36 protein-coding genes and 1 tRNA gene (1 of these 37 running past the window's edge) are annotated in these 57671 nt (G+C 42.2%); 9 read left to right on the forward strand and 28 right to left on the reverse strand.

The genetic code is table 11. From position 1 onward, the window contains the following. The first annotated feature begins 209 nt into the window (after nucleotides 1-209). Both istA and istB read left to right on the forward strand, forming a co-directional pair. Nucleotides 210-1742: an IS21 family transposase gene (istA, locus tag EO132_RS04810; RefSeq protein ID WP_235856376.1), complete on the forward strand. Its 1533-nt coding sequence runs from the start codon at nucleotides 210-212 to the stop codon at nucleotides 1740-1742. Nucleotides 1743-1766: 24 nt separating this feature from the next. After that, nucleotides 1767-2504, forward strand: coding sequence for an IS21-like element helper ATPase IstB (gene istB / locus EO132_RS04815; protein WP_127136784.1), 738 nt, complete (start codon nucleotides 1767-1769; stop codon nucleotides 2502-2504). A gap of 66 nt (nucleotides 2505-2570) precedes the next feature. Here istB and EO132_RS04820 read toward each other — a convergent pair whose 3' ends face one another. The 16 genes from EO132_RS04820 to EO132_RS04895 form a co-directional block, all read right to left on the reverse strand. Then, nucleotides 2571-2858: a hypothetical protein gene (locus EO132_RS04820; RefSeq protein WP_127136842.1), complete on the reverse strand. Its 288-nt coding sequence runs from the start codon at nucleotides 2856-2858 to the stop codon at nucleotides 2571-2573. A 12-nt stretch (nucleotides 2859-2870) separates the two neighbouring features. Then, nucleotides 2871-4082, reverse strand: a complete 1212-nt coding sequence (locus EO132_RS04825; protein WP_127136843.1) for a restriction endonuclease subunit S — start codon at nucleotides 4080-4082, stop codon at nucleotides 2871-2873. Continuing rightward, nucleotides 4075-6186: a type I restriction-modification system subunit M gene (locus EO132_RS04830; protein ID WP_127136844.1), complete on the reverse strand. Its 2112-nt coding sequence runs from the start codon at nucleotides 6184-6186 to the stop codon at nucleotides 4075-4077. The genes EO132_RS04825 and EO132_RS04830 overlap by 8 nt, the downstream gene beginning before the upstream one ends. Nucleotides 6187-6203: 17 nt before the next feature. Beyond that, nucleotides 6204-7109 (reverse strand): hypothetical protein, encoded by a 906-nt coding sequence (locus tag EO132_RS04835; protein ID WP_127136845.1) that lies wholly within the window; start codon nucleotides 7107-7109, stop codon nucleotides 6204-6206. A 3-nt stretch (nucleotides 7110-7112) separates the two neighbouring features. Continuing rightward, on the reverse strand, nucleotides 7113-9638 hold the full coding sequence (locus EO132_RS04840) for an N-6 DNA methylase (protein WP_127136846.1): 2526 nt from the start codon (nucleotides 9636-9638) through the stop codon (nucleotides 7113-7115). Between the two features lie 775 nt (nucleotides 9639-10413). After that, on the reverse strand, nucleotides 10414-10836 hold the full coding sequence (locus tag EO132_RS04845) for a MucR family transcriptional regulator (RefSeq protein WP_127136847.1): 423 nt from the start codon (nucleotides 10834-10836) through the stop codon (nucleotides 10414-10416). Nucleotides 10837-11501: 665 nt separating this feature from the next. Further along, the gene (locus EO132_RS04850) at nucleotides 11502-12320 is read right to left on the reverse strand and encodes a carboxypeptidase-like regulatory domain-containing protein (protein ID WP_164732274.1); all 819 of its coding nucleotides are present in this window, start codon (nucleotides 12318-12320) and stop codon (nucleotides 11502-11504) included. Next, nucleotides 12307-13506, reverse strand: a complete 1200-nt coding sequence (locus EO132_RS04855; RefSeq protein ID WP_127136849.1) for a zinc metalloprotease — start codon at nucleotides 13504-13506, stop codon at nucleotides 12307-12309. The genes EO132_RS04850 and EO132_RS04855 overlap by 14 nt, the downstream gene beginning before the upstream one ends. After that, a complete protein-coding gene (locus tag EO132_RS04860) occupies nucleotides 13496-15451 on the reverse strand; it encodes a prenyltransferase/squalene oxidase repeat-containing protein (protein ID WP_127136850.1) in 1956 nt (651 codons plus the stop codon). Before EO132_RS04860 ends, EO132_RS04855 begins: the two co-directional genes overlap by 11 nt. A gap of 93 nt (nucleotides 15452-15544) precedes the next feature. Continuing rightward, nucleotides 15545-16717, reverse strand: coding sequence for a peptidase associated/transthyretin-like domain-containing protein (locus tag EO132_RS04865; RefSeq protein WP_127136851.1), 1173 nt, complete (start codon nucleotides 16715-16717; stop codon nucleotides 15545-15547). Nucleotides 16718-18287: 1570 nt separating this feature from the next. After that, the gene (locus EO132_RS04870; RefSeq protein ID WP_127136927.1) at nucleotides 18288-19559 is read right to left on the reverse strand and encodes a site-specific integrase; all 1272 of its coding nucleotides are present in this window, start codon (nucleotides 19557-19559) and stop codon (nucleotides 18288-18290) included. Between the two features lie 231 nt (nucleotides 19560-19790). After that, nucleotides 19791-19864, reverse strand: a tRNA-Arg gene (locus tag EO132_RS04875). A 105-nt stretch (nucleotides 19865-19969) separates the two neighbouring features. Then, nucleotides 19970-20836, reverse strand: coding sequence for a sugar phosphate isomerase/epimerase family protein (locus EO132_RS04880; RefSeq protein ID WP_127136852.1), 867 nt, complete (start codon nucleotides 20834-20836; stop codon nucleotides 19970-19972). 142 nt (nucleotides 20837-20978) lie between these two features. Further along, on the reverse strand, nucleotides 20979-21539 hold the full coding sequence (locus EO132_RS04885; protein WP_164732275.1) for a YceI family protein: 561 nt from the start codon (nucleotides 21537-21539) through the stop codon (nucleotides 20979-20981). Between the two features lie 116 nt (nucleotides 21540-21655). Continuing rightward, the gene (locus tag EO132_RS04890; RefSeq protein ID WP_127136854.1) at nucleotides 21656-22918 is read right to left on the reverse strand and encodes a hypothetical protein; all 1263 of its coding nucleotides are present in this window, start codon (nucleotides 22916-22918) and stop codon (nucleotides 21656-21658) included. A gap of 34 nt (nucleotides 22919-22952) precedes the next feature. Next, nucleotides 22953-23555 (reverse strand): YceI family protein, encoded by a 603-nt coding sequence (locus tag EO132_RS04895; protein WP_127136855.1) that lies wholly within the window; start codon nucleotides 23553-23555, stop codon nucleotides 22953-22955. 351 nt (nucleotides 23556-23906) lie between these two features. Between EO132_RS04895 and ppdK the strand changes: the two genes are divergently transcribed. The 3 genes from ppdK (at nucleotide 23907) to EO132_RS04910 (ending at nucleotide 29418) form a co-directional block, all read left to right on the forward strand. Further along, nucleotides 23907-26627: a pyruvate, phosphate dikinase gene (ppdK, locus tag EO132_RS04900; protein WP_127136856.1), complete on the forward strand. Its 2721-nt coding sequence runs from the start codon at nucleotides 23907-23909 to the stop codon at nucleotides 26625-26627. A 120-nt stretch (nucleotides 26628-26747) separates the two neighbouring features. Then, on the forward strand, nucleotides 26748-27629 hold the full coding sequence (locus EO132_RS04905; protein WP_127136857.1) for a cation diffusion facilitator family transporter: 882 nt from the start codon (nucleotides 26748-26750) through the stop codon (nucleotides 27627-27629). 61 nt (nucleotides 27630-27690) lie between these two features. Beyond that, on the forward strand, nucleotides 27691-29418 hold the full coding sequence (locus tag EO132_RS04910) for an alpha/beta hydrolase-fold protein (RefSeq protein WP_127136858.1): 1728 nt from the start codon (nucleotides 27691-27693) through the stop codon (nucleotides 29416-29418). Between the two features lie 51 nt (nucleotides 29419-29469). On the opposite strand, the gene EO132_RS04915 is transcribed toward EO132_RS04910, so the two are convergent. The 9 genes from EO132_RS04915 to EO132_RS04955 form a co-directional block, all read right to left on the reverse strand. Then, a complete protein-coding gene (locus EO132_RS04915) occupies nucleotides 29470-40248 on the reverse strand; it encodes a T9SS type B sorting domain-containing protein (protein WP_127136859.1) in 10779 nt (3592 codons plus the stop codon). Between the two features lie 205 nt (nucleotides 40249-40453). Continuing rightward, on the reverse strand, nucleotides 40454-42205 hold the full coding sequence (locus EO132_RS04920; RefSeq protein WP_127136860.1) for a hypothetical protein: 1752 nt from the start codon (nucleotides 42203-42205) through the stop codon (nucleotides 40454-40456). Beyond that, complete coding sequence (locus EO132_RS04925; protein ID WP_127136861.1) at nucleotides 42198-44432, reverse strand: DUF4175 family protein; 2235 nt, start codon at nucleotides 44430-44432, stop codon at nucleotides 42198-42200. Before EO132_RS04925 ends, EO132_RS04920 begins: the two co-directional genes overlap by 8 nt. After that, nucleotides 44429-45700: a BatA domain-containing protein gene (locus tag EO132_RS04930; RefSeq protein WP_127136862.1), complete on the reverse strand. Its 1272-nt coding sequence runs from the start codon at nucleotides 45698-45700 to the stop codon at nucleotides 44429-44431. The genes EO132_RS04925 and EO132_RS04930 overlap by 4 nt, the downstream gene beginning before the upstream one ends. Then, the gene (locus EO132_RS04935; protein WP_127136863.1) at nucleotides 45701-46600 is read right to left on the reverse strand and encodes a DUF58 domain-containing protein; all 900 of its coding nucleotides are present in this window, start codon (nucleotides 46598-46600) and stop codon (nucleotides 45701-45703) included. After that, nucleotides 46600-47604 carry an AAA family ATPase gene (locus EO132_RS04940; protein ID WP_127136864.1) on the reverse strand — a complete coding sequence of 335 codons (1005 nt, stop codon included), beginning with the start codon at nucleotides 47602-47604 and terminating at the stop codon, nucleotides 46600-46602. The genes EO132_RS04935 and EO132_RS04940 overlap by 1 nt, the downstream gene beginning before the upstream one ends. Before the next feature lie 10 nt (nucleotides 47605-47614). Then, a complete protein-coding gene (locus EO132_RS04945; RefSeq protein ID WP_127136928.1) occupies nucleotides 47615-48235 on the reverse strand; it encodes a DUF4159 domain-containing protein in 621 nt (206 codons plus the stop codon). An 88-nt stretch (nucleotides 48236-48323) separates the two neighbouring features. Continuing rightward, nucleotides 48324-49640, reverse strand: coding sequence for a TldD/PmbA family protein (locus tag EO132_RS04950; protein ID WP_127136865.1), 1317 nt, complete (start codon nucleotides 49638-49640; stop codon nucleotides 48324-48326). 27 nt (nucleotides 49641-49667) lie between these two features. Continuing rightward, the gene (locus EO132_RS04955; RefSeq protein WP_127136866.1) at nucleotides 49668-51308 is read right to left on the reverse strand and encodes a TldD/PmbA family protein; all 1641 of its coding nucleotides are present in this window, start codon (nucleotides 51306-51308) and stop codon (nucleotides 49668-49670) included. 314 nt (nucleotides 51309-51622) lie between these two features. Here EO132_RS04955 and EO132_RS04960 point away from each other — a divergent pair, with 314 nt between their 5' ends. The 4 genes from EO132_RS04960 to cls all read left to right on the forward strand — a co-directional run bounded on the left by EO132_RS04960 (nucleotide 51623) and on the right by cls (nucleotide 56013). Next, entirely contained in the window at nucleotides 51623-52303 is a 681-nt protein-coding gene (locus EO132_RS04960; RefSeq protein WP_127136867.1) for an aspartate/glutamate racemase family protein, read from the forward strand. Between the two features lie 138 nt (nucleotides 52304-52441). Further along, nucleotides 52442-53101, forward strand: coding sequence for a peroxiredoxin (locus tag EO132_RS04965; protein ID WP_127136868.1), 660 nt, complete (start codon nucleotides 52442-52444; stop codon nucleotides 53099-53101). A 59-nt stretch (nucleotides 53102-53160) separates the two neighbouring features. Continuing rightward, on the forward strand, nucleotides 53161-54489 hold the full coding sequence (locus EO132_RS04970; protein ID WP_127136869.1) for an MBL fold metallo-hydrolase: 1329 nt from the start codon (nucleotides 53161-53163) through the stop codon (nucleotides 54487-54489). A 117-nt stretch (nucleotides 54490-54606) separates the two neighbouring features. Continuing rightward, the gene (gene cls, locus EO132_RS04975; RefSeq protein ID WP_235856380.1) at nucleotides 54607-56013 is read left to right on the forward strand and encodes a cardiolipin synthase; all 1407 of its coding nucleotides are present in this window, start codon (nucleotides 54607-54609) and stop codon (nucleotides 56011-56013) included. Here cls and EO132_RS04980 read toward each other — a convergent pair. The 3 genes in view from EO132_RS04980 to EO132_RS04990 are tightly spaced (at most 49 nt apart) and all read right to left on the reverse strand, a layout consistent with a single transcriptional unit that may run on beyond the window. Next, nucleotides 56008-57015, reverse strand: coding sequence for a 2-hydroxyacid dehydrogenase (locus tag EO132_RS04980; RefSeq protein ID WP_127136871.1), 1008 nt, complete (start codon nucleotides 57013-57015; stop codon nucleotides 56008-56010). The genes cls and EO132_RS04980 overlap by 6 nt on opposite strands. A gap of 21 nt (nucleotides 57016-57036) precedes the next feature. Further along, nucleotides 57037-57480 (reverse strand): hypothetical protein, encoded by a 444-nt coding sequence (locus EO132_RS04985; RefSeq protein ID WP_127136872.1) that lies wholly within the window; start codon nucleotides 57478-57480, stop codon nucleotides 57037-57039. Nucleotides 57481-57529: 49 nt separating this feature from the next. Continuing rightward, nucleotides 57530-57671: the final stretch of an Hsp20/alpha crystallin family protein gene (locus tag EO132_RS04990; RefSeq protein ID WP_127136873.1), read on the reverse strand. It continues 299 nt past the right edge of the window; the window shows 142 of its 441 coding nt (coding positions 300-441); its start codon lies off the right edge, out of view — the gene reads right to left on this strand; it ends in the stop codon at nucleotides 57530-57532.

The following is a 57671-nucleotide window of genomic DNA, read 5'->3' on the forward strand; positions in this document are numbered from 1 at the left end:
TGGATACTTCGGTTCGTTTTGTGCCACCCATTTCGGAGTTATAGTGCCAGGCATTTCGGTTTGATCTGTGCCACTTTTGGCGGGCGGCCCGATCCGTTTCGGTTCGTTTTGTGCCAGTGATATCGGTTCGATCCGTGCCACTTTGAAAGATCAAGTAACAATTACCTTGTCGCTCAAAAACAAGCGATATGGCCAATACACTTGATCCGATGGACCTAAAACAGATTATTTCCCTTCACCTCGATGGGCTGAGCAACCGCAAGATAGGTGCCACCCTAGGGATATCCCGTAACACGGTGAACAGCTATATGCGCCTGTTCGGGGCCTGCGACCGCTCCCTTAAGGAATTGCTCGCCCTTGACAATGGGGCCCTGGAGGCACTCTTCCCATCCCATACGACCATAGACAATGTTCGCTACGACGAGCTCATGCGCTGTTTCGAGGGGATCAACAGGGCCAGGAACCACCCCGGCTTCACCTTCCTCCACCATTACCAGGATTATGTCGGAACGGCCAAGGATCCCTATGGCTATACCCAGTTCCTGGAACATTACCACCGTAAATATGCAAAGATAAAAGGCTCGATGAAGCTCGAGCACGACCCCGGCAAGGAACTGTTCATCGACTTCGCGGGCAAGAAACTGCATATGGTCGAGAGGGACACAGGGGAAGTGGTCCCGGTGGAAGTGTTCGTGGCCATCCTTCCCAATAGCCAGTATACCTACGTGGAGGCCTGCAGGAGCCAAAAACGGGAGGACCTGATCGCTTGTTGCACCAATGCCCTGAACTATTACGGTGGCGTGCCCAAGGCCATTGTATCGGACAACCTGAAATCCGCGGTGACAAGGGCGAGCAGATATGAGGCGGACATCAACCGGAGCTTCAAGGATTTTGCCCGGCACTACAACTGCGCCATAAACCCCGCCCGGGGGTATTCCCCGCAGGACAAGGCCCTGGTGGAGAACGCCGTGCACCTTGCCTATCAGCGCATCTATTACCCGATGCGGGAAATGGTGTTCTTCTCCCTGGCCGACCTGAACCGGGAGATAAAGCGCCTGTTGGTGGCCTATAACGGTCTATTGTTCAAACGCAAGGAGGCCAGTCGCAGGGAACTGTTCCAATCCGTGGAACGGGAATACCTCAAGCCCCTGCCCGGGAGTGCTTACCAGCTAAAGGACTATCGCAGGGCAAAGGTCCAGAAGATGGGCTATGTGTACTTCTCCCCGGACAAGAGCTATTACAGCGTCCCCTACCGTTATATCGGGAAGGAGACCACAATCCACTATACGGGTTCCACGGTGGAGGTCCATTACCACCAGCGGCGGATCGCGCTGCACGGGCGCCACCCGGAAAAGGGCAGCTATAATACCAAAAAAGAGCACCTGGGCAGTACCCATAAATATTATAGCGACTGGAGCCCGGAGTTCTTTAAAAGGAAAGCGGCCCGCCATGGCGACCATGTGCTGGGCTGTGTGGAGACGATACTGTCAAAGGGGGACTACCCGGAGATAGGATATAAACGGGCGATGGGGGTCATACAGCTCCATAGGGCCTACGGTTCGCAACGCCTGGACAATGCCTGTAAAAGGGCCCTTCAGGCGGATGCCGCCACCTATATGCGCATCAGGAACATCCTGAAGAACAACCTGGACAAAAGCTCCCTGTTCTACAGGGACCTGGAAGAGGACAAGAGCCACATCCCGGACCACGGGAACATACGTGGCGCCTCCGCTTATCAATGATCATTAACTTAAATCCGATATATTATGAACAATGAACAGACGATCGAAAAACTCAAACAGATGCGCCTTACCGCCATGGCCCAATTGCACCAACAGCACGTAAGGGACAACGGTTCGCCCGACATTACCGCGGACGAATACCTGGCCCTGCTCACGGACCACCAATGGGAGGACCGCCAGAACAGGAAGATCCAGCGGCTGCTCAAACAGGCGGGGTTCGCACAGTCCGCCAACCTGGCCGAGGTGAAACATGACCAACAGCGCAACCTGGACAGGAACATGTTCGCCCGCCTGGGGACCCTGGATTTTATGGCCCGCAAGGAAAACATCATCCTCACAGGGGCCTCGGGAACGGGCAAGAGCTATCTGGCACAGGCACTGGGCCACCAGGCATGTATGATGGAACACAGGGCCATATATGCCAATACGGCAAGATTACTTAAAAAACTGAAACTCTGCAAAGTGGACGGCACCTATCTAAAGGAACTGGACAAGCTCCTGAAAACCGACCTGTTGATCCTGGACGACTTTGGCCTGCAGAGCTTTGACAACCATGCCCGGGAGGCCATGATGGATATCATAGACGACCGTTACAACAAGGCTTCCACCATTATAGCTTCCCAGATACCCGTATCGGCTTGGTACGATATTATCGGGGAAAGCACAATTGCCGACGCCATATTGGACAGGATAGTGAACTCCTCCCACAGGTTGGACCTAAAAGGGGAAAGCTTAAGAAAAGGAATTTTAAAAAACGATTGACACATTTTTTTGTATTATTGAAGGATCTTTCAAAGTGGCACTGTTTGACCGAAACAGGTGGCACCATCACTCCGAAATAGCCAAAGGGTTGCCATTATTGGCAATAATCAAACTTTCTTCTTCTAATTTGATCAATACTTTTTTTGGCTTCTGTGTATCACACTCATCATTGGCGTTTTGAATCATTTCCAGTAATTGCCTACCATTGTACTCGTCTATGTTTTTGTTTTCGTTGTTATAATCCTCAACTATACGTAAGGGTGACTGCAAGTACTCCCTTCTCCGTCCTTTAATAAGCTCTTTTATGGCTTTGTTGTCAATATGCCTGTCTTGGTTGGTTAGTGTTTTGTGCATATTCCACCAATTTTATTTGAGCTCTGCCACTTTAGCCAGTTCCACTTCTTTTAATTTTAGGTGTTCCACGGATAGTTTGCCGCTGATTAATCGAGGCAATAAAAGGTCGCGAGTTTCCTTAAGGGCTTGGTTTTTATTTTTCAATAATTTGATTTCCTCAAAAAATGGAATGATAAGACCTTCAAAATATTTAAGTAATTTCTCAGATGGATAAATTAATTTTAGCTTGTGTATGTCTTTAGAATAAACATGTGGTTGTGCCGCACCTCGTTGTAAATGAAAAACTTCAGCTTGTCTAGTTTTGAAAGTGCAGTAAAAGAAATAAAACCATTTGGACATTTTCGAATCCAAATATGAACAATCCGATACCCAAATATCTTCAAAATACAGGTTTACAAAACCAGCATTGGCACCTGAAGAACTAATTGTTATTGTTGGAGAACATGTGTTTGCTCGGTTATGATAGTATGCAGGGTTTAAACCTCCAGCCACGACAGGAATATTACCTTCTGTAACCGTTGACTTAGTAATGATTTTCCCCTTTTTTAATTCTACTAAATCTTGAATCTTTCCTTCCTTCCACCCCTCAGGAATAGCTCCTTTGGTGCCGTGCGGAACTTCATTACCCTTTTCATCAAAAAATTTGGTGTTTTGATACCCCGGAAAACGAAAACGTACGAACCACTCCTTGTAGATTTCCTCGGCCATTTCCTCCGACAACGAGATACGTTGGTTGTTGTTTTCTATTAAATCATCAAAAGCTGAAAGAATGGAGGCTATTTTTTTTTGAGTTTGAAGGTTGGGAACATTTATCTTTATAGAATTGAATGCTCCATGAGGTAAGTCTGGCTGTGCTGCGCCAGCTGCCAGTTGCTGAACCCATTTATATGTTTTTGGGGATTTCAAAAACCAAAAGAGATAATCTGGGTTAAGAACATCTTCATCTGGCTTAACTTTAAAACAGTTGTTGTGTACTACTCCATTTTGATTTCTAAAAACCAATCCCACCTGTCCCGTTCTTGAAAATATTATATCTTTTTTGTGTGCAATATTTTTTTTGGGAACCTTTTCTTTGTCAATGTAAATTTCTTGCCTATTATTAATCATATCTCCTATCCTTAATAAAGGCAATCCCTTTGCTGTAACCAAGTGACTAGTTTTTGAATTGATTACTTGACCTTGACTTAATGTTACTATGTCTCCAATTTTGTGTTCCTTAGTCATCAAAGAGATTGTTTAAATTGTTTAAAACCAATTTCTCCAATTCAACTCCATTTGATATTAAAGTCTCCAATAACTGTTTTCTTTTGTCAATGCATGAAATGAACTCTTCATTTGTCATTTTATCATCTTCAATCTCTACACCTACATATCTACCCGCATTTAAGGAGTAATCTTGCTCTTCGATATATTCGGTTCTGTTCGCCATTTTGCACAAGCCCACGACATCTTCATATTTGGCTTCTGGGAAACGGGTTTGCAACCAGTCTATTTGCTTATTCCAATACCCCAATTGTTCTGTGGCTTCTTGGTGCACTTGCAGAGCTTCTTCCAAGAACCTATCCGCTTTTGCCAAATTGTGACTACTCCAAGCCTGGTCGCTTTTTAACTTTAAGTATTTGTCTGCTATTTTATGGAGTTCTACCAACTTGTTTACATCCGCTTTTAAAACAGTTAGGCGTTCTACATTGTTTTCTACCTCTGTTTTTAGGGCAGCTGCCCATTGTTTTTGGGCGTTGTTGTCCAAGGGCAGTTTCTGTGGTGTTTCCACTGTATCAACTCTAGTAAAACTGGAGAGCTCAAAATTTTCCAGTTCTTCAATAAAGCTGGCCTCCTTTAGTGCTTTGGTTTTTGCAGGGGTGCGCTTTTCGTTCTTGGTGACCGCTGTATATGCATTTAAATTGCGTATTAGCTTGTTCAACTGTTCTTGTATCCCCGCCAAGGTTGGCTCGATATTTTTTTGGGCATTAAAAGCATTTGCCATATAGCTAGCGATTAATTCCAAATACCGCGCAGTTTCACCTCGGTACAAACGCACAATGGCCGCAAGGTTTTGTTGTTGCTCCGGGGTCCACTCCCTATGCGCCCTGTCTATTTGGTTAAAGACATTGCGGGCATCCAAAAATAAAATCTTATCCTTTCGGTCCGAATGCACCTTTGTCTTGTCAAAAAACCACAAAGTGGCGGGTAGGGTTACGGTTAAAAACATATTGGAGGGCATGCTCACCATACAATCCACAATACCACTGTCCACAATTTTTTTTCGGATTTCATATTCCGCATTGCGGGCATCGGAAGCAGAATTGGGCATTACAAATCCTGCTCGTCCATTGTTGTTCAACGATGTGGCAAAAAGGGAAATCCACAAATAGTTGGCATCCGAAATTTTATCGTTCTTTTTGCCTTTGTTCTTGGGAAGGCCGTATTGGTAAAACCGTTTATCATTCTTAACCGTGCTCTCCTTTACCGATTTTACATTGAACGGCGGATTGGCCATTACAAAGTCGAACTTACCATAGCTCTCATAAGGGTCGCTATCGTAAGAGTTGGCTTCGGTAATCTCGCCACGAAGGTTGTGTACCAATAGGTTCATTTTGGCTAAGCGAACAGTTTCGCCCATATACTCCTGTCCGCATACATAAATATCCTTTAGGTTGTGCCCTTCATGGGCTATAAAATCCGCTGATTGCACAAACATACCCCCAGAACCACAAGCGGGATCGTAAATTTTGCCTTTGTAGGGTTCTATCACTTCCACAATAAAGCGAACCACGGAGGTCGGGGTAAAGAACTCTCCCCCTTTTTGGCCTTCGCTCATGGCAAACTTGCCTAGAAAATACTCATAGATCTTCCCAAAAATATCACCCGAAGCATCTTTGGGAATATCCGAAAAGGCCTTTAACAGCCCTGGAAGGATGTCGTCTTTTTTCTTTTCAATATCAAAATAGGCATCGGTGGGCAACACATCTTGAAACTTGGCATCTTGGTATTGTTCTATACCTTTCATGGCATCGCGCAGGGCTTCCGCTCTTTTATTGCCCTTCAGTTTTAGAAGATGGTCGTACCGCGCATTATCTGGCAAGTAAAAACCGCATTTGGCCAAGGCTATTTTTTGAATGGTCTGTTCCATTCTTGTGCCTTTGTTCTTTTGGTATTCCTCAAGAATAGCCGGTTCGTGTTGGCTATATTTGTTTTCTGCGAATTTGAGAAAAATCAATCCGAGTACCGGAACCGCATAGTCGGACGCCTTTAAGCCACCGTGTGCTCTTAAAGCATTTGCGGAATCCCACAGTTTGTTTTCTAAATCTTTTAATTCTTCGTTCGTCATGTATCTATCAGTTCTACTTATATGTAATTAGGGTAATTTGTTTGGACAAAAGCAGGAAGCCATCCTAAAAGCTCTAAAAGTGCGTGCATATTAGAGTTAAAAGGCACTTTCGCGATTTCATTTTCATTGTCATGAGAGTATTTGTTCACAGAAACCATGATTTTTCTAAAAACAGGCTTTATTTCCTGATCAATTGTAACCGGACAAGTAAAGGTGTTTCGACTTATAGGGTCACGGACATTTCTATTCTCCATGTATATACAACACCATTCCAAATTTGGCCTGTTATCTTGTAAAGGGTTAAAAAATTCATCTGGAATACAAGGAATAGGGTCGTTCAAAGACTTAAATATCAACTCCAACAAACCTCTTTGATTATTGATGTTTTTCTTGCGAAAATCATTTGCCTTATGGCATTTGATAATATCCATTAACAAAGTTGCACTTCTACTGGGCAAAATACCTAGATTTATTGCCTCAAAGGCTTCTTCATACTCATGTCTGATTTGCGTTTCCACTTGCCCTAGAGCAAAGTCTTTAAGGTCTCTAAAAAGCCTTTCATTATCTTCAGCAACTCCTTTCTTATAATATTCTGGAACAAAGGCATCAAAAACTTCATCATTAAAAAATTTGGCTTGACCTGTCAAGACAAATGGCTTGAATATCTTTGGTATTTTTGATAAACGATCAATTGCTACAGGTAAATTCGATAGGCTTTCACTTCCGGCAACATCCGTTTCATTTTTGAAGAATTTTGCATCAAAAAGAACAGCGTCGTAAAGGTTGTAATTAGCCTCTAACTCAGTTAATCCATCAGTTGATTTATAGCCAACAAGTTCTATTCCTTTAGCCTTGGCTAGAACCTTAAATGGGTTGAGTTTATCATGTTCATCATCCAACCAGAAAACTTTAAGTAACGGCATAGGTTAGTCATTTATAATTATTGGAAATTCAAATTTGAATCTTACAGGGTATATTGTGTCCTCATTCAATAAAAGCTCCCACTTATCATTCTTAAAATAACGAGCTATCCTGTCTATATCATATCCGCCTATTCCCGTACCTCCATTCTCGAAATTTGAAGTTGAATATTTTGCTGTAAAATTCGATTTAGAAAAATTTTCGGGAAAGGGTAGTCCATTATTACGAATATCAACAACAAGTCGATTGCCTAAAGTTTCGTCAACGACTACAGTTAGATCCACTACAACTAAATTTTCTTTCCTTTTATTACTAAATCCATATTTGTGAGCATTATTGAATATCTCCTCAATCAAGACTTGAAATAATGTTCGATTACATAAAATACCTAATTTCCGTTTATTCTCAGATGTAATTCCTTCGAGTTTTAGCTTAAAATTAAAAAGACCTGTATCGACCTGTTCAATTATTTTTTGAATTTCAATAATGGGAACATTCTCCAAGGGATAATTCTCCAAAATGAGTCCATTTTCTCCTTTTTCCAAAAGTTCACTCATATAATTGACATTGCTTTTCAAAGCTCGCAAAGTTTCCTCGATATTCTGACCACTTAAGTCCCTATACTTAGTGTTGATTTCTTTGAAATCTTCTTTATTGTTTTCTAAAAACAACAGCAGTATTTCTGCGGAAGACAATATATTCTGTCTTGGTGTACCCAAAGAATGCTTCAAGGAGGCAAACTCATCAAAGTCTTTTACCGTTATTCCATGTTCAAGGGCATTTCTCTCCTCTTGTAGTCTTTTAAGTTTGTTCGATAATTCGACAATTCCTTCAACCTTTGCCTTCTGAACCTCAATTGACTCTACAAATCTGTTTTGAAAATGTAAATCTGGGATACGTATAACTATATCCATTAAGTCTTTTCTCCTAATAAATTGCATAACTGCACCTACTCGGTAAGCTCTTAATTGATCTTGAATATACTCCGAGGAAAGTTCGTTAATGAGGTAGGTTATGTCTATGATTGACTCGTCAATTCTAAGAGAAACAATATCAGGACTGATTAAGATTGGTTTTCCTTCATATTTGAAATATGTTGGTTTTAAGGTTTTCCATTTTAAGCTTAACAATAAACAAGATTCCTCTATTAGCTTTCCAGACCGCGTTACATTTGCCTGATCAACATCTTCAGCTTTAAGGATAAAGTCCAAATTATCATCCTTAAGGTCTTTAACGCGAACTAGCGGAAATTCACTTTCACCATAGCTTTCTAATTGATTATTATTTAATCCATCAAATGGTCTTGCCTTAATGAAATTGGAAAAATCAGAAAACTTAACCCCTTCAATTTCTGGTAGAAAATATCTAAACACATTAAGGTTAAAATTCTCAGCTGCGATCTTTTGATTAGATACTTTCCTAGATGCATGTCCATCAGATACTGATTCAAGCTCTTTAATTAACTTATCATAGTTCAGTTGATTTTGCTTTAAAACTCCTTCTTCTTGAAATTTGGTTGCATCTATCAGATGAACCGAATTAAAAGTTGCTTTGTCTTTATTAATAATTACAATAGCAAAGGGAACCCCTGTATTTGAAAGAAGCCCTCCTGGAAATGATATTACAGTTTCCAGAATATCATTCTCCACTAACATCTGTCTTAGCTGTAAACTTGGACGCGAAGACCTATGCAAAAAACTTGTTGGAACGATGCTTATAAGACGCCCAGATTCTGTTAAATCCTTAATTCCATTACTAATCAAGAACTCCTCAACAAAGGGTTTTCTGGAACTAATATTGATATCAGGATTTCTTAATTTCAAATTAAATGGAGGATGAGCAATTATTAAATCATAATTTCTATTGTCTGGATTCCATTGGTTAACAGAGTCTTCACGTTTTAATTGAAAATTGAACTTGCCATGCGCAATCATCCTTAGAATACCAATAGCCCATGTTTTTTTATCAATTTCCTGCCCATAATATTCCTGTCGTGCATCCAATACTATTCCAAAAGAACCCATGCCAGAAAACGGATTATAAATGGTTCTTACCGGCTTTAAATCCACAAGTCTTTTAAAGAATTGTGTTAATTCCTTTGGCTGTATTGATTCCCCTGCCTTTCGCCCTTCGGAACTGGAAATTCTGTACAATAAATCATCAAAGATTTGAGAGTAGTTCATTAAGAATATTGGTCTCTCAATTCCTCTCAAAATCCAGAGAATTTCATTAAGCGCCCTATCCGATAATGTTTCAATTGTTGAATGGAAAACATCATGAATCTGGTAATATATCTCGTCGTTATAAGAACCTTTAAAAATAGAATTAGAAACTCGGTATTTTAGTTCCTTCTTGAATAGGTTGGCGTCAAGAAAAACATTTTCTACAAGCTTATCTTCACTTATTAAAGAAATAAAATAGAAAACAACATAATAACTACCTGAATCAATTGGCTCGTATCTTAGAATATCAATAATATGCGAGAGCTGTCTTTGTATCTGATTTATTTGTATGTCCCTGTCAATGCTCATTCAATATCTCTATGTGATTTTTTACTTTACAATAATATTAATTAAGTGTGCACTCTTTCTGCTCTTTTGATAACATTTGAAACTTATAATAATTCTTTACTTTGCTTTTAATCCAGAATTAAAACTTGGTAATTAAATTGGAGTTACATCTGCTGAAGTTGATAAAACGGTTAAATACAAAAAGGTCAACCTTCTCCCCTGACCTTACGCCTAAAAACGATCTCGGTGGTGAACCGAGCGACCAGATGCCGAAAAGTCAACCTTTAACAAAGATGTCCGGTTGGGTGAATGCAATCTACAAAAAATGGTCCTATTACCTTAAGTCCGAAACGCCTCCCAGCATCTTCCAAGACATAAAGTTAGAACTATTTTACTTTTTTTAACCTTAAGTCAGTATTGGTAATATATCGCTTAAGCAAAGTAGTGTATTTCACACCCTCCGTTGGGACCTCTATGAAGTAGTAATTAAATAAATATGAGTCTCTTTTCTCTTTGGGCTTCCTCATCCATAGGTCTTGATTCACATACTTCGGGAAGAACTCTAATACAAACTTTTTAGTAAAGGTTTTTCTCTCGGAGAATACCGTATCATACTCCAATCGTTTGGTGTGATGAACATATGGTCTGAACCCATGGAAGAGAATTTTAGCAATGTCAGCGATAGTATACATAAAAAACTAGAAGATTCTTAATTAGGCTCTAAAGCTAAGATAGTGTGTGATACAATAATTTGGTATTACTTTTAGTGAAAACTTGGTTCAATCAACGTGCATGATTACGTTTTTGGAAGTACAGATAGTTTTTTAATCAAGTCTGAAAGAACATCGTCTTTAGATTGTTGCTTTTCATTTCTAATGTTATTCCATTTTTGTTTCATTCGATTCCTATTCAACTCACTTAACTTTTCAAGGTCGGACATTTGGTTACCTTCCTTAAAACGATTGTTATTTCCCCCTATAATCAAATTACCCATTATGACCTTGTTGTAGTTTTTTAAAGCATTTGACCGCATTTGAGCGTGCAATTTTTGACTAACTATCCCTTTCCGGGGATGGTATCCAAAACGCTCTTTGTATTCATTGGCACTAATACTATGGCGGCTATTTACGTGCTTCAAGAGTTTGTCATAACCAACATGGCAAATTTCACAAACAGGTTGGCCTTTTATATTATAAAGAGGTTCTTTATAAGCTTTCATGGTACGGAGGATAAAAAATTCTTTAAAATTTAAAACTTTAGACTTACCTACAGTAAAGATACACGTCTAAATTTTTCGGTGGACAAGCATTTCAAAATGTTGTTATACAACATATTAACAATAAAAAAAGTCTATTCAATTTACTATGATTTCATCATAGTTCATTCGCCTTTTTTGGTCTTAAAGATATTACTCCACCGTATCTGAAAGCTTATGCAAACTGTCAAAGTAAGGGTAACTAGAACACGTACACACATAACGGCGTATCAGCTGAGTCTCTGTCCATAGTAATATTGTAAAGAGGGATAAATCGAGTTTTTTATAGCAAAATTTATGTAAGCAAGAAAAAAGGGCTATGAATTGATTTCATAACCCTTTGATTGTTAAGTGATCGCGGAAGGATTTGAACTCCATCCGCTACCCCTTATTTTTACTGACTTTTACCTTGCTAATGTTTTGTGACTAACCGAATTACAGACCGTTTATGGTATTCTGTCTTCGTAGACTACAAAATTAACCATAAAATATTAAACCACCATAAATGAATTATAGTATAATCAAACAGAGAATTATTTGCTCACTTTCATCCGCCGCAGGTTGTATGCATTGACCACCCTATCCACTATCAAATGGGTAATTCTTTTCAAATAAAAATTAATTGATGTCTACAATTGGTCTTTCTGTATGAATATTTTGCTTTTCTTTTTAAGAAATTCTAATATCCCCAAATAATCATTAACCTCAACTAGTTCAACAAAATTGGAATCAGTTTGACAGTAAACAAAAAATTGCTCTTTTTTTGAAAAAGGTATTTTCAATTCTTTTAATCGAAGTGAATCGTTGAACAAATACCTAAACTTCTCAAATTTAGTGGCCTGTTCACCTTTTTTGACTAAATTTCTGAGTTTTTTCGTTCTTCCCGATGCTCTATTTAGAATTTTATGCAAATTGATACTGATTCCCAATCCAAAGTAGTGTCCGTACAAATTGATGAACTTTCCATTATCAGCTTCAAACAATTTTCGCTCGTTTTGGGAAAGAACCCTTACATCGGCATTGGGGAGCCCCAAAGAGGAAGCGTTAATGTCTTGTTGCAACTCTAATCCGGATATGTCCTTGTCCAAGATTCCGGTAAGATTATATGGTTTAACAACAACTTCATCCAGTTCGTTGACAAGTTCCTCCAAATTTATCCTCAAACTGTCAGAGTATAAAATGTCCTTTGTCACAACCAAATATTTAGGCTTTAGTTGAACAGATGAGAATAACAGTGTGTCGCTCAATACAACATTAATAGAAAAATCTCCTTGTGAATCGGTTATGGTTCCCCTGCCGCTAGTAAGGTTTAGTACGTGTACTCCTTCAACCTCGTTATTGAGACTTATTATTGTGCCGGACAGCAAAGGACGGGACTCTTGACCAAATCCAAGAAAGACGGTGAAGAACAATGCTGAAAAAACGATATATCTCCTAAGAGTGCCCAATTTTTCTTTTTCGATTTTTTACATATGAAAATACAAAACTAATAACGGTAAAATAAAATATAGCAGGTAATATGAACCTATACAAATCCGAGAATTTTGGTTTTGAGCGTCCCGCAAATATCTCGGATAAATAAACGAATATATTTCTGGGCAAATCTATTATACCATTGGGGTCATAAAGCACTATTCCGCCAAGTACAATTAAAATAAGTACTTGGCTGGTCAATGCATAAAACAGTAAAAACAAATCTTTGCCGCACAAGCGACGAATAGGTGCTTTATTTCGAAAAAAAGTTTTCAATATCCTATTTGATGTCATCCTTAGGTTTGGTACGCCGATCATATCCGACAACACCCAATATCCATCGTAGCGGAGAAAGGGGTTCAAATTGGTCAGCAACGACAATGATATGGCCGAACTAAACACTAAATAATCATTAGTTTGAGTTATATAGAAAATCAAAACCAATATAGTGGCTATTAGTAATTCTATGTAGATTCCTGATAGATTTACGATTACTCTTTTATACGGTTTTAATTTCCAGATATCTGAAACATCGGCATACATCACGGGTGAAAGTAGATAAAACCCGAATCCAATATCGCCGAATTTTGCCCCAAATCGATGACAGGCCGCTGCATGCCCCATCTCATGGAAAAACAGTACAGTTCCAGCAAATAAAAAATATAATACCCATTGACTAAAGCTGAGATTTTCAAGACCTATTTTGACCGAATCAAAATGGACAATTAGTGTTCCAAAAACAATCAAAGAAAAGACCGCTAATAAAAAATAAAATAATTTATCCGAGAACAAAGGGGATATAAGCCTTACAGCTGGCAAGATGGTCTTACTCTTTATTAATGTAAAACTCAGTTTTAAATATGAGGGTTTTCCTATTCTCTTAATTTCAACGTTGGCCGACTCTATAATTCCATATGGGGCCAAAGTGCCAAACAATAAATTGTCAAGAAGATTTGCAGATACTCCTTTGTTTATCCCATAAAGCTTATTGATTTTCTCAAGATTACGTTTGCCATCTACTAATTTAATTATGTCCAAAGTATCCTTGTTAACATTTATACGATGTCCATATTCTTTTTGCTTTATGATAAACTCATCTTTATCAAAAGGGAGGATTTCAATATTTGTTGATAAAACTGGTATTTTATTTTTAACGTCCATTTAGGCTCGCCTTGTAGTTTTCCAATGCAACAAAAGATACAACAGAAGTGAACACTCCATTAAAGTCTTTAAGGACAATGTTTGTCCCTTTATTACCCTCTTTCCATTCATGGACTTGCCTTTCAGGATATAATACATCTGGTGAAGGTATTTTCATAGAATAGTTCCCACCCCAGGAGCCATTCTCAAGTTGAGCGTTTAATAAAATTTCCGACAATAGTTTATCGGGCGAATTGTCATATTTAAAAATATCCTTGGACTTAATTGTACTCAAAAGACGCAACGCCACATAAAATATATTACTTGCCCTCTCACTAGTGGCGTTAGAAACTTTATTCAATTCATTGCAGCAAAAATTGAATATCTTTTCATTCATATTGATACAACATGCCAAAACCAAGAATGAAATCGCATAATCCCTGCTAGTCCACCAGTATGGTATTTCGTGAGAATCCTTAAGCTTATCAATTAGAAATAATTCCAATTTTCGTTTTTTATCGTTATTGATACCTAATTGACAAAAAACTAAATATGCAACTGCACTGACACAAAAGTGTGAACTTAACCAGCCTTCAACATTCTGAATGTGCTTGCTATTTAGGGATGCTAATAGCTCTCTTTCATTTCTATAGGTGCAAAACCCCCCATCTTTATTTTGAAAACTGAACCATTCTTCTAGCTCGCTTTCACGGAAATCAATTCCCATAGAATGTAAGGCAAGTATTGTAAAGGAAGTAGAGTCTGCATCTGGTATCCAGTTTGAATTATATCCCCATAAATTCTTTCCTTCATAGCGATTGGAAATTAAAAATTCCGTTGATTTAATCAGATCAAGCTGGGGCTTATACCAAAAAGATAAAAAATAACACACAAAAGAAGTAGTCCATACATTGCTGTTTCCTGCATCATTAAAATAATCTATCCAACTCCCGTCTTTTCCCTGAATCCCTAATAAATATTGTAAGCCCTCAGTATCATCTTTCTTTCTTGACTCTTTATCCAATAGATCTATGTGTTCAGTGGCCAAGGACTTGTTAAACGTTATATAACCATTTATATTTAGCTCATTAATTGTAATTGTGTTTTGCATCCGCTGTAATTCATCTTGCCATCTGGGTATTTTATAATCCCCCACCATGGCAAACGCTCTCAAAATATGTTCATGAGCCTTGGAATACAGATTACCAGCCACACCTTCCAAATACAGTAGTTTTTTTTGGTCTCCTAAACTATATGATTCTATGTTGTCAACTTTCTTTCCTAAGTAGTTTTTTGAAATATTGAACTGCCCATTAATATGGTCTTCCTCATAATCTGAAATATCATCCAATATTTGAAAGGCAACATAAAAATCTTTGTGTGATTTGAGAACGCTTTGGTATTCATTTCGATAATGTTTTCCCGTAAGGACAAACAGGGCGTCTATCGCTATTTTTCCAAAAGAAGACTTATAATCACATAAAACCTCATATTCGCCAAACGAGAAAATATTGTGGCTTTGCTTGTCCAACCTGTAAGCTTTAAGGTATTCAAGCTTTCTTTTGCCCCATATATGCCAAAATAGAGAATCTTTTTCAAAGAAAGTGCATAGTATCTTGATGGTTTCTTCCTGACAAATATTAATTGTTAGAAAGTCATTAAAATTTGATGTTTCTTCTTTATTGTCAAAAATATCGTCCATCAAAATAATAGACCGATAGTAAAGAAACCCCGCTATAGATAGCATTTCCAGTACCTTTTTATCGGAGAAATCAAAAGCTGAATCAAAAAGATATGGATAATATAAGTAGTAATCAGGATTGTTCTGGATAAACTTTTGAAAGCAAATATTCTCTATTACTTCCTTGGGATATCCGAGCCCGTCCAAGTATCGTTGAATATTTTCAAGCGATTCTTTGAAAAGATTGTCATTTCTGTAATCAAAAAAATATTTTGTGCTTATCAACTAACCGCCGTTTACGTAATTTCTTTTTTTGAGTTCTTTTTCTATTAAAAACCCTACCCTGGTTTTTCATACAATGTCTTATCACCTTAAAAATCAATTGTGTGAACCCCTAATATCTTTCAATATCTTTTTTTCCTCTTCACTGAAGAACATTGTGTTGTTCTCACTCCAATCTTCCAGCTTTGGTATTTCAATCACCTGTTTGTTGAATCCCTCTTCAATTTTGTAGTTAGTGGATAATTTTCTTGGGGATATATTATCTACCCGGGTCAAGATATATTTGGCGTTTGAATTGTATCTGTAGCTTTCTTGGCCTAATAGTCCATTCCTAACATTGTCCACTTCTACAAAAGAAAGAAAATATTTATCTTGAATTTTGCGATATTTAATTGTGGCTTTTGCCTCTATTAATATAAAAAAAGGTTTTTTGGATTTTCTTCCCCCTCCAAGGGATTCTACAATTGCTTTAATCTTTTTTGGATCCTTTTGCGTTTCTATCTGAACAATTGCCATGGTTTCTCTTTCAATATAGATTTTGCCCATATTGTTGTTATAGATATTGTCGTTTGACGGTGAAAACCCTATAATAATAATAGGGTTCTCGACTGATTCGATTTCCCCAACATATTCGAAAGTATAATCTGAAAGCTTATCCATATCGAACATTCTGCTTTTTGAACGTACCATATCAGCGTTCTGAACAATCGTGGCTATGCCCCCAACAGCATCCAAATTTAAAGTTGTATGGTTATCTGTTCGGCGGCCCTGGATTATTTCAGCTTGATAGCCTTGGGAACTATTGTCACCTTCATTATAGGCAATAAAGGAAACTTCGGTCAACATTGCGCCTTTACCATCCTCCTCTACGCTTTCACGATAGAAACCGAAAAGATTGAACGGACTCGATGTTATATTGTTTGGGATGTTATTAATGGCTTTTATCAATATATCCCTTGCGGAAAATCCCTTGACAATGACTTCCTCCAAACTGACAGTATAGGGCCTTAATAATATTGTATCCCTTATGCTCAATTTGTTCTTTGGAAGATTTTTTTTTCGATAGGCCAAATGAGAAAACTCTAAATAATTTGAACCAGCGAAATATTCAATTGAAAACTTCCCTGATTCGTTTGTGGTGGTTCCCTGTCCCTCTTCATTTGTGATATGAACAAACTGTATGGATTCTCCGGTTATAGAATCTAAAACAATTTGTGAGTGCAGATGAATACTCCCAAGAAAAAAGATGAAAACGGAAATTTTCTTCATAAATCAACCATTTTTGATGAATATCAACATTATTGTGAAAAGAACAATGTACATTTCCTTTTGTTGTTTAATTGAATCATAGTATAATTGGGAAAATCATACAAACCTAAGACATAAGAAATCCGGACTCATCATAAATGAATCCGGAAAAATCAATTTTAAGAACCTAGAACGTGTAACTAGCCCCAATGTAGCCCCTACAATCTCCACTTGTACAGGCATAATTACTCTCATTTTTCCACTTTCCCATCTCTAATCGTTGCTCAAGTTCCTCTACTTTAAAGTTTTTTAAATCTTCGCTTTTGTTCATAATTATAGTTTTTAGGTTAATGAAATAAAATACTTTTTTAAATGTAGTCTTAAACTTATAAATAATTTTTTAAATTATACAACTTTAGATTAGGATTATTTGAAAATCTCATGATACCTGATTACTCTTTATTAAAAAGAAGCTTGTGCCAATGGCATTCTCAACAAACTTTCCGATTAAGGTAATTTGAATTATTTGGCAATTGTTGAAGTAAAAAAAAACAGATTACAAGAAACAGTACCTATGAATCCTTTTTTGAATTTGAGAATTCTGTAGTTGATGATTTAAAAGTTGCACATAGGTATGGACCGGCCAGACATAATAAAGGTTTTATATCAGTCTTTAAGACATTCAACAAGGGCAAGGACCTTAAGATGAAGTGAATTACTCCTTCATCAACGCTTTGAAAAATATCATTTAGCCAAAAGAAATAGTTGCAATGGATTATCTACTTATTTACGCGGCTTACGAGAACTCTTTAATAAAGGTATAAAAGCGGGATTAATTGAAAAGGAATGTAAGCTCCCCTGAAAACCGAATTCTTTGACAAAAAAGGACTCATTATTGAAATTATCTAGTCATCCCTTAAACAGGCTTGTTATGAAATATAAATCGATTTAAGGGCGAACGCAACGCAGTGGAGTGCTGCAAGCCCCAGATCTTACCCTTAACTAATACTACTGAGCGAGGCAATTTTATCTATTAACGATATAGTCTCCTCATCATTTGAGGAAATCTAATGGTCTATTGGCCTCTTTTTTATATCGTTCCAATCTCCATTCCATTACTCCTAGATTCAGATAATTCTTTCCAAAACAGTTCTTGACCACCGGTTCCTTTCTTTATTCTGTCATTTGTTGATTGCTCTTCCATAGGCCGAATTTTGTTTTTTAGTGAAATTGCATCATTTTTTTCGTCAAAAATTTCCAGTGTTTATTGGGCCTCCCAAAGGGTTTACTGTAGATTTCGGAAAAGTCTACTGTAGCCCCATATTTTGCACAGTATTCCAAAATCCATTCAATTAACTGGTTTTCAACTTGTTGAAGACCCGAAAACAACCGTGATGGCGCAAACTGCGCATCACCCTCTTGCTATTCAATTTTTCACGCTCGCGTGAAAACCCAAATACATTTCTTTAGTGTATAGAGTATCAATGAACTAAGTGGTTGTTGTTTCCTTGGAGCTGTTAATTGAACTTTTATTCCCAAACACTACAAAAACCGAGATGTACATTTATGAATGGCTTTTCTTAATTCTAAATCAAAAGTCAATATTTCCAAACTTTTCCTTGTTGTCATTTGAATCTGAAAACTTCGAATCAAGAATTGTTTCCAGACCACTCATGTCTTCACTGATTTTTTTATCCAAGACCCGCGCGTAAATTTGGGTAGTGGCCAATTTTGTATGACCTAAAATTTTGGAAACAGTTTCAATAGGAACCCCATTGCTTAAAGTAATAGTAGTAGCGAAAGTATGTCTGGCCACATGGAAGGTTACATTTTTTGTGATGTCACAGGCATCTGCGATTTCCTTTAAATAACTATTCAACTTTTGGTTGGAAATTCTGGGAAATAATTTTTCCGGTTGTCTTTTTGGGTGATATTGGTATCGTTTTATTATTGACAATGCTGGTCCCATTAAAGGCAGCTTGAAGCTGTTCTTAGTCTTTTGTCTTTTAGTACTTATCCAATGCTTTCCATCGATACCCAATACGAGATTGTCCTCATTAAGGTTCATTATATCACAATAGGCAATGCCTGTGTAGCAACTAAAAACAAATAAATCTTTTACAATACGCAATCGTTCAATCCCTGTATGATAGGTTTGAATTTTTTGAAGCTCATTTAAGTTCAAAAATTCCCTTTCCTTTCTTTCCATTCTAATCTTAAACTTTTGAAATGGATCCCTATCAATCCATTCGTTGTCAACCGCCATTCTAATCATTTTGCGTAAGCGTTGAATATGCTTCATTGCACTATTGTTTGAAAGATTATTATGATGATTTATTGGATATAGTTTACGTAAATAGGTTTCAAACCCAACAATAAATTGATGATTAAGCTGCGATAATCTGTAATCATCACATTTGTATTGCTTCTTGATATACTTTAGTAGGTACTTCTGACAGGTCTTGTAGTGACTAAGAGTAGCCTTACAAAGACTATGCGCATTGTGCGTATTGTGATACTCAAATAAATTCTTCAAAGTAAATTCATTTACGTCCTCTCCAAAATAATGGGCCTTAACCATCTGTGGAGTTATATGTGACGTTCGAGATCGAAGCTCCCGATAGCACTGAAAAAGTTCGGTTTCGACCTCCATCAAATAGGTGTTGATTTCCTGCGCTTCTTTTGTTCGACCCAGAACCCTCGACCCCTTTCGGTCCCATATTTCTATTGGAATCGTATATTTAAGGCTCATGTTAACTCGTTGTGAATCAACGGTTATACGGGCATAAATCTTAGCGGTACCGTCATTCCGCCGGGCAGTGCTTATCCAGAAACTAATTGAAAATGTAGACCGAGTTCTCATAGGTTTTGTGTTAAATTGAACGAAAATCACCTACGAAAGTCAAATACTAAGTTTCTGTAATATAGTTAATTACAAGCTTATTCGGTTAACACTTTGAAGAAAAAAATTTACTAACCGAATTGCAAACCAAAACATACCAAATCAAACCAATTCAAATAAAGGTCCTAAAAAATTAAATCCTTGCAAATCAATAAGATATGCAAGGATTTGTTTTTGTTTGAACTCTATAAGTGATCGCGGAAGGATTCGAACCTTCGACCGTCTGCTTAGAAGGCAGATGCTCTATCCAGCTGAGCTACGCGACCAAACTTTGCGGGTGCAAAGATACTAATGTAACCGATTGTAAAAAATATTTTTTCGATTTCTTGTCTTTTTTATCACAAGGCCGCTACAATCGGTTACACTGGATTTTATTTAAACCCTATCTCCTTCAATCCTTTATGGCTGATTTTAATGACCTCCAAAGGTTTCTTGTCCCAGGTCATATCCTGTTCAACAAAATACTTTTTCATGCCAGAGGTCTTCTTTTCCTTCAAAATTCTTCCAAAATCTATGGTTCCTTCCCCTACTGGCGCAAATTTTCCCTCTTCGTCCATGTCCTTTACATGCCATAACTTGAATCTTCCCGGATATTTTTCAAAATAAGTGACCGGGTCGGCCCCTGCTCTCGTTACCCAATATAGGTCCATTTGGAAATTCACATATTTTGGGTCCGTGTTCTCCAACAAATACACGATTGGTTTTATCCCGTCCTCATTGTCCTTGTACTCAAAATCGTGGTTGTGGTACAACAGTTTCAATCCTGCCGCTTTACATTTCTTCCCCAATGTGGTAAGAACGTCAGCAAACTCCTTCATGGTGCCTTTCATTCCCATGGTCCTGTTCTCTCGATCAAAAGTGAACATCCCCATGGGAGGAACGGGAATGGTAAAATATTCGAATCCAGCAGCCTTGGTATCCGCTATTTGTTGGTCTGCATTTTCCAAGGTCACACCACCCATGTGGGTACTTACCGGTTTCAGCCCAATACTCTTCAAATAGGATTTGAACTCCTTGGGCTCCATACCATAAAATTTTCCGTCTTGGTACCCTGCCGCCTCAACGTATGAGTAGCCGGCATCAGCCACTTTTTGCAAAGTGGCCTTGGCATCCTCGCCCATATTTTCCCTTACCGTATAGAGTGCAAGTCCCCCAAAATTGTCCTGGGCATAAATCGAAAGTGTACATAATGTAATTGCAAGGGTTAGAATACCCTTTGTGGATAAAAATCTGTTCATCATTATTGTTTGTAGTTAATTTCAGTTTCCTATGTGATTCACAAGATACTGATTATTGGCTTTATGAAATATGTGAAAAAATAAAAAATCCGTTAGAAAAATGGATTCCAACGGATTTTTCATACAGACACGAATCTAAAGATCAGATTTCGCTCATCTGCAATGTCAAATGGACCTTAATTTCATCATCCACCTTGATCATGCCCAACATTTTCTTGGGGGCTTCCAGTTCAAAGTCACTGAGTCGTAACGTAAGGGTACCATTGACACAAATGTTTTTTGACTGATCACAATGAAGTTCGGTTTTATATGTACGGGAAACACCCGCTATTTTTATTTCGACACCAACATCAACCATACTTTGGTCTGCTGATGGTGGTTCCACATAAAGTAGTTTAAGACCTACTTGGGGATGTTTTTCGGTTTTCAACAGCTCTTGGAAATCCTTGTTGATGGCCCTTCCTCCACAATCAAAACAGTCGTTGACCAATTTAAGTTCCGCATTTCTGAAAAGAATTTGATCGGACTTTTCGTCATATTCCAATCTTATCGGCATTTCCTGTTCCTGTAAATTATAGGTGCAGGTAAACTCATTGACATTGGTGGTACCTGCAATAATCACTTCGCTATCTGGAGCGACCCTGACCTTGGTTTCCCGTTCAGGATCGTTAAAGGTAAATCCGTAAACAAAAATCAGTCCCAATAATAGGGTTTTAGTGATATGTGGCATTGAGGTCAACATGATACCTAATATACTATTTTTAAGATTAAAGACCTAGGGCATTGCTACCCTAGGTCATTTTCAAAAACAAATTCAATCTAGAAACTAATTACAGCTTCCAATAAAAGTCCTTTGAACTCACCATCATGGAAGATACTAGTGGTATCGTATCCATCATATTGCTGGTTCACATATTCTATTTTGGCTAGGATGTTCTTGGTCAAGAATACACCACCTCCCAATTGGAATCTATCAATGGTTACTTCAGATCCGGATGGGTCATCAGAGGTTACTGTATTGTAACGAGTTGCCAAGTAGAAGTTTTCACTGCCTCCGAACCTGTAGATCAACTCACCGGCCAATTGGGTTGCATTCCTGTCACTGGTTTCAGAATCGCTTTTACCAGATGCTGTTTCAAATGTTCCAAAGAACTCCAATCCTTTATACTTTACAAACGGATTGATCATAAAGGCTGTGATCTCATTATTGAATCCAGGGTTATATCTACCTGATCTAAAGTTGCTGGATGTTGAAGCCTCTGTATTCTCCATTACCAAGTAATATCTAGATCCTGAACGGTCTGCACTATAAAGATATACGTGACCTGATTTTCCAGTACTGTACATGGAACCTGTGATTCTAAGTCTCAAATCCTCGGTAACTTGTCCATCGTATCCCAATTTGGCCAAGATGGATGCGCCAGTAGTCTCTGGATTGTTGACCGCTTGGTTCAATTTACCATTGGATAGACCGAACATACCGATGAATCCATTTTTCCTGAAGTAAACCTCACCGCCAACCTCTGTGGTAAACCCATCCATGATCAAGTTTCCAACAAACGGGTTGTGCATGGCCTGAGCGTTGTCTGTTCTTCTAAAGTGGGCATCACCGTAATTGTTTTCCATGTGTCCCACTTTAATGGTAAGGTACTGCATGGCATCTTCCAAAAACCCAGGGCTGATGAAATCCAAGTTGTCCACTTGAAAATATCCACCTTTCACATAAGGTTCTGGGTGGTGGCGAGAAGACAGGTAAGTTCTCAAGTGCATTCTCACACCTTTGGCCAATGCCACATCCAAATCCAAGTTTGCGGTTGCCAAGTTAAAGTTATCTCCAATCGGGATAAGCTCTACAGCTCCTGAGTTTTCATGATCTATGGCTTGAAACTGTAATGTGGATGACCCACCTACCCTTACTTTCACACCATCAAAGGTGGAAACGGTATCTTTTGGAGCTTCAAAAACATTCACTCCATTTTTGTCCGGCGAACGGAAATTGTCAAGTTGACGATTTTGGGAATACCCCGATAGGCCTACCAAGAAAGCGGCAGCCAATAGTCCGAATTTTGTGTATTTCTTCATTGTTGTAGATTTATTAGTTGAGTATTAAGATTAATTATTTCCAAACGGTGTTATAGTGGACTTCAATGTCATCTCCCGTAGTAATGGTCCCCAAAAGCGCTTTGGGCGGGTCAACGTTGAAATCGGTCATTTTCAAAGCTTTTTTACCTTCCAACAATACTGTTCCATTATTCAGTGTCATGTTAAATGGAAGATCGATGGTATTGGTGCTTCCGGCTATAGTAAGGTTACCTGTGGCAACTACCTTGTATTTATTGGAAGCAGAGGTTACGGGCGAAATACTTTTCACACTTTTCAACTCGAACACGATTTGTTTGTGTTTCTTGGTTTCGAGGGCTTTGTAAGTATTCTTATCCATGGCCCCTTTTCCACTCTTTAGGCTTTCGGCTTCCACCGTAAACTTTAAAGTGCTGATCTTTGGAAGATCACCTGTATTGTCCAAAGTGATCGTACCTGATTTTTGCTCTGCAACCTCTTCCCAGTCATGTAGGGTCGAAGTTCCTGTTACCATTACTTCCCCGGCTCCATTATTGAGCTTATAGTTCTGCGCGGAAAGTGCGAAGGGCACGAGGGCAAATGTTATCCAAAGGATTGCTGCTTTTAAGAGCGACTGTCGATGTGATGTATGATACTGCATTGCTAATTGTTTTTTGGTTTTTGTTGGGTCAAAGATCCTGTATGAAAATTTTCTAAAAGATGATATATGTCAGTTTTTTCCTAAAAACTTGATTTTTAGCTATTAAGACTCAATAAAATTTAATAGTTGCTGATATTCAATGGTTTATATCATAGACATTCATGGCCATCCACAGAAACATCAAGAGACCCTGCGCTTTACCTCCTTTTCGTAGGACCCAGTGAAGGTTTGAATCAGCTTAGGGCATCGCTTCATCCCAAAATGCTGATTTTTATCATGTTCTGAAGATTATATAGCTGCTACTTTTACGTATCGATTTTAACATATATCAATCTCTAAATAGATGTTCCTATGGAAACAGTAATAGAAAAGCAGCTCAACGTTTATTCCTTCGGTAATAAAAAAGCCGATGGTGGACGCGATATGAAGAATCTGCTTGGTGGCAAAGGAGCCAACTTGGCCGAAATGAGCCGTATTGGTATCCCAGTGCCCCCAGGTTTTACGATAACCACTGAAGTTTGTACCCAATACAACGAAGAAGGTAGAGAGTCCGTAATAAATCGAATTGAGCCGGAAGTACGGGCGGCCATAACCCAAATCGAGGAAACCATGGGAGCCATTTTCGGAGATGACGAAAATCCCTTGTTGATTTCGGTCCGTTCCGGTGCACGGGTTTCCATGCCCGGTATGATGGATACCGTCCTTAACCTTGGTTTAAACGATGAATCCATCAAAGGTGTCATTAAAATGACGGGCAACGAACGTTTTGCCTGGGATTCCTACCGTCGATTCATTCAAATGTACAGTAGCGTTGTCATGGGACTCAAACCCGAGTCCAAAGATGATTTAGATCCCTTTGAAGAGATCATCGATCATTTAAAGGACAAAAGAAGGATTGAACAGGATACCCAATTTACTGTCCAGGACTTTCAGGATTTGGTATACGATTTTAAGGACATCGTTAAAAAAAGAACGGGAAAACCTTTCCCAAACAATCCATGGGACCAACTTTGGGGAGCCATTGCCGCTGTATTCGATAGCTGGAACGGCGACCGTGCCATTTATTACCGAAAAATGCATGGTTACCCAGAAGATTGGGGAACCGCAGTGAACGTGCAGGCCATGGTATTCGGTAATATGGGAGAAGATTCAGGCACCGGGGTATGCTTTACCAGGGATGCAGGGACCGGGGAAAATATGTTCAACGGCGAATACCTCATCAATGCACAGGGTGAAGATGTGGTTGCCGGTGTCCGTACCCCACAACAAATTACCTTGTTGGGTTCACAACGTTGGGCCAAACTCGCCCAAGTGGATGAGGAAGAACGTAAAGAAAGCTACCCATCCCTCGAAGAATTAATGCCCGACATTTATAAGGAATTGTTCGAATACCAAAATAAACTGGAGACACATTATCAGGACATGCAGGATATGGAGTTTACCATTCAACAAGGAAAACTTTGGATTCTACAGACCCGTAATGGTAAACGTACCGGTGCTGCCATGGTGAAAATTGCCATGGATTTGCTCAAAGAAGGATTGATTGACGAAAAAAAGGCCCTAATGCGCATAGAGCCCAACAAACTGAACGAACTTTTGCACCCCGTCTTTGATCCTGAAGCATTGCAAGAAGCAGATGTGATCGCACAAGGATTGCCTGCATCGCCTGGAGCGGCCACTGGCCAGATTGTTTTCTTTGCCGATGAAGCTGATAAGTTCAAGAACAGTATTTTGGTCCGTGTGGAAACCTCTCCCGAAGATGTGGAAGGTATGAACGTGGCCAAAGGGATCGTGACCGCCCGTGGGGGTATGACCTCTCACGCGGCTGTTGTTGCACGTGGAATTGGTAAGTGCTGTGTTTCCGGGGCAGGTGCCTTGAAAATCAATTATAAAACAAGGACTCTCAAAGTGGGCGACCACGAATACCACGAAGGCGATTGGATTTCCATCAATGGCTCCACAGGTAATATCCTAGAAGGAAAAGTAGGTACAAAAGAACCGGAATTGAGCGGGGAATTCGCCGAGTTGATGGAACTGTCCGATAACTACGCCACTATGGAGATACGAACAAACGCCGATACACCGAAAGATGCCTTGATCGCTAGGAATTTCGGGGCAAAAGGCATTGGCTTGACCCGTACCGAGCATATGTTCTTCGAAGTGGACCGTATCAAAGCCATGCGAGAAATGATTCTGGCCGATACCATAAAAGGTCGCAAGCAAGCACTGAAAGAACTGCTTCCCATGCAACGCAACGACTTTGAGGGAATCTTTAGGGCCATGGAAGGCTATCCTGTTACCGTAAGGTTATTGGACCCACCCCTACATGAATTTGTGCCCCATCAATTGGCTACCCAAAAAGAGTTGGCCGAAGAATTGCACATTTCCTTGGCAGCTGTTAAAAGCAAAGTGGCCGAACTGGAAGAGTTCAACCCCATGATGGGACACCGAGGCTGTAGGTTGGGAAATACCTATCCAGAAATCACAGAGATGCAGACTCAGGCCATTTTAGAGGCTGCCCTTAAAGTGAAAAAGGACGGTATCATCATAAAACCCGAAATCATGGTTCCATTGGTGGGTACGGTCGAGGAGTTTGTGCAACAAAAAGCCATTATCGATGCAACCGCCCAAGAGGTTTTCAAAAAACGCAAGGATACGGTGGAATATTCCGTGGGCACCATGATAGAAACCCCAAGGGCCACATTGATCGCGGATAAAATTGCCGAAAAAGCGGATTTCTTCTCTTTCGGAACCAACGACCTTACCCAGATGACCTTTGGATACTCCAGGGACGATTCCGGAAAGTTCTTGCCTACCTATATTGAAAAAGGTATCCTAAAAGCTGATCCTTTTGAAATCTTGGATCAAGAGGGTGTTGGCCAATTGGTAACATTGGGAACCCAACGGGGCCGTGAAGCACATCCAGGCCTTAAAGTGGGAATCTGTGGAGAACACGGTGGCGAACCAAGTTCTGTGGGATTCTGCCAAAAAGTAGGAATGAACTACGTAAGCTGCTCCCCATTTAGGGTACCCATTGCACGTGTAGCGGCAGCCCAAGCAGTACTGTCTTAGTGATATAGAAATAACCATTCTGTTTTTTTAATCCCCGGTCTTTGAGTTTATCAAACGCCGGGGATTTTTTGATGGCATTTTCAATCAGTAATCACGATCTTAGCAAAACAATCAAACACCATGACCAACGAGAAAACGGCCATACGAACTACCTACTTCAGCATACTTGGAAATATGGGGCTGGCCCTGATCAAGGGATCGGCAGGATTTTTTGGAAACTCCTATGCACTCATCGCAGATGCCATAGAATCCACTACCGATATTTTTTCTTCCTTTTTGGTACTGTTGGGCTTCAAATATGCTGAGAAACCGCCTGATGAGAACCATCCCTACGGACATGGAAAAATAGAGCCCTTGGTCACATTCATTGTTGTGGCCTTTTTGGTTACATCGGCCACGATCATTGCCTATGAGAGCATCCAACATATCAAAACGCCTCACAAAGTTCCAGAGCCCTGGACATTGTTCGTCTTGGGCGGCATCATTCTTTGGAAGGAAATTTCGTTTCAAATAGTCATCAGAAAAAGTAAACAGACCCATAGTTCCTCTTTGCGGGCAGATGCCTGGCACCACAGGAGCGACGCCATAACCTCCGTGATGGCATTTTTGGGGATTTCCGTCGCCCTCCTATTTGGAGAGGGCTATGAAACCGCTGATGATTGGGCTGCGCTTCTGGCATCGGCCTTTATCCTTTACAATGCCTATTTGATATTTCGTCCCGCCCTTGGCGAGATCATGGACGAGCACCAATACGATGAGCTTATTTTGGAAATACGGAAGAAATCTTCCCAGGTTGAGGGAATACTGGGTACAGAAAAATGTTTTGTCCGAAAATCGGGCATGAAATACCATGTGGACCTACATGCGATCGTGGATGGTAAGATTTCAGTGGAAAAGGGACATTGGGTCGCCCATGAACTCAAGGATTATCTTCGAAAGGAAATTCCCAACTTAGGGCACGTACTGATCCATATCGAACCTAACGAATACACTTATAAATAGGGTTTTGCACTTTGGTCAGTGGGTAAAATGAACTATCTTATTCATCCAAAACCCAACCGATATGACCAAACTCTCTTTATTTTTTTGTTGCTTCTTGTTGCTTTTATCCTGCAACCAGACCGAAAAATCAAAATTCAACATAGAAGTAAGCTTCAATGAAACCGCAAGTGCCGAAAACAAAGATGGTCGATTGTTACTGATGCTTTCTTCAGACGATAGCAAGGAACCCCGTTTTCAAATAGGCGAAGGCCTGAGCACCCAACTCATTTTTGGAATGAATGTGGATGACATGTCAGCAGGGGAATCCATCCAGTTCGATGAATCCATATTTGGATATCCATATCCCAGCCTTGAAGATGTGCCTCCTGGAGAATATAATGTCCAAGCCCTTTTACATGTGTATGAAACCTTCGATTTGTCCACCGGCCACACCGTGAAGCTTCCAATGGACAATGGTGAAGGCCAGCATTGGAACACCTCTCCCGGAAATCTGTACAGCAAACCTTTTAAAATAACCGTAGGGGAGAATGGGATTGAGAACATTTCCGTGGTCATGGGTCAAAAAATCCCACCCATACCCGAACCCGAGGACACGGAATGGATCAAGCATATCAAAATCAAATCAGAGAAATTATCGGAGTTCTATGGACGGGACATGTACTTGGGCGCCCATATATTATTGCCCAAAGGTTTTGATGAACATCCTGAGGCAAAGTACCCCTTGATGGTTTTCCATGGGCATTTTCCGCGTGACTTTGGAGGTTTCCGTACCACTCCGCCCGACCCCAACTTGGAACCTACGTACTCGGCGAGATTCGATTTGGAAGGTTATAATATTATTCAGCAACAAGAAGCCTACGATTTTTACAAACGATGGAACGAACCGGACTTTCCCCGTTTCCTCATTATAGAAATTCAACACCCTACCCCTTACTACGATGATTCCTATGCGGTAAACTCCGCAAGCCAAGGACCCTACGGAGATGCCATTACCTATGAACTGATTCCTGCCATTGAGGAACAGTTCCGTGGGATGGGCGAAGGCTGGTCACGATTTTTATACGGTGGCTCCACAGGTGGTTGGGAAGCCTTGGCGGTACAGGTAAAATATCCGGATGAATACAACGGTTGTTTTGCCGCCTGTCCGGACCCTATCGACTTTAGGGCCTATTGCCTTACCAATATTTACGAGGATGACAATGCCTACTATTACGATTCTCCCCATAAGCAATTGGAGGTTCCATCCCATAGAAATTATTTAGGGAACATTGAATCCACCTTACGGCAAGGCAACCATTTGGAACTGGTATTGGGCGATAAATCCAGATCGGGGCAACAATGGGATATTTGGGAAGCGACCTATTCGCCCCAAGGGGACGATGGCTATCCTGCACGCATCTGGGACAAAATGACCGGGGACATTGACCATGAAGTGGCCGAGTATTGGAAGGAAAACTACGATCTACGACATATTCTTGAACGTGACTGGGGCAAACTGGGGCCCAAGTTAAAAGGTAAAATCCATATTTACTGTGGCGATATGGACAACTACTATTTGAACAATGCCGTCTATTTGATGGAGGATTTTCTGGAAAGTACCAGCGAACCCTATTATGACGGCGAAGTATTGTACGGGGACCGAGCCGAACACTGTTGGAACGGGGACCCGGAACAACCCAATGCCATAAGTCGTTTGCGTTATAATTCGATGTACGTGCCCAAAATCATGAAACGGATTGCCGAAAGCGCACCATCAGGAGCGGATTTGACCAGTTGGAGGTACCAATAAAAAAAAGGACGCTTAAAAACGTCCTTTTTGTTTTAATGCGTCAATCCTTTTTTATCTATAAAGTGTAAAATGCCCTACAAATTCTCGGGTATCCTCATCTCCATTCAGTTTGATGATGTACCAATAATCACCTGTTGGCAGATCGGCTTGATTGTAGAAGCCGTCCCAACCATCGGTATCCTGAAGCATTCTGTATATGGTTCGACCATACCTATCGAAAATGGTCATGGTAATATTTGGGAATGCTTCAATGTTTTTTGGTTTCCATGTATCGTTCAACCCATCTCCATCCGGAGTGAAGAAATTGGGGATTTCAATATCTATGAATTCCATATCGATTTCCTGTGAAACACTACACCCATTTTCATCCGTCACTGTTACCATATAGGTTCTGGTTTCACGAATCATGAATGTATTGTCATTCCCGTAGGATACGCCATCCACTTCAAAAGTGTAATCCGGATTCCCTCCTGAAGCTGATGCGACAATCTCGTTGATATTATCATTGCTCAGTTCCAAAGTGAGCGGTTCAAAATCTTTCACTTCAAAAGTGAAGGTTCGGTCGCATCCATTCGCATGTGCTACAGTAAGGGTATGTTCCCCGGGCATCAGATTGGTAAAGTCAGGGCTCAATACCATATCGTTGGGATCATTGGAATCCAACCCATATAATAAGTCTGGGACAACACTCTGATCTTCGAACTCAATAGCCAGGTAATTCGTGGGCGAATCCCCATCACATTGATAAACAACCTCAACAGTACCTTCCAAATTAACCCCTGGTGCTATGGTAACTACCTGATTGGTGGTACAGCCATTGGCATCCCTGACAAAAACAACGTAGTCTCCACTTGCCAAGTTTCCGTAGCTCATCAATCCCTCAACAAAGTTTTCCTCCTGACTGGAATTCAAACTAGTTCTGTAGGGCGCAGTCCCTCCTTGGATATCCAAGGTAATCATACCATCTTCACTGCCGAAGCAGATTTCATCTTCAGCAGTGGTGTTCAAAGTCAAGGCATCGGGCTGTGTAATGGTAAAGTCCAAGACTTCAAAACATCCATTGGCATCCTGTACGATTACAGTGTAATCACCTGCGGCCAAATCCGTAAAAGTGTTTTCCGTGTCAAATTGGTTCAGGTTCGGCGAAATTGCATATTGATAATCAGCTGTGCCTCCTGATACGTTGAGCACAATACTACCATCGTCAGCACCCATACAGCTCACATCAGTTATATCACTCGCAACCATAAGAGGTTCGGGTTCTTCGATTATGATGGCCGTTGATACCCATTCACAATCACCACTTGTAACTCCTGCATAATAGGTTCCTTGGGTAAGTCCATCAAAATAGCCATTGATGTTGGTCGGTGCCACAGCAATGGTCATCGCACTATCCTCATATAATCCATATATATAGTTTCCTAGTCCTCCATCGGCATCCACGGTAATGGATGCTGTGCTGTCTCCATTACAGTTGATATAAGATGCACTTTCATCCACAATAGCTGTCAATGGGGTCACAGGGTTTATGGTAATGGCATTGGTAAGCGCCGGTTCACAACCATTGGCATCCAATATGTAGAATTGATATGGGTCGGTATCCGGACTCACATCAAAAGTATGGGTGTTTCCTCCTGACATATTGGTAAAGGGTCCTGTTTCCGATGTACTGAACTGATACACATTACCAGCAAATGGTGTACCTCCTTCGACGGTAAGTGTAAGTTGGGCATCCGTTTCACAGCTAAGCTCCCTAGACACCACAAGATCTCCTCGCACAGGCACGGGGTCTTCTATTACAACTTCGGTGGTGGTCAAGGTACAACCTGCATCATCTGTTATGGTAATGGAATAGGTACCCGCATTCAGGTTATCAAACGTGCTTGATGTTTGGGAGGGAGAGGTCGTTATGATATTCCCGCCCTCAAGTCTGTTCAAACGATATAAAACGGTCCCTATACCACCTGAAGTTAGCGTAGCAGTAATGCTTCCATCGGTATCCCCGACACAATCCAATGTTTGTGTGGCAGGTGTAATGTCTGCCAATAAAGGGTCTACCGTTTGAATGGTTCCGCTAAGTGCAGCGTTGGTACAACCCGCCGCATCAGTTACTTCGATCGTATGGTTTCCATCATCCAAATCCGTAAAGACATAGCTATACACATTGTTCTGAGTCAATCCTAGGGAAGGTATCGAAATCGTGTATGGTGCCACGCCTCCAGTTGGTGTTACGGACAACCTTCCTTGATCATTGGAACAGGATGCATTTCCTATTTCCGTTATCGTAGCATCCAAAATAGTATCAGCTCCTCCCACGGTGACAGTGGTTTGTTCGGTACAGCGCGGTAAATCGGTCTGAACCACCTCAACGCGATAGGTACCCTTGGGCAGGTCAATGTTTCCACTGGTTGTTCCATTTCCGGTTCCAGTAGGACCAAACTGGAAATCATCACTGGTATCGCTCAATGTGCCATTGGTATCGTAGACCGTCCAAGTGAATCCTCCGGAATAACCACCTGCCAACTCAAAATGATATTCGGCATTATCACCAGCACATACCACTGGGGCGTCCTCGATCATATTGATCTGGAACGGTTCGATTTCTTCCACATTATGGGAGACCACAATGGAACATCCGGTATCTGTATTGGTCACTCTAAATGAGTGTAAACCAACTTGCAAAGCTGTGAATGTCCCTACAGCATTGGTATTTCCTGAGGCAATTTCTTCAAATATATAGTCGTGAGGCCCCGTATTGGAATCCGACAACAAGCCTTGTGCGGTTATGGTGATGGTTTCTCCTCCGTTGGCACAAGAAATATCGTCATCTACATTGATGGTCGCATCCTGTAGTTCATCAAACTGATCGATCGTGGCCGTACAGGTTCCCACACAGCCTGAATCGTCATACACGCTGATGGTGTATGTTCCCCCTGCAAGATCGGTAACGATCAATTGGTTGTTGTTCCCGTCTTGAACCACATTGTTTGATGGGTCCAAAAATTCATATCTAACATAAGTTCCCGTTCCTCCGGAAATCGATGTGGAGTTTACCGTAATGCTTGCATTGTCAGGGTTATTTCCTGCCGCACATCCAAATTGGATCACATCTGCTGCTGGAATGGTCACTGCAATTGGGGTTGGTTCATTGATGGTAGGAACAATGATATCTGTTTCACAGTCATTGGTTCCTGTGGCCCTTACCACATAATCACCAGGGGCGAGATCCTGGAAAGTACGGGTAGCCGAATCATAGGTAAAATCAGTTGAAGGGATTGGATTCAATCCACTGTCCAACAATTCATAGGTCAATGGGGTAATTCCATTATCAGTCTGCCTTACGGCTATACTTCCATCGTTTGCTCCGTGGCAACTAACATCCGTTGGTGTGGCGGAAAAATCTGGTTGTATTGGGTCTGGAACCACAATCGTAAATGTACGCTCACAGGCTTCATGATCTGCCGTGACATCCACATATACTTTGATTTCATAGGTTCCTGCTACTGTTGGGTGAAATTCAACAGAACCACCACCCATTGAGGTTTTTGGTTGTACCATTGAAGAAGCGGTCAGGTTTTCCACGGAATATTGATAGGTTCCAGAACCTTGCAATGCTTCTATTTCAATCGTCCCATCCGGTGTACCTGTACAATCAATAAGTTTGGTCAATTGGGCATTGGCTTGAAGCGGAGGATGAACGGTAAATGTAGTCTGTGCCATGGAACATCCATTACCATCGATTATGTAGAAATCATAGTCCCCAGCAGCGACATTGGTAAATACCCCACCATTGTTCAAAAAGCTCGTCGGAGCACTTGCCCCTGAAGGTACCATGGCGTAGCGGATACCTCCTACCAAGGAATTTCCCGTTACGGTTACGTCTGCACTACCATCGCAATTGGCAACTTGAATGTCGTCAATAGTTGGATTGGGGGTCAATGTCATTGCAACAGTGTATGGAACGCTTGTAGTACATCCATACACATCGGTTACGGTAACATCATAATCACCTGCAGGTGAGTTAGCGGGTATTTCGATAGGGTTTTGTGAAGTCGCAGTAATCGCGGCAAATCCACTTGGACCAGTTACATCAAAGGTGTATGGTGCAGTACCTCCATTGATATTTGTAACGGAAATCAATCCAGGTTGATTACATCCAATTTCACGTGTTTCGGAAACAGTAGCTGTAATCGGAAGTTGTTCTTCGATCAGTACGTTTTCACTTCCTCCATGGCAGGTATCCACTCCACTACCATTGACCTGTGTGACTTCAATATAATACTCCCCAACAGGCAACCCCGTAAAATCAAGCGTATTGGCATAGGTTACATTGATTGCGGAACCTCCACCGCCACTTACTTCAACAGGAGTTGAATTACCAACTTCGAAAAGCTCCCATCGCATTTCCGGTTCGGCAACATCTGGATTCAAGGTAAAGGTGATTCCCCCACTATCTGCACCATGGCAACTGGGTGTCACTGAATCTGTAATCTCTATGGGTAAATCCACGGTAGACAGATCATTCACATTCACTGTACTTTGTCGAATACAACCACTATCATCTTTAACGAAGAAAACATAGGTCCTTCCAGGGGTCAGTCCAGTAAACCAGTAAGGGTCGTTCAATCCTTGCGGAGGGGAGGTCCATGATGTAGAAGCATCATAGGGGTCAAAATTGATTGGGTCCTCTGTGTAGGTATATACATAAGGAGCATCTCCCTTCGAACCTTGGACGCTAACAAGTAACTCATTACACAAGTCCACCGTTGCATTGATAGTAATGTCCAAATCGTCCAAGGGATAGGTCAGTGTGTATTGTGGCAAATCATACCGGCAAAGGGTATTTCCACTTCCATCCACTGTACGAATGGAAGGTTTTACCTCTTCGCCCGATGTAAATCCAGTAAAGGTTTCACTTGTCTGCCATGTATTTCCATAATCTGCACTAAACTGCAAAGTACCGCTCAGCCCGGAAGTGGGATAGTTTTCAAAAGTAAAACCTATCGCGGGGGCACAAACACCAGTGGTTGGAAAATCCGTATCAACATCAGCAGTCAACACCGGCGGGTCTATGACGTCAATGCTACCCAATGACAAAGGGCATCCCGAGCCATCCGTGATTTGAACCTCATAAGTACCTGCAACCACATTGTTGAAGGTATATGTGGTAGCGGCCAAATTGGAAACGGAGGCTATCTCGGTCGCACCTTGGTATAGGGAATAGTTAAACGGACCTGCCTGTGTGATTTGTGCTGGTGTAAGACTACCTCCCCCGTTCAATTGAACATGGGCGACAATACTTCCGTTGCCGCCATTACAATTGGGGTCTTCGGGCACAGCTGCGACTTCCCAGTCCACAGCTGGATTGACAATAATATCTTCTTCAATTACTTCACAGTAGGATGAGGCTCCATTGTTATCACGAACATAGAGGTCAAATCCAGTGGGGTTTGCTGTGGCCAAAGCATTATCAATCGGGAAACTAGTGGTTGCCACAAAGTCTGTGGGAGCCGGTGTGGCCCCATTCGGAACCAGGGCATAGAGCAAGGTGCCGTTACCTCCAGAAGCCGTAACGTCGACAGATCCATCAGCACAGCTGCTCACATCTGTTGAGGTTGCATTGACCAATAATTGCGAATCAATGGTTACTTGGGTAATGGTATCATCACACCCCAAAGCATCCTTGACATTAATATCGTAGGTGCCATTGGCCAATCCTGAAAAAGTATAGGTATTGGACGTGCTAGGGTTGGGTGTTTGCCAAGGGCCACCATCAATTTGGAAAAGGTATCCACCATTACCTGATGTCACTGTTATATCGATAGAAGCATTGTTTCCTCCGTTGTAACAGCTTGTGTAATCAACATTATATACCAATGGATCTGGATCGCTCAATGTAACTATAGCACTACTGATGGTACATCCGTTGATATCCCGTGCCAAAACTATGTAATCGCCGGCTGATAATCCGTTAAAGGTATCTCCATTGGCGGCCGCAAAAGTTACCAAGTCGGTTCCTGAACCATCTTGAAGTGCATATTCATAGGTCGGTGTCCCACCTGTCACTGTTGCTTCGATGGCTCCGACCGGGTCAATACAGCTAGGGTTTTGAAGAATGTTCGTGTTAATGGAAAGTGCTGCCGGCTCATCAATAGTTTGGTTCAAGGTAATGGAACAGGTCGTTTCATCGGCTTTTCGAACCATCACACTTTGAGAACCTGACGATAAAGCAGTGGACGTGGTCACTGGGGATGATGTGGATGCAATCCAATTGGTGCCCCCATCAATCGAGTACTCAAAGCCTGCTGTAGCATCAAAATTTTCCACTTCGAAAGTAATGGAACCATCGTTAGCTCCATTACACGTGATATCGGTATGCCCGATTACACTTGCCTCAAAACCGTAACCGGCTTCAATGACCACGGGAATATCCATGGTCCTTGGACAGGATTGAGGTACCTGTTTTACCAAAATATCATCGATGGCCACATCATTTCCGTTGTTTCCGCTCTTTTTGGATATGAGCACAAAATCCAGCTCTGTATGAATCCCAGGGTTCATGGTAAACTCGAAAATTTCCCAAACCTGGCTTTTTGGTATATCGTTGGTTTGAACCTCACCTACAACAGTAGTTGTTCCCGGAATCCTCATTTGCACCCAAAGGTCGGGATCCAATTTAGTCCCTCCTCCCAAAAGGTTTATCGCTGCAAAGGATACTTCCATATCCTGATTGGGAATAATATCCCTTATCGGTTTTTGATAGATCACTTGATCGGGCGAGGGGGTTCCAACATTGATCACAAAATATCGCCCGTTTGAATCGGTACCTCCGGATGTATGATCGCTAGGATTCAACCAAGCACTGAATGGAGATACAATACTGCTGGTCACGGAATATTCAAAATCATTGATCTGGGTATTGCTTCCCACTTGGTCTTCATAACCATAGCCCTGTGTAAATTGGCTGTCCACTGTTGGACCACTTCCAAAATCCTCCAATAACAAAACACTGGGATTTGGCGGGTCGCTCTCAGTATATTCAGCGGTTATGGTGTAAGTTCCCGGGCCAATGCCAGAGAAGGTTCCATCGGTTGATATCACAATTGGCGAAGTATTTATGGTATAACTGTAGTCATAAACGGTCTGGTCTGGACCAATCACCACATCGCCATTGCCATCACAGTCATATGCCAGGTCCATATCAAAATTAGGAACAGGCAACGGTGGGTCAATGGTAATGGGCAGTGTAATGTTACAACCACGAGCATCCCTTGCAACCAAAATATGGTTTCCCGGTGGTAAAAGATTTGTTCTCACACTTGGATCCATGGGATCATCGACAACAAACGAGCTTCCCCCATCAAAGCTGAACTCGTAAGGGGCTGTCCCGCCTTCCACATTGGTAAACCTCACTTCGGAATATCCATTAATGTCACAGGTTCCGGTACTGGAGATACCAGCATTGGCCTTAAAGGTTTCAGGGTCATCCAGGGTAAAATTTGTTTCTTCCTCGCAGCCATCGGCACTACGCACTTTTATGGTGAACGACCCAGGGGAAAGGTTCACGAAGGTCGGGTCATTTTGTTGGGTGGCCCAATTATCGATACTATAGGAATATGGAGTTTGGGCACCTGACACATTCATGGTCACCTGACCGGTATTCGATCCTTCGCAAGTAATCTCCGAGTCAATGGTAGGTGCCGCCACGGACAGTCCCCCCAAATCATCAATGGTAACTTCGTTGGAAATGGACGAACAGTTGTTCTGATCCACCACCACAAAACGATAGCGTCCTTCTTCTCCCGATGAAAAACTGAATACACCCGGCGTTGCGATGTCCTTTTGAAATTCAGTTACAGGAATATCACTGATGTCCGTGTACAATTCAACCCCGTCCTTTTCCCAAATGGCAAAGGAATAGCCTGGCACCCCCTGGGAGGCAGTCAATGTTATGGTTCCATCGATGCAACTAATTTGTTGGGTGGTAACGGCCGTTACGACCGGATCAGGTATTTCATCAATGGTAAATGTTTCAACTTCTTCACAGCCATCATCCGTTCGCACCTCCACCACATAGTTTCCTGAATTGAGCCCTTCGAATGTAAGATCACTGCTGGCTTGGGTAAGTTCACTATCAATCAATGCACCTGGGTTTCCACTTCCATCATCCTCATACAGTCTGTAGTGGTAATTGGCCCTTGCCTGGGTGGCTTGGATTCTCACGCTGCCCTGTCCCAAACAAGTTACTGGTTCTGTACTAAGACCGATATTGAGTTCCCTTCTTTGTATTCCGATCTCTTCGGTACTGAAAACACAACTGCCTTCCAAAGGATCTCCTGTAGAAGGGTCCAATTGGGTAAAATCAACCCTGTATGTACCTGAAGTACTTATATCAAAATTTGGTCCATTGTTATCGGCATAGGATACCAACACAGTTTCCGTAGATGTGTCCACCAATTGATACCCATAACCGGAACCTACATTTTGGATTCTGATAAATCCATCCGAGGAACAGTATATGTGTTGTGTGTCATAGTCAAAGTCAAGATTGTTCTGGAATACATCAAAATAAAAGATACTATTGCACCCCCCGGAATAGGACAGCACCAATCGATAGCGCCCTTCGGCATCTGCCGTGAACGAATTTCCGGTATCCACTTGGTTCCATGTACATCCCATCTGTGTATTGGGACAATCCACACTGGTGGACGAACAACTGGTTTCATCCAATTTTTCCCATCTTATGGATTGGGCATCGGTAATGTTGAGTGTGATGTCTTGTGAATCATTGATACCACAAAGAAATATTTGTGGCAATTGGGAGCCGTCATTCGTACAGGATACGATTTCCCCTTGTATATCATTGGTGCTATCAGCATCATTGTTCAAGTTGTTGAAATAAGTGATTATGGGATTTACCTGAGTGGTACCGAAACGGGTTACCTCCATGGATTCTATATTGGTGCCACAGCTTGCGGATTCCTTTCTTACCAAATAATGCCCACTTTCCTGTACGGTGACCGTGGTCGGGTCGCCATCAGGGTCGCTATCATCATAAACGGTATCCGTGACATCGATTTCTCCATTACCGTTCAGGTCACGATACCAGGTATAGGTGTCATATCCCTGACCTGCCGTGATATCGGCATTATCCCCACAGATCTGGATCTCACTCTCGAAAATACAATTCGTGAGGTCATCCAAAAGAAAATTAGTGGCCCCGGTGGTCACAAAACCACAGCTATTGACACTGGACACACTAGGGTCGTCGGATATGGTCTGTCCACTGGTCTCCCCCTCATAGGTGGCATAGGCGATATTGTCGATCGTGGAACTACATGCCGCAACAAAATCATGGCAATCATCCGATACATCCACTCGAATCCTGATCTCATAGGTGCTACCGCCTTCGGTAACCAAAGTATCAGGTATTTGAAATGTCACCTCTTTTGGGTCTGTGGCACTGGTGGACATCGTGGTACCGGGCGCTCCGGTTAAATCAATGTTATCCAAATCAACGTTATCGGGGAGTACGTCACGGATGGTAAAATTTTCAGCATCATCATTCCCTCGGTTCCAAAAACGCAGTACATATTCCAAGGACTGGCCCAAATGGACCCCTGCCCCTGTAATATCATTTGCCGCCAGATCCTCTACCCTTTTCTCCACAATGATTTCCGGATTGATGATTTCCACTGCCACTGTGGTCAAGAACAGTATGACCCCTTCACTGGAGGTATGAATCAGAATCTCACCACTATCGTGGTCATTGGGCAATACATTGTTGCCCTGGTTGGGCAGGTCCAAGATATCGGCATCCCACCCCAGGGTATTATGACTCTTTGGGGTTCTGGTATCCACCCAACTCCCCAAATGACTGATGGTACTGTTGAAAACATTGTTGCTCGGGTTGATGGCATCGCTCAAATAGGTCCAACTATCACTTGTATTGGCCCTGAATCTCATGCTCGGACCGGTAACCCTGTCCCCATCCATGGTACCTGCTCCGATTACGGCATTGACTGGCAAAGGAGCCGGTACTGTCTTGAACCCACTGAAGGGCACGTTGGTTTCACGGTAGGTACTTCCCATGGCAGCATAGCCATCAAAAGTCGAAATATATTTACTGGTGGAATTTTGGTTCTCATAAATAACGACCATGGTCCATCCTGCACTTACATTGGTCTGAGCGGTAGAAGCCACTACGTTGGCCACTGTATATTCCCCATTGGGATCACTCAAACCTGAGAGCAAATGGGTCACATTGGCATAATTGAGATAAGAGGTCATATTGACCCCACTCAAATAGTCCACATCCACAATTCCAGGATCGGTAACACCATCTCCATCCCGATCACCATCCTTATCATAGATCTGTTCAAACTCGAACATGGGGTCGCTATCCGGACCTATATCCACATAGGAGCCTCCAGGGATTTTGAACTTCACTTGTTTATAGGGATCGTCCCTATTGGTATCCCTATATATCCCACCCCAATACAGACCGGCATAAACCACTGCAGAACAACTCGGAGCATTCAACTCCGCACTACTGGAACTGAATGTGGAGGGATCACCATCGATATCGATATAGTCCATGTTCACATTTTGGTTACTGGAACCCCCGTTATAATCTGAATTGGGATCACTTGCTATGCTCACTATATTGTTCGCCACATAGACAAGGTCTCCCTTTACCTTGATGTTTTCCCCGGGCAACCTCGGTTCAAAAGGAACAGAAAGCTGTGCTTGTGTCAAGGATACGAAAGCAATGAAAAACAACAGAAATAGGAACCTATTGAGATCAACTGCTAAAGGTTTGGATTTCATATTTGAGGTTTTGGATAGTGATGGGTTATTTAACTGTGGTATCAAATCTATCCAATGAACAAGAAGTGGAAAATCAATTGTTGTGGAACAAGGTGGTTTTGTTGCAAATCCCCGATATACTGGTGTTTAGAATCAATCTAATTCGCAAAAAACCCTAGTAAAACCAATACTTTTCCATGCAACCCAATCAAAACTAGAGGTGAAATCACGGTGCTAATTTAGGCTCCAACCACAACCATCCAAAACCAAACAACAACAAGAAATAAAACCACAATGGAGAGATTGGCTCCCACCCATTTTTGGTCTCGGAAACCGAAGGGGTAAATGTGTTTTCAGAGCCGAACTCACGCTGATTGGTTTCTAAGGTTTTGGACTCCGAAATCGATTCAAGTTGATCATCATCAAAAACAAAATACGAAAATGGAGCAATGGAGTCTTGAGAAGTACGTAGTTGGTTCCATCCCGTTTTTCTAGGGTATTGTTTTCCCGTCCATTTCGTCGGCATTACACTATTTTGAATCAAAGGGATGTTGGCCCCATCTGCTGAAATGATGTCCATATCGCCCAACATTGTGCGTAGTTCAAATTCAAAAGGCTGATTTGGTCTTGGGATTGCGGTAATGCCCTCCCACTCCACTTCTTTATCCTTTTCCTTGGCAATGCTGTTGAGCACCTGCGTCCAGATGCGGGCATAAAGTGCCTCGTCGCCATCCAAAACCAATTGATAGGTGTTTTGAAGCAATGTGGTTCCGGTTTTACCATACTGTATGGGTATATAAGCAGCTAAAGCAACAGAATCCACCAAAACCTCCTGTGTTCGAAGATCTTCTTGAAAGGTATAAGGGTATTTCTGCAAGGGTTGTTTTGATTTACCCAAAGTGATTTCAGTACTGAAATCCCGATTAAAGTTAAATGGGGTACGTCCTTTTCCCTGAGTAAAGAAACTTTCACTGGGTTGTATAAAAACACCCATTCCGTTTGATCCAATCGCTTCTTCCATGGCCAACTTTGAAGCACTTCCAAGACCCAAATAAGAATCCGTATCAATGATCAAAAGATCATAATCCTGTAAGTTATCTGTAGAGAGACCATAAATGGGGTTCGATGCTCCATTGAAATACTCGAACTTGTATTTGCCCTTGGTAAGTTGTGTGCGTGCCAAGACTTCGTGTCCCCTTTCGGCAAGGAAGTTCTTAAGGTACTTGGTTTCAAAAGTCGGAAAGGTGTTGACCATCAAAATTTTCAAGGAATTCCCTTCCACCACATGAATGGGCAGCGGCTCATCCGATAGGATTTCCCCCTCACTTTTTTCAAGAATATGGAACACCAATTGTCCGCTTGTTTTTGGGTTGGCACGGAGTATAATGTTTTGCTCCGCCTGTTCCTCAAACGGCACCGAATCCAAGGGATTCCCACCATTATCGGTCAAAACGGCCCAATGACCTGCTTGAGGGTTAATATATTTGGCTTTTAGTTCAAATGGTTCCCCAAGAACCAATTCATCATTTTTGGAGAGTTGGGTCCATCCTTCCACGTCCTTTCCTCCGAGATAAGCAACGGATTTCTCCGCCACTTGCCATAAATCAAAAGAAGCGAGCCCATGCCCCAAAAGAAATAAGGAATCTGCTTCGTCCAAAAGGGTCAGGTTCCTTCCCGTTACGTATTCCTCCTGTGGAATGCGCTTATAAATGGCCCTTAAACTGTCCAATTGGGCAGGACGGTACCCTTCGGTCAATATAATCCCCTTACCGTTACTGGATTTTTCCCATACACCTGGTTTCAAAACAATCATAGCGAGTGAGGTAATGGCCAAAAATGCAATAATCAACTTAATCCAAAACCTTAGCTCCGTTCGTTGGGGCCATTCCTTCCAAATATAAACGCCCCATAGCAATAGCCCAATCAACAACACGGGCCAAAATAACCCCTGATTCACAAATACCTCCCCATCACTCATACAAGCCCAGTTCTTTTAAATACAATAGATTGATTTCATCTTGGTACTTCGCCTTCTGCTTTGGATTGTCGGCTACCTCTGGTAGAACGGACAGCAGGTTTTTCTGGACCATGATGTAATTATCCGTGGTTCTGTTGACCGCTTTTTCCAAGTCACGCAAGCCTTGTAAGACATCTAGATATTTTAAAGGCTCTGAGATGGCCTTTTGCGCCAATTCGTTACCCGCATCCATAAAAAGAGCACTATCACTATCTGAAAATGATGTTTCCCCTTGAATCAATTCTTCTAAACGGGAAATCGCTGCTCTCGTAGATGCAAAAGATATTTGATAGGTGTATGCTTCTTGTTTGTCAAAATTTTCAATATTCTCGATATCTCCACTCAATCTATTCTCCTCTTTAATGGGGGGCGGATCAAAACCGATACGGTGCACGTAGATTCGAGCACTATTCTTTATTTCCTGAATTATTTCCAGGGCTTCATATTGATAGGGCAAGGATTTCTTGGGCTCGTATAGTCGAAGATAAAGCTCGGCATCCCACATGATATTCAGGGCATCACGAAGCTTTGCTTTCAACGATTTTTCGAACAAGGTCGACTCCTCTGGATCAGAATGATTATGCAAATAATCGTGCAATGGGTCCTCTTCTTCTTCCTGGCCCTGGTCCTCATTCCCATGGTCGTGCTCTTCGACCAAATTGTGTTCGTTATCGCTATCGTGTTTGTGGCTGTACTCATCCAATACATCCTCCCCACCTTCTTCACTGCCCGGTTCAGCTTCGCCTTCCTCATGGGAAACTGCTCCGGCCGCTGCTTGCATTTCGGTCTCATCGCCCATAAACTGTCCGTACTTTAGGCGTAACTGTTTTTGATCAAAACCCAATTCGTTGCTTCTGAACTTAAAGTCCTTTTCAGAAATGTTGGGTCGATCAGCAATCAGTTTCTCCGTATCTATGATCAATTGACGTTGGCTCCTGAAATAGTCCGGCATCAGGTCTACGCCCAAGCCTCCCTCTACCGCAAATTCATCGGTAATGGTATCACGAATCACGGCAAAATAGGTCTCGCTACGTGCTACGTTCGGCGAAGGTGTTTTTTGGTCCAGTGCTTCTACATAAAAATAAAGTTCGTCGCCTGGATCCATTTGCAATGCATCTAAATCCAAAGGTTGCTGTAACTGCAATGATTTTCTACCCTTCGGGATAGCACTATCAAAACGTACTTTTTCTTCCCTAAACTTTACCGATTCACCCGACCCCTTGCTCACCGTGGCAATGATATAGGCATCAGTAATGCCGAAATCATCGGAAATATTGGCGTTGAACCGCAAACTTTTATCTTCATCGAATTCAAAGTAGCTGTAATTATCCAACCCCTCTATTTGGACCATGGGAGGTTCATCCGTGACCATTTCCAAGGAATATAGGTCGCTCACATAATCATTTCCGCTGTTATCCTTAAAAGTAAAACTGTAAAATCCTGATGCTTCAAGGTTTTGGGACAGTCTGTATTTCCCTTCTGTTTTCGTGAAATCAAAGGTACTTCCCATCAAATCCATTTGAACAGTGCGCACATCGCCTTCAAACTCAAGATTCCAAACCACCCTGGAACCCTGTACTGCTTTTATATTGGGATTAGTAGTGTATTGGGTTGCTTTTCCAGTATAGACAGGGTATTGAATGCTGATTTTGGTTCCCGTCAATTCTGGAACCTTCGTGGTGGTCGGCAGGCTATCTTTTGGGGCAAAAGTGATTTGTTCCTTATTAGAGGGGGACTCTCCCGATCGGCTACCAAGCTTTGTCAGTACAAAACTACCTGCAAGCCCCAACACGATCAACCCAAACATCACCAAGGCACCCCTGAACAATCTATGTGGAGGGGTTAACTTGGGCAGTACCGGTTGTAGTTGTTGGGCTATTCGATATTGCTGTAATTTGGAAAGGTTCGAGAGCTCATGGGTTGGCGATAACAAAAGTCCGCTGCTATATCCCGCTTGAGGCAGGTGGGCATCGATATAAGCCACGGCTTTTTCCTGACTGACTTGCCAAGGTCGTAAAATAAAGATGGTTATTGCACCAGATACGACGAGAGCAATAATTCCGAATATCACATTATGGGTCAATACATAGATACCACCCGCAAATCCAACGGCATAGAGGATGGCCTCCACATATATGGATTGCTGCCATCGTCGTTGAAATTGCTTTATGTCCCCTGCTCCCATCATTGCTTTTTATAGTTTGCCATGAATCGTTCCACGATCATCAATCCAGCAAGTAGACCGAATACCCAAAAAGAGACATCGATCATCGTAGCGCTTTCACGTTTCCGTTTAGACTCGACATAATTGGGTTTGAGCTCCATTTCATCCAATTGTCTTGCATCAGCTTCATGTATCAAATCCTTTACATCAATATCCAAAGCCAATATGTTGAGCAATTGTTCCGGTAAATGTTTTTCAACGGTGTTTTTTGGATTCAACCTTGAAGTGAGATGATATGTATTTTTCACATTTGACGGTTCGATCAATTGATGGGCCAAAGGGTTTGCTTGATAGACCAACCATTTACCCACCGTGTCATTGTTTAGCTCATGCTGCAACCGAATATTCAGATGTGTTTCATCATTGGACCACTTATCCGTTTTATGAATGATGATTTCCTGTTCTAAAAATGCTGATAAGGCTTTAAAGGATGCCTCCAAATAATTTCCTTCCCGCTCAAAATCTTCTTCCACATACATATTGACATGAAGCGTATCCAAGCTTTTCAACGGAACTGATTTTGTTTCCCCATTTAGTAAACGAAGGCTATCATTACCAAGCTCAAAGTCATCCTCCACCATTTTTTTATTGATTTTGGTTGCTCTACCACTGCTTGAAGCTGAAACCAATTCAATCCCCGTTTCACGATTAAAAGCAATTAAGGGAACATCCCGGGTTTCGTCAGGTTCCATGACCACCCAATGGATTTTCTTTTGGGTAGTGGGTCGCATGGACCGAAAACCTTTGGCCAGAGCCTTAGTGAACACCACAATACTATCGGAACGCAGGGAATCCATTTTCCGTGTCAATTGCCAATAGTTTGGCTGTTTGCCATCCACCTGATAATCGTTATCGGCCTCCCAATCAGGAAAGCCATTTTCCAATAAAAATACCGATGAATTGTCCTGTACACTATCCAATATCGCACTGATGGACGGGTCGTTGGCAAGGGAAGCTTCAACAAGATAGGTTACCTGCTTTTTATCGCCTTTGGTTCGCCATCGTGGACCTGCCATCAACAATACGACAAGGGCGACGATCAACATCCGAAGCAACAGCAATAACCATTCGTTCAATTGGATGCTACTTGACTGCCGGGAATTGGATTCGTCCAGTAATTGAATGCTTCCGATTTTTATGGTCTTTGCTTCCTTTTTGCTCCATAAATGGATGGCCAAGGGAACCAGAAGTCCCAAAAGTGCCCAGAGATATGACGGATTCGCAAAAACCATTTACAACAATCGTATTCGTTCCTTTAAAAAGAGCTGTAGTGCATCGCCAAGGTCATTGTCCATTCGAAACAAATGGTAATGTACCCCTTGTGAAAGCAGTTGCTCCTTGGTCTGTTCTATTTTTTCATTCAAGGCATTTAAATAGGTGCTTTTGGCCTTGTTGACGTCAACTTTTACTTTGGTCCCCGTTTCCAAATCTTCAAAAGTGACCGATTTTTTATAATCAAAATCCATTTCCTTTCCTGCCATAATTTGAAGCACCACCACTTCATTATGGGCAGTTTTCAGGTTCTTTACAAAGTCGGATAGCTCTGAAACGTCCTCGTACATATCGGTCAGGAAAAATACCAACTCCTTTTCTCCCCTGTTGTGAATCCGCCGCGAGGCAATGGAAAGTTCGGGCCATTTGCCCTTGGTGGATATCTTCAACAATTCCAATAACAAACGATTGAAATGCTTTTGGTCCGCTTTGGGATAAATGCTCACAAAATCAACTTCATTGAGCGCAAAAAGCCCTACGGAATCTCCCTGTTTTTGAGCCATGTGGGAAAGACAGGCCACCATGACACGGGCAAATTCCAATTTGGATATACCGTTCTCCTTGTGTTCCATGGAAGCACTGGCATCAACAATGAACTTAACGGTAACATGACTTTCCACCTCGGATTGTTTGATATAGTACCGCCCAGAGCGCGCCAACATCTTCCAATCCAGCAACCGAAGGTCATCTCCAGGTTCATAGCCTCTGTATTGACTGAATTCCATGCCGGGACCCACGCTTTTACTCCGATGTAGACCAGAGGTATAGCCTTCCACCACAATACGTGAAATCAGGCTAAGGCCCGATACTGTATTGATGACTTCCGGTTTTAAAAGGTCGTGGTAGTCCCTGGAGGCCATTATTTATCCTTTAATTGAACTGCTTTCAATATTTCTTTCGTAACCGTATCCGAAGTGATTCCTTCAGCTTCTGCTCTAAAGTTAACAAGTACCCTATGCCGCAATACCGGCAAAGCCACGGTTTGTAAATCTGCCTGGGTCACTGCCAATCGGCCTTCCAAAAGTGCGTTGGCCTTTGCGGTCAAAATCATCGCTTGGCCGGCGCGGGGTCCTGCCCCCCAATCCACCCATTGTTTCACATAGTCAACCGAAGTGGTATCCGGACGAGTGGCCCGAATCACATCACTCACATATTGAATCAATCCGTCGCTAATGGATACCTCACGAACCAGCTGCTGCAATCTCACAATATCCTCTCCCGATAACACTTTGTTCAGCTGAGCTTTTTTGGTCCCCGTAGTGGCCTTTAAAATTTGGGTTTCCTCATCGTCTGTCGGATACCCTATTTTAATGTAAAGAAGAAATCTATCCTGCTGGGCTTCTGGCAAAACAAAGGTTCCTGATTGTTCAATGGGGTTTTGGGTAGCCAGGATAAAGAAAGGTTTATCCAAAGGATAGGTTTTATCACCATAGGTCACTTCAAACTCTTGCATGGCCTCCAAAAGGGCTGCTTGTGTTTTTGGTGGCGTTCTGTTGATTTCGTCCGCCAAAATGATATTGGAGAAAATTGGCCCCTTGTTGAACTTAAAGAATTTCTTTCCCGTGGTGTGGTCCTCTTCCAATATTTCGGTTCCGATGATATCAGAGGGCATGAGGTCGGGTGTAAATTGTATCCGTTTGAATTTTAAATCGATGGCATTCGACAATGTTCGAATCATCAAGGTTTTTGCCAATCCAGGAACGCCTTCGAGCAAGGCATGTCCACCAGCAAGAAATGTAATGAGCAGTTGGGACACGGTCTCTTCTTGACCGATGATCACCTTACCTATTTCCTTTTTGAGAGCAGTCAGTTTTTCTGAAAGCCCCTCTACTTCACTTGCAATTTGTTGTAGTTCTTTATCCAAATCCGTTTCATTAAGAGGTTAAAGCATATAACACGATATTTACCCCAAATCGGGTATTGTCAATTTTGTACCAGCGTTTGTTTCTAAAGTCGTAATCCCATTCGCAACCGTAGTCCTTATTGCTATAGAGCACACCTATTCTTCCATTGATCACAATGGCTTTAAGATATTCGTGTACAAGGTCGTCGCCCCAACCGTTCAATTCTTGGGAAGTGGTAGGGGGACCATCATCAAACTCAAAAAAAATGGTATAGATTTCATGGTCATTGGGTATTTTTTTTAACGCTCCGGGTCCAAATATTTCATCCATTTGGCGCTCAAAGGATTTGGCGAAGAGTCCATCAATATCGTGGTTACAATCATCGGCAAAAACAAAACCGCCATTGCGGACATATTTCTCAAAGTTTTCACGCTCTTTTTTATTGAACTGAACCAATTTATGACCAGAGATATAACAAAAGGGACTTTTAAAAATATCGTCACTGGCCAAAGTAATGATCTTTTCCTGGGTATCGACCTTTAAGGTCGTATACTCGACCAAGGAATTCAACAGATTGGAAGGCATACGCTGATCCACATCCCAATCTCCCGATTCGTACTGTAAGCGTGTAAAAAAGAATTCGTTATCCAATGCCATTTGGGTCGTAGGCTAAAATATTGCCAAAATAAAAACTGGCGGTCAGGGATAAGCCGACCACCAGTTTGTTTCAATTCTTGTTTTATACCGCGTCTGAGAGACTCGTGAACGTAAAGTCACGAACCTTCATATAGGGTATCAGGTTTCCATTGACACGTACTTGTTGTCCAAGGGACTCCAAGTTGTTCAACATGATGATCGGACTCTCGTTGAACCTGAAGTTTTTCACTGGGAACTTGATTTGCCCATTTTCAATATAGAAAGTTCCGTCCCTGGTCAAACCTGTGTACAATAAGGTCTGTGGGTCCACGCTACGGATATACCAAAAACGTGTCACCAATATACCTTTTTTGGTGCCTTTGATCATATCCTCCAAGCTTTCATCGCCACCGGCCATGATCGCATTGCTCGGGAAAGGGACCGGGTCCACACCTTTCTGCTCTGCCCAATATCGACTATAGGCCAAGTTTTTGACCACTCCGTTCTCTATCCAACTGGTTTTTTTGAGCGGTTGTCCAGCTCCATTCCAAGTGGATGTAGGGACATCTGGATGTAATGGGTCGGACCAAATGTTCACACGTTCATCCACAATCTTTTGTCCAAGCTTTGTTCCACCATCCTTTGCGGACATAAAACTCCTGCCCTCGTCCGCCGATCGGGCATTGAGGGAACCGAACATATTTCGCAAAAGTCCCACTGATGCCGCTGGCTCCAAAATAACTGTATACTTACCGGGCTCTATGGCACGGGCTTCTCTGGACATCACAGCTTTGTCTATGGCTGTTTTTGACGCTTCATCGGCATCAAACTTGTCAATATCATTATAATCCCTTGTTACCCAACCTGAACCGGTACCATCGTTGGTGCGCATGGTCACGGTAAAATCAACATCAGTGGATTGATTGTAGGCAAACAGTCCATTGGAATTGATCATGGCGGAAAACTGTGCCGAATCATCCAAAAAACCTGCTGCTGTCACATCCTGTGCTGCGGCCGGCACGATACTCTTATTGGCCACCTCTGCCCTGTACTCCGGTGTTACATTGGCGGTTGATTCCTTATAAGTTATGGATTCATCATAGGTCTGCGGTCCCAAAGGAGGCATGAACTCAGGGTTTTCAGGGGATAGTTGGGCCAATTCCTCGGCTCTTCTCACCACCTTTTCCAATGAGGCATCATCAAATTCATCGATGGTGGCAGTACCCACTTTTTTACCAAAGCTGGATTGTACCGCTAAACTCTGGGTCGATCGATACCCTGCCGTGGACACGGTGTTTCTTGCATACCGGATATTACCGCTGTTACTTCCACTCAGGTTTATCTCGCAGGCATCGGCCTTGGAAAAACTCAATGCCTTTTCCAAAATCTTTTTTGCTTCTTCTCTTGTATATATAGCCATTGTATTAGTATTAAAATTGAATAAACCTTAAATGGTCCTACCTGTATTGATTACATTGACACCGTTGAATCTTGATGTGGAACTACCATGTGAAACGGCACTTACCTGGGAGGGCTGTCCCTTTCCATCAAAGAACGAACCGAACAATCTATAATCATCCTTATCACAGATCTTGACACAGGAATTCCAGAATTCCTGGGTATTGGATTGATACGCCACATCATCGAGCATTCCCACGATTTCCCCATCCTTGATTTCGTAGAACAAGGTTCCCCCGAACTGGAAATTGTAACGTTGTTGGTCTATGGAATACGAACCGCGGCCCAGTATGTAGATTCCTTTGTCCACATCCTTGATCATATCTTGTAGGGAATATTTTTCCTTACCTGGCTCCAAGGAGACATTGGGCATACGCTGGAACTGTACATCTTCCCAACTTTGGGCATAACAGCATCCGTGCGACTCATTTTGATCGATCATATGAACTTGATCTCTGATGGCCTGATAGTTGACCAAAGTTCCGTTTCTGACCAAATCCCATTTTTTGGTTTTCACACCTTCATCATCATAACCTACGGCACCCAAAGATCCAACTTGTGTCTTATCGGCTACCAGGTTTACGATATCACTTCCATAGTTGAAATCCTTGGACTCCCATTTATCCAAAGTGGCAAAGCTGGTCCCTGCATAGTTGGCCTCGTAACCCAGTACTCGGTCGAGTTCCAAGGGGTGTCCCACGGATTCGTGGATCGTCAATCCCAGGTGGTTGGGTTCCAGTACCAGGTCATATTTTCCCGGCTCTACGGATTTTGCGGACAGTTTTTCCTTGGCCTGCTTTGCGGCCATGGCAGCATCTTCCACAATATCGTAGCTTCTGTTGTATAGTTTGATGCCTTCCGGGCCCAATAGTTTTTCGGATTCCAGACCATCCATGTACTCATAGCCCATACCCATCGGTGCGCTCAATGCCTGACGGCTCTTGAACTTACCAGCTTCCCTGTCAATGGCAGTAACATTAAAGGTAGGCCAAATACGGTGCACATCCTGATCGATATATGATCCATCGGTAGAGGCAAAATACTTTTGTTCATTGACCATGAAGAGGGCCGAGTTGACAAAATTGGCGCCATTTTCCATGGCCGCAGCATTGGCACTCAGCAACAAATCAACTTTCTCTGAAATTGGCACTTCCTTGAAATCCTTTTTCAGTGGCGTTTTCCAAGATACCTCGCCATGTCCTTGGACCGGAGCCAAGACAACGGGTTCCTTTTGAATCTTGGAATTGGCCTTGGCAATGGAAACGGCATGCTGGGTTGCCGTTTTGATTCCATCCTCGGTCACATCATTGGTGGAGGAAAATCCCCAAGTACCATTGGCGATCACCCTGATTCCCACTCCAAAGGATTCGGTATTCACTACATTTTGAACCTTATCCTCACGTGTGAACACGTATTGGTTCAAATATCTTCCTATCCTGGCATCTGCATAAGTGGCCCCCAAGGACTTAGCCGTATTTAGGGCAACATCCGCCATTTTCTTTTTAAGTACGGTATCCATACCCGGTTCGAGCAGTGCTTCCGCGGGAATATCATTCCCCATAAGAAGCGAGGGCATCATCATGGCCCCTGCACCCATACCGGCGTACTGTACAAAATCTCTTCTTTTCATATGATTAGTTATTTGATTTACGCTGAGTTAATAAAAGGTAGGTATATCTTAAAATTGATCTGTTCAAATCCATGGGTCTTAAAATTAAGTAGTGTCCCATTAGTATTATGTTAATTTTAACCTAAAAGACATCATATACAGGCCACCAAGTGAATTTCGCTGAAAAAGTACAGGTTTTTGCCTGTCCTGTCATTTTTCGGATCTTCAAAGGCCATCCCAATTCATAAAATCCCACACAGCTACTTTTTTTGTAGCACTTTTCCGTAAATTGTTACAACATCTCTTTTAATTTTTCAAAACAAATGACTGAAAACATGAAAACCTTGGGAATGATCGGGGGTACTTCCTGGCATTCGACCATAGTGTATTACCAACTCATCAATCAATTGGCATCGAAAAAAATCGGTAACGGGGCCAATCCCCCACTCATCATACACAGTATCAATATTGAATTGATGCGGGAACAGAACAAGGAGAAAATCAACGCAAAATATTTGGACACTGCAACAAAACTTCAAACTGCCGGGGCGGAAGCCATTGTCATTTGTGCAAATACGCCCCATATGGTCTACGAACATGTACAACCCAAAATCAACATTCCCATATTGCACATTGCGGATGCCACCGGGACAGAAGCCAAAAGACTAGGGCTCAAAAAACTAGGGTTGTTGGGAAACAAGCCGACCATGACAGGAGACTTCATCCCCAAGATATTAAAGAAGAATTACGACATAGCCACCATAATTCCCAAAGCGAATGCCATCCCCAAGGCACACGGATATGTTTCCAATGAACTGACCCAAGGTGTTTTTTCAGAAGAAGCGAAAAATTTTTTCATAGAACAGATTCAATTCCTTTATGGACAAGGTGCTGATGGGGTCATCCTTGGATGTACGGAACTCCCGTTACTCATCAAACAACAGGATGTGGATATTCCCACCTTGGCCACCACGGATCTACATGCCCAAATGGCGGTTGACTTTATCTTCAGTTAATGGTAACTTGATGCAATTCCAGTTGATTGGTTAAACAATCGTTAAACACCTACTGTGTAACCTACGTTACTGCGAACACAATTATTATAAGTTAATTTTATATCGTAATTAAAATCAATAAATATAACTTATAGTGTTATGGAAAATTCTTATTCAGAAAAAGTAAATCAAATGCCACGCATTGGGGACATGGCCCCTGATTTTGAGGCCGTGACCACCAAAGGAAAGATAAAATTCTCCGAATTTGCGAAGGACAAATGGACCGTAATGTTCTCCCATCCTGCTGACTTTACCCCGGTATGTACTACGGAAATGAGTGGGTTTGCCCAAAGAAAAGCCGAGTTCGATGCGCTCAACACGGAACTTATCGGTTTGAGCATCGACAGCATCCATGCCCATCTGGGTTGGGTACAGAACGTAAGGGAAAACACAGGCGTCTACTTCGATTTTCCGATAATCGCAGATCTGGACATGAAAGTATCCAAATTGTACGGAATGCTTCAGCCCAACGAAAGTGAAACCGCTGCCGTTAGGGCCGTATTCTTTATCGATCCGTCCAAAAAGATCAGATTGATCATGTACTACCCCTTGAATGTCGGTAGGAACATGGATGAGATCCTAAGGGCTTTGGAAGCACTGCAAACTTCGGACAGGCACAAAGTGGCCATGCCGTTGGATTGGAAAAAAGGGGACAAAGTAATTGTTTCCCCTCCAAAAACCTTGGACGAATTAAACGAAAGGATTGAAGATGAATCCTTGGAAAAGGTCGATTGGTACCTTGCCAAGAAAGAAATCTAAAAACAATGTTGAACATGGGGGCATCCTCATCACGGGATGCCCTCTCCAAACCCTATTTTATGGAAATAAAACAGTTTGAATACAAACCCTTGGCCCACTACTCCTATGCCATTGTGGACAACGGTGAAATGGCCGTTATAGATCCAGAAAGGGATCCCATGCAGTACTATGCGTATGCACAGGAGCACGAAGCTAGGATAACGGCGGTCATTGAAACGCATCCACATGCCGATTTTGTGAGTTCCCACCTGCAGATTCACAAAGAAACCGGAGCTGAAATCTATCACAGTAAGGATTTAGGTGCCGATTACAGGTACCAACCTTTTGATGAAGGACAGCATATCATCATCGGGGACATAAAGGTCTCCGCCCTGAATACCCCAGGACACTCCCCTGACAGCATAACCATCGTGGCCGAGAAAGATGGTAAAACAGCACTCTTCACTGGAGACACCCTTTTTATCGGTGATGTAGGGCGACCCGATCTACGCGAAAAAGCGGGCAATATGACCGCCAAACGCCAAGAATTGGCCGAGATGTTGTATGACACCATCCAAAACAAATTCGATAAGCTACCCGATGGGGCCTTGGTTTATCCGGCACATGGAGCTGGTTCGCTATGTGGAAAAAACCTGAGTTCCGACAACAGCAGTACTTTGGGCAACGAAAGGATGGGCAACTGGGCCTTTAAACCACAATCCAAAGAAGAGTTTGTCCAGACCCTTTTGGACAGTCAACCCTTTATCCCATCCTATTTTGGGTTTGACGTGGACACCAACAGAATAGGTCCGGAAAACCTGAGACCAGCCATAGCCAAAGTGCCCTTGAGGTTGAATGCGACCACAGATGGCTTGATCGTGGATGTCAGGGACCAAATCGAGTTCAAGAAAGGGCACTTGCCCGGAAGCATCAATATCATGGCAGTGTCCGAAGATTCAAAATTTGAGACTTGGTTGGGGGCCATTGTCCAACCCGAAGAACCTTTTGTCCTTGTGGTGGACAAACCATGGGATGCGGAAAAAATATTGGGCCGCGTGGCCAAAATAGGGTATGAACAGCAACTCAAGTCCGTTTTGACCTTGGACAAGACCGCCTTGGTCCAAAGCAATAAATTGGACCTCAGCGATTTCAAGAACAACCCAAATAATTATACCGTTGTGGATATACGGAACCAAAGTGAGGTGGCCGAGGCCAAGTTCTTTGAAAATGCGCTGACCATCCCCTTAAACGACCTTAGGTCCTCCCTATCACAAATACCGCACAACAAGCCCATTATCGTACACTGCGCGGGCGGTTACCGCAGTGCCGCTGGCAGTAGCATCATTGAAAGTGCCAGTGAAAATGCACAGGTCTACGACCTTGGGGAAAATATCAACGACTTTATCTAAGGAACAGCCCTTCTTTCAAAGAGGGGCTTTTTTGGTTCAGAACCTTCGAAATCCCATTGGGCACCGATTACTTTCCTTAACTTGTAGATCGATTTCAATCGGTATCAAAAAAGAAGCATGCTAATACCTATTCTGATAACGCTTTATATTTTGATTGCCCTGGGCATGGTCATAAGCCTTTTATTGAACGGGGTTAGGCCCAGTAAGACCTTGGCATGGCTATTGGCCATCTTTACCATTCCCGTGGCAGGGGTTCTTCTGTACATCCTGTTCGGGCGAAACCGAAGGAAAAGCAAGATGTTCTCCTTAAAGAATCAGTTTGGGCCCCTCAACAAACTTGAGAGCGTGGCCTGCTCCCCGGATATTTCGGTAAACAAACAAAAAATAACCGCCCTTATCCAAAAAACCTCTACTTGCCCAGTTACCTGCCATAACGATCTGGAGTTATTGAAAGATGGAAAGAACACTTTTGAAAGTATTTTTGAGGCCCTGGAAGAGGCCAAAGAGCACATCCATCTCCAATACTACATTTTTGAAGATGGTCTCTTGGCCGATAAGTTGTTGGAGGTTTTTGAACGTAAAATAGCCGAAAAAGTGACCGTCCGACTTTTATACGATGGTATCGGAAGTTATTCATTGAGCAAAAAGTACCTAAGGAAACTTAAAAACATGGGAGTGGAAACCGCCCAGTTCCTTCCCTTTAGGTTCGGTAGGTTCCTTACCGCCCTCAACTACCGTAACCATAGGAAGATCATTGTCATCGACAATAAAATAGGGTTTACGGGAGGCATTAACATTTCCGATAAGTACTTAAAGGGCGACCCTGCACTGGGCAAGTGGCACGACACCCATTTGAAGATCGAGGGCGAAGCAGTTGATTTTTTGAACCGAATATTTGTGACCGACTGGTTTCTGGCCAGTGGGAACAAGGTGGATATTTCGGCTTTCAAGATATATGGCACGCCTCAAAAAGACACCTCGCTCCAAATAGTGCCCAGCGGTCCGGACGATGATTTCGACGTGATGGAACAGGTCTATTTCTCCATCATCAACAGTGCTGAAAAATACCTCTATATCGTAAACCCCTACATCATTCCGAACCACGCTATCTTACAGGCTTTGATGACGGCCGCCTTGAGCGGAGTGGATGTCAGAATCCTGATGTCCTCCAGTACCGATATCAAACTGGTGGATTGGTGTGTACGGGCTTATTTTGAATCATATTTGAAAGCCGGAATCAAGATATACCTCTACCATGATGGTTTTTTGCACAGTAAGGTAATGCTGTGCGATGATGAGATCGCCAGTATCGGAACCGCAAATCTCGACAACAGAAGTCTGCAACAGAACTATGAGGCCCAAGCTTTTGTCTATGACAGTGAGCTCTGCCAGCAAATGAAATCTGATTTTTTAAAGGATTGTCAAAAATCCATTGTACTGGGCGATTATAAAAAATACAAGGAACGGCCTTGGGTCAAAAAATTGATCGAGGGCTTTGCTAAATTGTTGAGTCCGCTATTATAGTGTCACGGTCTCAAAGCCCAATTCGTTCTTACATGTTTTATCCTCCTCCCAACAATCCAAATTGTAAATGGTGGTCTCCGCGATCCGTTCAAGGGCTTCCTTGGTGGCAAAGGCCTGATGGGGGGTCAAGAGCACATTGGGCAATTCGATGAGTTCCTTTAAGAGTTCATCCTTCAGCCCTGTCCTGCTGTTGTCCATGAAGAACACACCTCTTTCATACTCGTACACATCCGTGGCATAGCCACCAAGCTGTCCGCTTTTCAATGCACTGATGATATCTTCCGTTTTCACGATTCCCCCTCTTGCCGTATTGATCAACAGGGCACCCTGCTTCATGGCCATCAACAAGGGTTCATGGAACAAGTGATGGGTTTCATAATTAAGGGGAGTGTTTATGCTGACGACATCGGACTTTCTGCAAAGTTCTTCCAAGGGAAGATATTCCAAATCGTAATGATTCTCCAAATAGGGGTTTCGTTTCACATCATTGGCCACGACCTTGCAACCGAAAGCATGGAATATCCTTACCAAAATGGAACCGATTCTACCCGTTCCCACGATACCAACGGTCTTTCCGTTCAAATCAAAGCCCACCAATTCATCCAACAAAAAATTATGCTCTTGGACTTGGGCATGGGCCTTGATCAATTTCCGGTTCAGGGCCAACAATAACCCCACAGCATGCTCAGCTATGGCATGGGGGGAATATTCAGGGGCATACCCGACCTTTAGTCCAATTCGTTTGGCGGACTTGACACTTACATTGTTGTATCCCGTTGCCCTTAGGGTAATGTATTTTACCCCGAGTTCCTGAAGTATTTCGAGGACCACCAAAGAGGCATCGTCATTTGAAAAAATGGATATGGCATCGTACCCGGCCGCCATGACCGCAGTTGTTGCGTTGAGGGCTTCGGGCACGAATTTCATTTTATGTTTGCCACCGTTGGATTTTTCCAGATTCTTAATCTCAAAATCCTTGGCGCTGTACACCAGTACTTTCATATATCTTGTTTCTAAATAATTTTAGTTCAACAATCGCTTTTGTTTTTTACGCTTGATCACATTCGATATCATACCGAACATCTTGGTCTTGGCATCCCTGTACTTCACAAAGTAATCTTCCACCTCCTTACCCAAATCACTATGGGTGTCCAAGTAAGCCTCCTCCATTTTCTCTTGATCGATCTCATCCACCATGATCTGTAGTTGGTTCTCGTGCAATTGCACTTTTTTAAAGAGGTCCACCAAATCCTTTTCCAATGTGTTCAGTGCATCCACAACGGGCTGTACATCCTTGAACATATCGGAGTCGATAATATCCAATGTGTAGTCCTTTACCATATGGTTCAGGAATTTTTGCTCGTCCCTGGCAAATTTCAATTCCGAGGACCATTTTTTGGATTCTTCGTGCAACTCATCGGCACTGAACCACTCCCTGAACTTTCTTTTGCTTGATTTTGTTTCCATGACTCTGTTGTTTTATGCGGCAGATGGAGTGCATCTGCCGCGGATTTTGTTACACGACCTCGATCACCTTTTTATGGTTTTCCTTGGCTTCTTCCATTTTCAGGACTTTGAGCTTAAGAATACCATTTTCGTAAACCGCCTTAACCTCTTTTGATCGATCAACGGAAGCCGGCAATTGCAAGGTCCTCGTG

The organism is Flagellimonas oceanensis (assembly GCF_003992595.1).
In the GTDB taxonomy this organism is placed as follows: domain Bacteria; phylum Bacteroidota; class Bacteroidia; order Flavobacteriales; family Flavobacteriaceae; genus Flagellimonas; species Flagellimonas oceanensis.

What these genes read in the sequence shown, in the direction of transcription:
- EO132_RS04915 (WP_127136859.1), bottom strand. Translation starts at nt 40,248, where the DNA reads ATGAAATCCAAACCTTTAGCAGTTGATCTCAATAGGTTCCTATTTCTG.
- EO132_RS04905 (WP_127136857.1), top strand. Translation starts at nt 26,748, where the DNA reads ATGACCAACGAGAAAACGGCCATACGAACTACCTACTTCAGCATACTT.
- istB (WP_127136784.1), top strand. Translation starts at nt 1,767, where the DNA reads ATGAACAATGAACAGACGATCGAAAAACTCAAACAGATGCGCCTTACC.
- EO132_RS04980 (WP_127136871.1), bottom strand. Translation starts at nt 57,015, where the DNA reads ATGAAAGTACTGGTGTACAGCGCCAAGGATTTTGAGATTAAGAATCTG.
- EO132_RS04960 (WP_127136867.1), top strand. Translation starts at nt 51,623, where the DNA reads ATGAAAACCTTGGGAATGATCGGGGGTACTTCCTGGCATTCGACCATA.
- EO132_RS04855 (WP_127136849.1), bottom strand. Translation starts at nt 13,506, where the DNA reads ATGGACGTTAAAAATAAAATACCAGTTTTATCAACAAATATTGAAATC.
- EO132_RS04955 (WP_127136866.1), bottom strand. Translation starts at nt 51,308, where the DNA reads ATGAAAAGAAGAGATTTTGTACAGTACGCCGGTATGGGTGCAGGGGCC.
- EO132_RS04825 (WP_127136843.1), bottom strand. Translation starts at nt 4,082, where the DNA reads ATGACTAAGGAACACAAAATTGGAGACATAGTAACATTAAGTCAAGGT.
- EO132_RS04830 (WP_127136844.1), bottom strand. Translation starts at nt 6,186, where the DNA reads ATGACGAACGAAGAATTAAAAGATTTAGAAAACAAACTGTGGGATTCC.
- EO132_RS04985 (WP_127136872.1), bottom strand. Translation starts at nt 57,480, where the DNA reads ATGGAAACAAAATCAAGCAAAAGAAAGTTCAGGGAGTGGTTCAGTGCC.
- EO132_RS04920 (WP_127136860.1), bottom strand. Translation starts at nt 42,205, where the DNA reads ATGAGTGATGGGGAGGTATTTGTGAATCAGGGGTTATTTTGGCCCGTG.
- EO132_RS04820 (WP_127136842.1), bottom strand. Translation starts at nt 2,858, where the DNA reads ATGCACAAAACACTAACCAACCAAGACAGGCATATTGACAACAAAGCC.
- EO132_RS04870 (WP_127136927.1), bottom strand. Translation starts at nt 19,559, where the DNA reads ATGAGAACTCGGTCTACATTTTCAATTAGTTTCTGGATAAGCACTGCC.
- EO132_RS04880 (WP_127136852.1), bottom strand. Translation starts at nt 20,836, where the DNA reads ATGAACAGATTTTTATCCACAAAGGGTATTCTAACCCTTGCAATTACA.
- EO132_RS04845 (WP_127136847.1), bottom strand. Translation starts at nt 10,836, where the DNA reads ATGAAAGCTTATAAAGAACCTCTTTATAATATAAAAGGCCAACCTGTT.
- EO132_RS04925 (WP_127136861.1), bottom strand. Translation starts at nt 44,432, where the DNA reads ATGATGGGAGCAGGGGACATAAAGCAATTTCAACGACGATGGCAGCAA.
- EO132_RS04840 (WP_127136846.1), bottom strand. Translation starts at nt 9,638, where the DNA reads ATGAGCATTGACAGGGACATACAAATAAATCAGATACAAAGACAGCTC.
- cls (WP_235856380.1), top strand. Translation starts at nt 54,607, where the DNA reads ATGCTAATACCTATTCTGATAACGCTTTATATTTTGATTGCCCTGGGC.
- EO132_RS04930 (WP_127136862.1), bottom strand. Translation starts at nt 45,700, where the DNA reads ATGGTTTTTGCGAATCCGTCATATCTCTGGGCACTTTTGGGACTTCTG.
- EO132_RS04970 (WP_127136869.1), top strand. Translation starts at nt 53,161, where the DNA reads ATGGAAATAAAACAGTTTGAATACAAACCCTTGGCCCACTACTCCTAT.
- EO132_RS04910 (WP_127136858.1), top strand. Translation starts at nt 27,691, where the DNA reads ATGACCAAACTCTCTTTATTTTTTTGTTGCTTCTTGTTGCTTTTATCC.
- EO132_RS04950 (WP_127136865.1), bottom strand. Translation starts at nt 49,640, where the DNA reads ATGGCTATATATACAAGAGAAGAAGCAAAAAAGATTTTGGAAAAGGCA.
- ppdK (WP_127136856.1), top strand. Translation starts at nt 23,907, where the DNA reads ATGGAAACAGTAATAGAAAAGCAGCTCAACGTTTATTCCTTCGGTAAT.
- EO132_RS04835 (WP_127136845.1), bottom strand. Translation starts at nt 7,109, where the DNA reads ATGCCGTTACTTAAAGTTTTCTGGTTGGATGATGAACATGATAAACTC.
- EO132_RS04965 (WP_127136868.1), top strand. Translation starts at nt 52,442, where the DNA reads ATGGAAAATTCTTATTCAGAAAAAGTAAATCAAATGCCACGCATTGGG.
- istA (WP_235856376.1), top strand. Translation starts at nt 210, where the DNA reads ATGGACCTAAAACAGATTATTTCCCTTCACCTCGATGGGCTGAGCAAC.
- EO132_RS04935 (WP_127136863.1), bottom strand. Translation starts at nt 46,600, where the DNA reads ATGGCCTCCAGGGACTACCACGACCTTTTAAAACCGGAAGTCATCAAT.
- EO132_RS04895 (WP_127136855.1), bottom strand. Translation starts at nt 23,555, where the DNA reads ATGCAGTATCATACATCACATCGACAGTCGCTCTTAAAAGCAGCAATC.
- EO132_RS04865 (WP_127136851.1), bottom strand. Translation starts at nt 16,717, where the DNA reads ATGAAGAAAATTTCCGTTTTCATCTTTTTTCTTGGGAGTATTCATCTG.
- EO132_RS04890 (WP_127136854.1), bottom strand. Translation starts at nt 22,918, where the DNA reads ATGAAGAAATACACAAAATTCGGACTATTGGCTGCCGCTTTCTTGGTA.